51 protein-coding genes and 1 tRNA gene (2 of these 52 cut by a window edge) are annotated in these 57,157 nt (G+C 70.8%); 29 read left to right on the top strand and 23 right to left on the bottom strand.

The genetic code is table 11. From position 1 onward, the window contains the following. Positions 1-363: the 3' portion of a DUF4307 domain-containing protein gene (locus ACXDC7_RS15400; RefSeq protein ID WP_179445606.1), read on the top strand. It extends 48 nt beyond the left edge of the window; only the last 363 of its 411 coding nucleotides appear in the window; its start codon lies off the left edge, out of view; the stop codon is at positions 361-363. Positions 364-423: 60 nt separating this feature from the next. After that, the gene (gene greA / locus ACXDC7_RS15405; RefSeq protein ID WP_179445605.1) at positions 424-939 is read left to right on the top strand and encodes a transcription elongation factor GreA; all 516 of its coding nucleotides are present in this window, start codon (positions 424-426) and stop codon (positions 937-939) included. Positions 940-1,028: 89 nt separating this feature from the next. Here the strand turns inward: greA and ACXDC7_RS15410 are convergent, their stop codons facing one another. Then, on the bottom strand, positions 1,029-2,303 hold the full coding sequence (locus tag ACXDC7_RS15410; protein ID WP_459222656.1) for a hypothetical protein: 1,275 nt from the start codon (positions 2,301-2,303) through the stop codon (positions 1,029-1,031). A 102-nt stretch (positions 2,304-2,405) separates the two neighbouring features. On the opposite strand from ACXDC7_RS15410, the gene ACXDC7_RS15415 reads away from it, so the two are divergent. The 5 genes from ACXDC7_RS15415 to ACXDC7_RS15435 are packed head-to-tail and all read left to right on the top strand — an operon-like array spanning position 2,406 to position 6,597. Beyond that, positions 2,406-3,620 carry an MFS transporter gene (locus ACXDC7_RS15415; protein ID WP_459222854.1) on the top strand — a complete coding sequence of 405 codons (1,215 nt, stop codon included), beginning with the start codon at positions 2,406-2,408 and terminating at the stop codon, positions 3,618-3,620. Continuing rightward, positions 3,617-4,303, top strand: coding sequence for a uracil-DNA glycosylase (locus ACXDC7_RS15420; RefSeq protein WP_459222657.1), 687 nt, complete (start codon positions 3,617-3,619; stop codon positions 4,301-4,303). The genes ACXDC7_RS15415 and ACXDC7_RS15420 overlap by 4 nt, the downstream gene beginning before the upstream one ends. Before the next feature lie 19 nt (positions 4,304-4,322). After that, complete coding sequence (locus ACXDC7_RS15425; protein ID WP_459222658.1) at positions 4,323-5,120, top strand: helix-turn-helix domain-containing protein; 798 nt, start codon at positions 4,323-4,325, stop codon at positions 5,118-5,120. Positions 5,121-5,169: 49 nt separating this feature from the next. Next, entirely contained in the window at positions 5,170-5,568 is a 399-nt protein-coding gene (locus tag ACXDC7_RS15430; RefSeq protein WP_459222659.1) for a VOC family protein, read from the top strand. A 57-nt stretch (positions 5,569-5,625) separates the two neighbouring features. Further along, positions 5,626-6,597 (top strand): zinc-binding dehydrogenase, encoded by a 972-nt coding sequence (locus ACXDC7_RS15435; RefSeq protein WP_459222660.1) that lies wholly within the window; start codon positions 5,626-5,628, stop codon positions 6,595-6,597. 33 nt (positions 6,598-6,630) lie between these two features. Here the strand turns inward: ACXDC7_RS15435 and ACXDC7_RS15440 are convergent, their stop codons facing one another. Further along, positions 6,631-8,163: an arylsulfatase gene (locus ACXDC7_RS15440; RefSeq protein ID WP_459222661.1), complete on the bottom strand. Its 1,533-nt coding sequence runs from the start codon at positions 8,161-8,163 to the stop codon at positions 6,631-6,633. A gap of 68 nt (positions 8,164-8,231) precedes the next feature. On the opposite strand from ACXDC7_RS15440, the gene msrA reads away from it, so the two are divergent. The 5 genes from msrA to ACXDC7_RS15465 all read left to right on the top strand — a co-directional run bounded on the left by msrA (position 8,232) and on the right by ACXDC7_RS15465 (position 15,309). Next, a complete protein-coding gene (gene msrA, locus ACXDC7_RS15445; RefSeq protein ID WP_218843849.1) occupies positions 8,232-8,924 on the top strand; it encodes a peptide-methionine (S)-S-oxide reductase MsrA in 693 nt (230 codons plus the stop codon). A 34-nt stretch (positions 8,925-8,958) separates the two neighbouring features. Beyond that, a complete protein-coding gene (locus tag ACXDC7_RS15450; RefSeq protein WP_179445598.1) occupies positions 8,959-9,498 on the top strand; it encodes a DinB family protein in 540 nt (179 codons plus the stop codon). Between the two features lie 180 nt (positions 9,499-9,678). Then, the gene (locus tag ACXDC7_RS15455) at positions 9,679-10,581 is read left to right on the top strand and encodes a hypothetical protein (protein ID WP_179445597.1); all 903 of its coding nucleotides are present in this window, start codon (positions 9,679-9,681) and stop codon (positions 10,579-10,581) included. Between the two features lie 133 nt (positions 10,582-10,714). Further along, entirely contained in the window at positions 10,715-11,404 is a 690-nt protein-coding gene (locus ACXDC7_RS15460) for a TetR family transcriptional regulator (protein WP_179445596.1), read from the top strand. A gap of 47 nt (positions 11,405-11,451) precedes the next feature. Further along, positions 11,452-15,309, top strand: a complete 3,858-nt coding sequence (locus ACXDC7_RS15465; RefSeq protein WP_459222662.1) for an efflux RND transporter permease subunit — start codon at positions 11,452-11,454, stop codon at positions 15,307-15,309. An 18-nt stretch (positions 15,310-15,327) separates the two neighbouring features. On the opposite strand, the gene ACXDC7_RS15470 is transcribed toward ACXDC7_RS15465, so the two are convergent. From ACXDC7_RS15470 to ypfJ, 3 genes are read right to left on the bottom strand one after another with little or no spacing between them, the layout of a single operon-like run. Next, on the bottom strand, positions 15,328-15,822 hold the full coding sequence (locus tag ACXDC7_RS15470) for a beta-class carbonic anhydrase (RefSeq protein ID WP_179445594.1): 495 nt from the start codon (positions 15,820-15,822) through the stop codon (positions 15,328-15,330). A 2-nt stretch (positions 15,823-15,824) separates the two neighbouring features. After that, positions 15,825-16,469, bottom strand: a complete 645-nt coding sequence (locus ACXDC7_RS15475; protein ID WP_459222663.1) for a DNA-3-methyladenine glycosylase — start codon at positions 16,467-16,469, stop codon at positions 15,825-15,827. 6 nt (positions 16,470-16,475) lie between these two features. Then, positions 16,476-17,381 (bottom strand): KPN_02809 family neutral zinc metallopeptidase, encoded by a 906-nt coding sequence (gene ypfJ, locus ACXDC7_RS15480; protein ID WP_179445593.1) that lies wholly within the window; start codon positions 17,379-17,381, stop codon positions 16,476-16,478. Between the two features lie 169 nt (positions 17,382-17,550). On the opposite strand from ypfJ, the gene ACXDC7_RS15485 reads away from it, so the two are divergent. Continuing rightward, a complete protein-coding gene (locus ACXDC7_RS15485) occupies positions 17,551-18,150 on the top strand; it encodes an NUDIX hydrolase (protein ID WP_459222855.1) in 600 nt (199 codons plus the stop codon). A 68-nt stretch (positions 18,151-18,218) separates the two neighbouring features. On the opposite strand, the gene ACXDC7_RS15490 is transcribed toward ACXDC7_RS15485, so the two are convergent. Then, positions 18,219-19,016: a Bax inhibitor-1/YccA family protein gene (locus ACXDC7_RS15490; protein ID WP_179445591.1), complete on the bottom strand. Its 798-nt coding sequence runs from the start codon at positions 19,014-19,016 to the stop codon at positions 18,219-18,221. Positions 19,017-19,166: 150 nt separating this feature from the next. Between ACXDC7_RS15490 and ACXDC7_RS15495 the strand changes: the two genes are divergently transcribed. After that, complete coding sequence (locus tag ACXDC7_RS15495; RefSeq protein ID WP_459222664.1) at positions 19,167-19,997, top strand: thioesterase family protein; 831 nt, start codon at positions 19,167-19,169, stop codon at positions 19,995-19,997. Between the two features lie 22 nt (positions 19,998-20,019). Next, a tRNA-Leu gene (locus tag ACXDC7_RS15500) sits at positions 20,020-20,093 on the top strand. A gap of 545 nt (positions 20,094-20,638) precedes the next feature. Here ACXDC7_RS15500 and ACXDC7_RS15505 read toward each other — a convergent pair. Then, a complete protein-coding gene (locus tag ACXDC7_RS15505; protein ID WP_459222665.1) occupies positions 20,639-20,764 on the bottom strand; it encodes a hypothetical protein in 126 nt (41 codons plus the stop codon). A 197-nt stretch (positions 20,765-20,961) separates the two neighbouring features. On the opposite strand from ACXDC7_RS15505, the gene ACXDC7_RS15510 reads away from it, so the two are divergent. The 6 genes from ACXDC7_RS15510 to ACXDC7_RS15535 all read left to right on the top strand — a co-directional run bounded on the left by ACXDC7_RS15510 (position 20,962) and on the right by ACXDC7_RS15535 (position 27,022). After that, positions 20,962-21,537, top strand: a complete 576-nt coding sequence (locus ACXDC7_RS15510; RefSeq protein WP_459222666.1) for a hypothetical protein — start codon at positions 20,962-20,964, stop codon at positions 21,535-21,537. Next, complete coding sequence (locus tag ACXDC7_RS15515; protein ID WP_459222667.1) at positions 21,534-22,415, top strand: hypothetical protein; 882 nt, start codon at positions 21,534-21,536, stop codon at positions 22,413-22,415. Before ACXDC7_RS15510 ends, ACXDC7_RS15515 begins: the two co-directional genes overlap by 4 nt. Before the next feature lie 388 nt (positions 22,416-22,803). Beyond that, complete coding sequence (locus tag ACXDC7_RS15520) at positions 22,804-24,219, top strand: alanine/glycine:cation symporter family protein (RefSeq protein ID WP_459222668.1); 1,416 nt, start codon at positions 22,804-22,806, stop codon at positions 24,217-24,219. Positions 24,220-24,471: 252 nt separating this feature from the next. Then, positions 24,472-24,882: a MarR family winged helix-turn-helix transcriptional regulator gene (locus tag ACXDC7_RS15525; protein ID WP_179445586.1), complete on the top strand. Its 411-nt coding sequence runs from the start codon at positions 24,472-24,474 to the stop codon at positions 24,880-24,882. A gap of 154 nt (positions 24,883-25,036) precedes the next feature. Next, positions 25,037-25,606 carry a TasA family protein gene (locus ACXDC7_RS15530; protein ID WP_459222669.1) on the top strand — a complete coding sequence of 190 codons (570 nt, stop codon included), beginning with the start codon at positions 25,037-25,039 and terminating at the stop codon, positions 25,604-25,606. Positions 25,607-25,669: 63 nt separating this feature from the next. Next, positions 25,670-27,022, top strand: coding sequence for a LamG-like jellyroll fold domain-containing protein (locus ACXDC7_RS15535; RefSeq protein ID WP_459222670.1), 1,353 nt, complete (start codon positions 25,670-25,672; stop codon positions 27,020-27,022). Between the two features lies 1 nt (position 27,023). On the opposite strand, the gene ACXDC7_RS15540 is transcribed toward ACXDC7_RS15535, so the two are convergent. The 6 genes from ACXDC7_RS15540 to ACXDC7_RS15565 form a co-directional block, all read right to left on the bottom strand. Next, positions 27,024-27,950 (bottom strand): Ppx/GppA phosphatase family protein, encoded by a 927-nt coding sequence (locus tag ACXDC7_RS15540; RefSeq protein ID WP_179445583.1) that lies wholly within the window; start codon positions 27,948-27,950, stop codon positions 27,024-27,026. Further along, a complete protein-coding gene (locus tag ACXDC7_RS15545; RefSeq protein WP_179445582.1) occupies positions 27,947-28,456 on the bottom strand; it encodes a DUF501 domain-containing protein in 510 nt (169 codons plus the stop codon). Before ACXDC7_RS15545 ends, ACXDC7_RS15540 begins: the two co-directional genes overlap by 4 nt. Then, positions 28,453-28,998: a septum formation initiator family protein gene (locus ACXDC7_RS15550; protein WP_179445581.1), complete on the bottom strand. Its 546-nt coding sequence runs from the start codon at positions 28,996-28,998 to the stop codon at positions 28,453-28,455. Before ACXDC7_RS15550 ends, ACXDC7_RS15545 begins: the two co-directional genes overlap by 4 nt. A gap of 163 nt (positions 28,999-29,161) precedes the next feature. Continuing rightward, the gene (gene eno / locus ACXDC7_RS15555; protein ID WP_459222671.1) at positions 29,162-30,445 is read right to left on the bottom strand and encodes a phosphopyruvate hydratase; all 1,284 of its coding nucleotides are present in this window, start codon (positions 30,443-30,445) and stop codon (positions 29,162-29,164) included. A gap of 41 nt (positions 30,446-30,486) precedes the next feature. Beyond that, a complete protein-coding gene (locus ACXDC7_RS15560) occupies positions 30,487-31,065 on the bottom strand; it encodes a nucleoside triphosphate pyrophosphohydrolase (RefSeq protein ID WP_179446584.1) in 579 nt (192 codons plus the stop codon). A 48-nt stretch (positions 31,066-31,113) separates the two neighbouring features. After that, entirely contained in the window at positions 31,114-31,638 is a 525-nt protein-coding gene (locus tag ACXDC7_RS15565; protein WP_179445579.1) for a peptidylprolyl isomerase, read from the bottom strand. A gap of 218 nt (positions 31,639-31,856) precedes the next feature. On the opposite strand from ACXDC7_RS15565, the gene ACXDC7_RS15570 reads away from it, so the two are divergent. Continuing rightward, positions 31,857-32,912, top strand: a complete 1,056-nt coding sequence (locus ACXDC7_RS15570) for a M23 family metallopeptidase (RefSeq protein WP_179445578.1) — start codon at positions 31,857-31,859, stop codon at positions 32,910-32,912. Positions 32,913-32,993: 81 nt separating this feature from the next. On the opposite strand, the gene mfd is transcribed toward ACXDC7_RS15570, so the two are convergent. Then, the gene (gene mfd, locus ACXDC7_RS15575) at positions 32,994-36,590 is read right to left on the bottom strand and encodes a transcription-repair coupling factor (RefSeq protein ID WP_459222672.1); all 3,597 of its coding nucleotides are present in this window, start codon (positions 36,588-36,590) and stop codon (positions 32,994-32,996) included. A gap of 63 nt (positions 36,591-36,653) precedes the next feature. Here mfd and ACXDC7_RS15580 point away from each other — a divergent pair, with 63 nt between their 5' ends. Beyond that, positions 36,654-37,757 (top strand): hypothetical protein, encoded by a 1,104-nt coding sequence (locus ACXDC7_RS15580; RefSeq protein ID WP_459222673.1) that lies wholly within the window; start codon positions 36,654-36,656, stop codon positions 37,755-37,757. A 7-nt stretch (positions 37,758-37,764) separates the two neighbouring features. Here the strand turns inward: ACXDC7_RS15580 and ACXDC7_RS15585 are convergent, their stop codons facing one another. From ACXDC7_RS15585 to benA, 4 genes are read right to left on the bottom strand one after another with little or no spacing between them, the layout of a single operon-like run. Further along, entirely contained in the window at positions 37,765-40,473 is a 2,709-nt protein-coding gene (locus tag ACXDC7_RS15585) for a LuxR C-terminal-related transcriptional regulator (RefSeq protein WP_459222674.1), read from the bottom strand. A gap of 55 nt (positions 40,474-40,528) precedes the next feature. Further along, on the bottom strand, positions 40,529-42,787 hold the full coding sequence (gene benC / locus ACXDC7_RS15590) for a benzoate 1,2-dioxygenase electron transfer component BenC (RefSeq protein ID WP_459222675.1): 2,259 nt from the start codon (positions 42,785-42,787) through the stop codon (positions 40,529-40,531). 32 nt (positions 42,788-42,819) lie between these two features. Next, complete coding sequence (benB, locus tag ACXDC7_RS15595; RefSeq protein WP_179445573.1) at positions 42,820-43,374, bottom strand: benzoate 1,2-dioxygenase small subunit; 555 nt, start codon at positions 43,372-43,374, stop codon at positions 42,820-42,822. Between the two features lie 2 nt (positions 43,375-43,376). Then, the gene (gene benA / locus ACXDC7_RS15600; protein WP_179445572.1) at positions 43,377-44,795 is read right to left on the bottom strand and encodes a benzoate 1,2-dioxygenase large subunit; all 1,419 of its coding nucleotides are present in this window, start codon (positions 44,793-44,795) and stop codon (positions 43,377-43,379) included. A 292-nt stretch (positions 44,796-45,087) separates the two neighbouring features. Between benA and ACXDC7_RS15605 the strand changes: the two genes are divergently transcribed. The 5 genes from ACXDC7_RS15605 (at position 45,088) to ACXDC7_RS15625 (ending at position 49,955) form a co-directional block, all read left to right on the top strand. Beyond that, a complete protein-coding gene (locus tag ACXDC7_RS15605) occupies positions 45,088-46,047 on the top strand; it encodes a LysR substrate-binding domain-containing protein (protein ID WP_218843848.1) in 960 nt (319 codons plus the stop codon). After that, positions 46,044-47,159, top strand: coding sequence for a mandelate racemase/muconate lactonizing enzyme family protein (locus tag ACXDC7_RS15610; protein ID WP_459222676.1), 1,116 nt, complete (start codon positions 46,044-46,046; stop codon positions 47,157-47,159). The genes ACXDC7_RS15605 and ACXDC7_RS15610 overlap by 4 nt, the downstream gene beginning before the upstream one ends. Beyond that, complete coding sequence (catC, locus tag ACXDC7_RS15615; RefSeq protein ID WP_459222677.1) at positions 47,159-47,467, top strand: muconolactone Delta-isomerase; 309 nt, start codon at positions 47,159-47,161, stop codon at positions 47,465-47,467. The genes ACXDC7_RS15610 and catC overlap by 1 nt, the downstream gene beginning before the upstream one ends. Positions 47,468-47,504: 37 nt before the next feature. Beyond that, complete coding sequence (gene catA / locus ACXDC7_RS15620; protein ID WP_179445571.1) at positions 47,505-48,374, top strand: catechol 1,2-dioxygenase; 870 nt, start codon at positions 47,505-47,507, stop codon at positions 48,372-48,374. 207 nt (positions 48,375-48,581) lie between these two features. Beyond that, positions 48,582-49,955: an MFS transporter gene (locus tag ACXDC7_RS15625; RefSeq protein WP_459222678.1), complete on the top strand. Its 1,374-nt coding sequence runs from the start codon at positions 48,582-48,584 to the stop codon at positions 49,953-49,955. Positions 49,956-50,184: 229 nt separating this feature from the next. Here the strand turns inward: ACXDC7_RS15625 and fgd are convergent, their stop codons facing one another. From fgd to ACXDC7_RS15650, 5 genes are all read right to left on the bottom strand, one after another. Beyond that, the gene (fgd, locus tag ACXDC7_RS15630) at positions 50,185-51,198 is read right to left on the bottom strand and encodes a glucose-6-phosphate dehydrogenase (coenzyme-F420) (RefSeq protein WP_459222679.1); all 1,014 of its coding nucleotides are present in this window, start codon (positions 51,196-51,198) and stop codon (positions 50,185-50,187) included. 4 nt (positions 51,199-51,202) lie between these two features. Next, positions 51,203-53,008 carry an L-lactate permease gene (locus tag ACXDC7_RS15635; RefSeq protein ID WP_459222680.1) on the bottom strand — a complete coding sequence of 602 codons (1,806 nt, stop codon included), beginning with the start codon at positions 53,006-53,008 and terminating at the stop codon, positions 51,203-51,205. 69 nt (positions 53,009-53,077) lie between these two features. Then, positions 53,078-53,731, bottom strand: a complete 654-nt coding sequence (locus ACXDC7_RS15640; protein ID WP_179445567.1) for a thiaminase II/PqqC family protein — start codon at positions 53,729-53,731, stop codon at positions 53,078-53,080. Between the two features lie 47 nt (positions 53,732-53,778). Continuing rightward, the gene (locus ACXDC7_RS15645) at positions 53,779-55,344 is read right to left on the bottom strand and encodes a right-handed parallel beta-helix repeat-containing protein (RefSeq protein WP_459222681.1); all 1,566 of its coding nucleotides are present in this window, start codon (positions 55,342-55,344) and stop codon (positions 53,779-53,781) included. Between the two features lie 80 nt (positions 55,345-55,424). Beyond that, positions 55,425-55,991 (bottom strand): PadR family transcriptional regulator, encoded by a 567-nt coding sequence (locus ACXDC7_RS15650; protein ID WP_218843845.1) that lies wholly within the window; start codon positions 55,989-55,991, stop codon positions 55,425-55,427. 117 nt (positions 55,992-56,108) lie between these two features. Here ACXDC7_RS15650 and ACXDC7_RS15655 point away from each other — a divergent pair, with 117 nt between their 5' ends. Next, positions 56,109-57,157, top strand: partial view of an MFS transporter gene (locus ACXDC7_RS15655; RefSeq protein ID WP_179445565.1) — the 5' portion only. The gene runs 292 nt beyond the window's last position; the window shows 1,049 of its 1,341 coding nt (coding positions 1-1,049); its start codon is at positions 56,109-56,111; its stop codon lies off the right edge, out of view.

The following is a 57,157-nucleotide window of genomic DNA, read 5'->3' on the forward strand; positions in this document are numbered from 1 at the left end:
TACCCGCCGCCGCGGATCCCGCGCGCGGCGTGGTGGATCGCCGGCGGTCTGTTGATTCCCGTGCTGGTGGCCGGCTGGCTGTGGATCGCGACGAGCCAGGCCAACCGGGCGGTCACGGCGAGCGTGCACACCTTCGAGATCGCCGACGACCGGGTGGACGCGGTGATCACCGTGCAGCGCCCCGATCCTTCGCGCGCGGCGACCTGCGAGGTCTTCGCCCAGGCGGTCAACTTCGAGCGCGTCGGGGAGATCTCGGCGCCGGTGCCGCCGTCGACGCGTACCTCCGACACCATCGCGGTCACGATCCAGACCTACCGCCGGGCGACCGCGATCGACGTCGGCGACTGCACGATCGTCGACTGATCGACCCGGACCCGGGCCGCGTCGGGGCCCCGTGAGGGCGCCCTTTGCTAGCCTTGTCCGATGGCAGAGACCACTCAACCGAACACGATCTGGCTCACCCAGGAGGCCTACGACAAGCTGGCCGCCGAGCTGGAGCACCTGCAGAACGAAGGCCGCGCCGAGGTGACCGCCCGGATCGCGGCGGCCCGCGACGAGGGCGACCTGCGCGAGAACGGCGGCTACCACGCCGCGCGTGAGGAGCAGGGCCAGCAGGAGGCTCGGATCGTCCAGCTCAAGGACATGCTGCGGCGCGCCGAGGTGGGCGAGCCGCCGACCGATCCCGACGAGGTCGTGCCGGGCAGCAAGGTGACGATCGCCTTCGACGGCGATGAGTCCGACACCGACACCTTCCTGCTGGGCTCGCGCGAGATGCTCGGGCTGGACGACGGCGTCGACGCGCTCAACGTCTACAGCCCGCAGAGCCCGCTGGGCGCGGCCATCCTGAACAAGAAGAAGGGTGACGCCGTCTCCTACGAGGCGCCCAACGGGTCATCGATCAACGTGACCATCGTCTCCGTGGAGCCGTTCGACGGCTGACGCCCCCGCACTCTCCGCCATCCGCGAGGGCCGCACGGATCACCGTGCGGCCCTCGCGGTTTGTCTGCGTTCTCGGCGAGATCGCAGCTTCAGTTGTGTTCCTCGGCGGTCGACCCGGTGCGGATCGTGGCGGCACCCATCACGATCGCGACATCGAGCCTGGCAGCACCGTTGCCGAGGACCACCTCATCGGCGGCACCCGTGTGCTCGCCGGCCCAACCGACCCGGCCGAGCTGGCTCTCCGCGTGCACGGTGACATTGGAGTCGGCCCCGAGGGCGACGGTGAGGCTGCCGGATTCACAGCGGACGCGGGACCGGCCGGTGGTGATCGTGCCCGTGACGGTGCCGGGGCCGGCCTGGATCAGCACGTCCTCGGCCTCGGCGATGCCGATCAGCCGGGCGCCGCCCACGGTCACCCGGACCTTGCCGAGCAGATCGATCGATTCGGTACGCAGGGAGCCACCCGTCACCTCGGCGTCCAGCACCAGCTCGGGGTTGATCCGGACGACGAGCTCCTTGCCCAGGCCCATCGACTTCACGTCGTCGAAGCTGCGCGGCGGCCGGAACAGGCTGAACCCCTGCATCGACGGGCCGACATCGCCCTCGCTGATGATCTCCACGACATCGCCGCTGCGCCGCAGCACGTGCTGACCGTCGACCTCGGCCGTGGTCACACCCGGGTCGCCCAGCACGCGTACCCGCCGGCCGACGACCCGGATCGAGACCCGCCGCACCCCTCCCGGGCGAGCGCCCGGTCCCCGCGGCGCCGGCCGGGTGAACTCGTCCGCGCCCGCCCCGGCCGGTCGCTCGGAAAAGCGCGTCTCGGCCTCGTGCCGCAGCCGCCCGAGCCCCTCCTCCGCCTCGTGCCGCAGCCGATCGAATCCCTGCCGCGCGAGGTCGAACCAGGACTGCTCGGCGCCGGCGCGCCCGGTGCCGGTCTGCTCCCCGGCAGCGTGCTGCTCCGGTGACTGTTGATCATCGTCGGGCTGGTTCTCGGTCTCGCCGGCAGGCTCTTCGGGCGACGGCTGGCTGAAGTCCTCGCGGGCGAGGCCCGGGCGCTGCGCCCGGCCGAGCTCCTCCTCGCTGCGCTGCTCGACCACGGGCTCGGCGTCGCTCGCCCGGTCGCCAGCGGGCTCGGCGTCGCTCGCCCGGTCGTCCGTGGGCTCGGCCTCCGGCCGGGGCCGAAGATCCTCCTCGTCGGGCGGCACGGTGCCCGACCAGGCGGCCGACCGGGCCCGCCTCGGCTCGCCTGCCGGGCCGTCCGCGGCACCGCGTACCTGCTCGATCCGGCGCGCCGCCTCGGCGGAATCGATCCGCCCGGCGGCGAGGTCGTCGAGGATCGGGTCCAGCTCCGATGAACTCATGGGCCCGAGTCTAGAGAGCCGAAATCCGCCGCGGGTCCGCCTGTGGTGCCGGTTCAGGGCAATCTCCGGGACCGCACGGGTTGGGCTAGCCTCGGCGAAGTGATGGGGCGGGTCCGAGGGTGGGTACGCGATCGCTCCACCCTCCCCCGCGATGTCTTCGTGCTGGCCCTGATCGCCTTCAGCGTCGCCGTCGGCTTCGGCGTGCTGGTGCCGGTCCTGCCGGTCTTCGCGAAATCCTTCGGGATCGGCAACCTCGAGGCGGGTGCCGTCATCTCCGCATTCGCGCTGCTGCGGCTGCTCACCAGCCCGCTCGCGGCGCGGCTACTGCGACGCTTCTCCGAGCGCGCCGTGCTGGCGACCGGCGTATTCGTCGTCGCGGCCTCGAGCGCCGCGGCCGGCCTCGCCCAGAGCTATCCGCAGTTGTTGATCATGCGCGGCCTGGGCGGGATCGGCTCGGCGATGTTCACCGTCTCGGCGATGACCCTGCTGCTGCGCTCGGTCCCGGCGACCATGCGGGGCCGCGCCGCCGGTTTCTTCCAGTCCGGGTTCCTGCTCGGCGGCATGGCCGGCCCGGCGCTCGGCAGCCTGCTCGCCACCATCTCGCTGACCGCACCGTTCTTCTTCTACGCGGCGACGCTGGCGGTCGCGGGCACCGTCGGGCTCGCGCTGCTCCGCCCGCCGGTGCACGCGGGCGCCTCGACGTCTCCGCCCGGGGTGCCCCTGCGTACCGTGCTCGGCGACGCCCGCTTCCAGGCGGCCTGCGCGACTAATTTCGCTCAGGGCTGGAATGCCTTCGGGGTACGCAGCTCGTTGGTTCCGGTCCTCGTGGTGGAGTCGCTGCACCGCTCCCCCGCCGACGCGGGCATTGCCTTCGCGATCGCCGCCGTCGCCCAGACCCTTGCGCTCGGCCCGGCCGGCCGGTTCGTCGACACGATCGGTCGCCGACCGGCCATGATCGCCGGCGGCCTGATCTGCGGGTTGTCCGCGGCCGCAATCGCGTTCGCGCCGGATCTGTGGGTGCTGACCGGGGTGTTCGTGATCTTCAGCCTGGGCGCGGCGCTGCTCGGCACCGCGCCGGCGGCGGCGGTCGGAGACGCGGCCGGGCCGAACAGCGGCCAGCCGGTCGCCGTGTTCTCGATGTGCGCCGACATCGGGGCGATCATCGGCCCGCTGGTCGCGGGCGCACTGGCCGACGCGTTCTCGATGCCGGCCGCGTTCGCGGTGGGTGCGGTGTTGTTGATCATGTCATCCGCCCTCGCGACGCGGATGCCGCCCGGCGTACCCGAACCTGAGCCCGCGACGAAAGGGACGAGATGAAACGACCACTGTCCGAGCTGATCGCGCCCGACTGGGCGGCAGCGCTCCACCCGGTGGCCGACCGGATCGCCGCGATGGGCGACTTCCTGCGGGCCGAGAACGCCGCCGGACGGGGCTACCTGCCGGCCGGCGATGCCGTGCTGCGGGCCTTCACCCTGCCGCTGGAGCGAGTACGCGTGCTGGTGGTCGGCCAGGATCCCTACCCCACGCCGGGCCACCCGGTCGGCCTGAGCTTCTCGGTGGCCCCCGACGTGCGGCCGTTGCCCAAGTCGTTGATCAACATCTACCGCGAGCTGCACGATGATCTTGGCGTGCCGCCCGCGGAATCGGGCGACCTGACCCCGTGGTTCGACCAGGGCGTGTTGCTGCTCAACCGGGTACTCACCGTGCAGCCCGGCCGGTCGGCGGCGCATCGCGGGCAGGGCTGGGAGGTGATCACCCAGCGAGCGATCGAGGCGCTGGTGGAGCGCGGCGGACCGCTGGTCGCGATCCTGTGGGGCCGCGACGCCCAGTCGCTGATCCCGATGCTCGGGTCGGTGCCGCACGTGGCCAGCCCGCACCCCTCGCCGCTGTCGGCGCACGCGGGCTTCTTCGGCTCCCAGCCGTTCTCCCGGGTCAACGAACTCCTCGAACGGCAGGGCGCGGACCCGATCGACTGGTCGCTCGACGCGCAGCGGGCCTGAGTCGAGTTAGCCTGCCGCCGTGGAGCGCGACCATGTCCTGCACCCGGCGCTGCGGCCCTATGTTGCGTCGCTGGTCGGCTACCGCGCGCGTCTGGACCCCCGCGCGGTGCATCACGGCCTGCCGTCGCCGACGATCACGGTCGTGCTGTCCTTCGACGAGCCGCTCGACGCCGGCTGGCTGGGCTGGCCGGCCGGTCGCGGCGACTTCTGGACCTGCGCGTCCGGCCTGCACACCACCCCCGCGCTGATCCGCACCCACGGCGCGCAGCACGGCATCCAGCTTGCGCTGACCCCGCTCGGCTCGCGCGCGCTGTTGGGCCTGCCGGCGGGCGCGCTGGCCGGTGAGCTGGTACGCCACGAGGACCTCCCGCTCGGCATCGGCGCGGGCCTGCACGCCGAGCTGGCCAGCCTCGATGGCGGCGAGCGGGTGCGTCGCCTGGAACGACACCTGCTGGCGCTGCTGGCCCGGTCCACCACCGACCCGGCGCACGCGATCGGCCCCGAGCTGGCCCGCGCCTGGGCGCTGTTGCAGCGCACCGGCGGCACCGTTCGGATCGACGAGCTGGCCACCCGGATCGGTTGGGGGCGGCGCCGGCTGACCCGCGAGTTCCGCGCCGAGTACGGCGTCTCGCCGAAGCAGGCCGCGCGGGTCACCCGGTTCGACCGCAGCCGGCGGCTGCTCGCCGCGGGGAGACCGCTGGCCGAGCTCGCCGCGAGCGCCGGGTTCTTCGACCAGGCGCACCTGTCCAGGGAGTACGCGGCGCTGGCCGGGCGCAGCCCGGGACAGTTGCGCGCCTCGGCGTACCACCTGGCCTGATGCCCATTCGTCCAAGCGGGCCGGACCCCCGCGCGGGCACGCTGGCGCCATGAGCAGACAACTCTTTGCAGCATTCGCCTTCGACGACCCGGACGCGGCGATCGCGTTTCTCACCGCGGTCGGGTTCGCCGAGGCGGGGGTGTACCGCGACGACGCCGGCACCGTCGTGCACGCGCAGTTCGACTGGCGGGAGACGGGCGGGGTGATGTTCGGCGCGGCCCGCCGCGGCGACGACGGCGACGCCGACCGCTCCGCGACCGTCGGGCGGGGCGCTTGCTACTGCGTCTGTCCCGACGACGCCGCGGTCGATGCGGTGCATGCGTCGGCGCTGGCGGCGGGCGCGTCATCGGTGCAGGCGCCGACCGACATGGACTACGGCGGCCGCGGGGCCACGGTCCGCGACGCCGAGGGCAACCTGTGGTCCTTCGGCAGCTATCCGGGCTCCTGATCCGCGGCGCGAGCATGGGTTGACCTCCAGCGCGGTTGAGCTCCTAGCGTCGCCGCCATGACGACACCTACCGCGCCCACGGCGGCCATGCGAGCGATCATCGTCGACGAGTTCGGCCCGCCGGACGTATTGCAGCCCCGGGAGGTGCCGGCCCCGGAGCCGGGCCCCGGCGAGGTGTTGATCAACACCGTTTTCGCCGACGTGATGTTCCTCGACGTGCGGCTGCGCAGCGGCTGGGGCGCCGACTACTTCAAGATCACCCCGCCCTATGTCCCGGGCGGCGGCGTCGGCGGCACCGTCGCGGCCGTGGGCGCGGGGGTCGACGCCGGCCTGGTCGGGGCCACCGTCACCGCCCGGGTCGGCGGTCGCGTCCCGGTCGGTGGGTACGCCGAGCGCGCCCTCGCGCAGGCCGACGACCTGACCCGCGTACCCGCGGGGCTCGGCCTCGATCTGGCCACCGCCCTGGTACACGACGGCAAGACCGCGCTCGCCGCCTGGCGGGCGGTCGACGTCACCGCGGGCGACACCGTGTTGATCACCGCGGCCTCGGGCGGGCTCGGGACACTGCTCACCCAGCTCGCGGTACGCGCGGGCGCCGAGGTGATCGCCGCCGTCGGCAGCGCCGCCAAGGGCGAACGCCTGCGCGCGCTCGGCGCGAGCGAGATCGTGGCGAGCACCGACCCGCGGTGGAGCGACGCGGTGTCGGCCCGGCCGCGGGTCGTCTTCGACGGCACGGGCGGCGACGTCGGCCGCGCGGCGGCGGGCCTGCTCGCCGACGGCGGCTCGCTGGTCGGCTACGGCGCCGCATCGGGCGGGTTCGCCGCCGTGGACGATCCGCGGATCCGCGTGGTCGACCTCGGCAAGATCAACCCGGCCGATCCCGGCCTGGCCGACGAGGCGCTGGAGCTCGCCCGCACCGGCGAGCTCGCGGTCACCATCGGCCAGACGTTCCCGCTCGCGGACGCCGCCGAGGCCCACCGCACGATCGAGGAGCGCCGCGCGATCGGTCGGACGCTGCTCACGATCTGAGCCGCCGGCGGCGCGGTGCGAGGGCGGCGGTGCTCAGCCCGGCCAGGCGTCGGCGAGGGCGGCGACGTCGGAGCGTTCGGTACGCACCGCGCGGCCGGGGACCAGCGCCGCGTCGGCGACGAAGCCCTCCTCGCGTCCGGTCAGGTCTTCCACCAGCCGCCGGCGCCAGAGCGCGATCTCGTCCGCCCGCGTCGGATCGTCGATCAGATTGTGCAGCTCGTGCGGGTCGGCCTCGAGGTCGAAGAACTGCTCGATGCCCTTCGCCGATGCCCACAAGAACTTCCGCCGGCCGTCGGTCACCCACTGCAGGGACTGGTCGAAATGCACGTGCTCGCCGTGCAGATGATCACGCCACCGGGCCACCTCGCCGCCGACCGTGCCCGGCGCCAGGCTCGCCCCGTCCATCGACGGCGGCGCCGCCACACCCGCGAACTCCAGCACCGTCGGTGCGATGTCGCGCAGCTCGGTGACCTCGCTGCGTACCTGACCGCGCGGTGCCTCCGGGCTGAACCGCGGCGCCGGCCGGACGATCAGCGGCACCCGCGCACTGCCCTCGTAGCCGACGCTCTTGCGATACATGTCATGATCACCGAGCATCTCGCCGTGGTCGGAGGTGAAGATGATCACGGTGTCGTCGAGCAGTTCATGATCGGCGAGCGCCTCGCGGATCCGGTTGATCTGCAGGTCGAGGTGACTGATGTTGCCGTGGTAACCGGCAACCGCGCGGTGCCGGGTCTGCGGGTCGAGCCGACCCATGACGGTCTGGTGATGATCGTCGCGGCGAAACTCGGCGAAATCGTCGATCCAGTCCCCGCGCGGCGGTTCGGTGCGCGGACCGTGCAGGTACTGGTCGAAGGCCCACTGCGGCGGATTGAACGGCGCGTGCGGGCGGTGGAACGACACGTAGCAGAAGAACGGCACCGTCGGATCGCGTCGCGCCAACCAGTCGACGGTCTCCTGGGCGACCCAGTTCGTCGGGTGCAGCCGCTCGGGCAGCGTCCACGGCACGGCGACCATCGAGTTCGGCCCGACCCCGTCACCGAAGCCGTCCGCGTCCGGCCCGACCTCGGGCTGGCGACGGAGCCAGGCCAGATAGTCGTCGTGCGCGGCAAGATTGCGCCCGCCGTAGCGCCGGGAGAAGTGCAGGAATCCGTCGTGCAGCCGAACATCGTCGAAGCCGCAGCGCGACCGCTCGGGAAAGACGTGCATCTTGCCGATCGCCTGGGTCTGGTAGCCGTGCTCGCGCAGCACCGCCTGCATCGTCACGGGGTGCGCGTCCGCGAACGGCACGCCCTCCCGGTAGCCGTAGCGCCCGTGCCGCTCCTGCGACTGACCGGTGAACAACCCCACCCGGGCCGGTACGCAGGTCGGCGTCGCGGAGTACGCCCGGGCGTACCGCGTTCCCTCGCCGGCCAGCTCGTCCAGGTGTGGCGTACGGACCACGGGATGACCGGCCGAGGACAGCGCGTCGCCGCGCATCTGGTCGACGCAGACGACCATGATGTTGGGCCGGTCGTGGCGGATCGCGCGGGGACCGCTGGCCCGCGACGCAATCGACTCCGCCATCTCCCACCTCCGCCGAAAACCTATCGCCCGCGGCTGCGCAGCCTTGGCGGCGGGTGCAGACTGGAGGCATGCTCTTCCGCAACTTCACCCCCGAGATGGTCACGGCTGACCGCGCGCTGCCCGGCCGCGACACCCCGGTGCTGGCCCCGATCCCGAAGCACCTCGCCTACGGGATCCCGCTCGACGAGGTGCCCGAGGGGTCCGAGGTCGCCTACTTCGGGATGGGCTGTTTCTGGGGCGCGGAGCGCCTGTACTGGCTCACCGACGGGGTGACCAATACCGGGGTCGGCTACCAGGGCGGGTTCACCCCGAACCCGACCTATGAGGAGGTCTGCTCCGGGCGTACCGGCGACGCCGAGGTCGTCAAGGTCGCCTACGACCCGAACCGGGTCAGCTTCGAGGAACTGTTGAAGGTCTTCTTCGAAAACCACAACCCCACCCAGGGGATGCGGCAGGGAAACGATGTGGGTACGCAGTACCGCTCGCTGATCCTGACCACCACCCCCGAGCAGTTCGCCACCGCGGAGCGCGTGCGCGATCTCTACCAGCAGCGGTTCACCGACGCCGGCTTCGGCACGATCACCACCGAGATCGTCGAGGCGAGCCCGTTCTACTGGGCCGAGGACTACCACCAGCAGTATCTGATCAAGAACCCAGGCGGCTACTGCAACCACGGCCCCAACGGCGTCAGTTGCCCGGTCGGCGTGCTGCGGCAGGACCAGGTGCCGAGCCAGGAGTCCGTGCTCGGGCGAGAGGAGTAGCCCCGGCCGTTCCGATACGGCAGACTCCCTGCCCATGATCACGACGGGGGCCGATCGCGAACTGCTCGAGGCGATGCTCGACGACAACCGGGCCGAGCTGGTGGCGAGCGTCCGCGGGCTGTCCGATGCCGACGCGCGCCGCAGGCTGGTGCCCTCGCTGACCACCCCGCTCGCGCTGCTCACCCACGCCGCGGCCGCGGAGCGATCCTGGTTCCAGCGCCGGTTGGCGGCGCTGCCGGAGTCGGAGTGGGACGGCTACGGCTACGGCGACGACGCCAGCTTCGCCACACCCGAGGGCCTGACGCTCGACGAGGCGACCGCGGCGTTCGAGCGGGCCTGCGCCCGTAGCCGCGAGATCGCCGCCGAGTTCGACCTCGACCACGAGGTGCACCACGAGCGGATCGGCACGGTCTCGCTGTGCTGGATCATGTTGCACATGATCCGCGAGCTCGCGCGGCACGCCGGGCACGGCGACATCCTGCGGGAGCAGTTGCTGGGGGGCGGGTCGGCGACCCGGCCGGAGTTCGGCGTACCGCCGCCGGGGTCGGGCAGCGACTCACCGCACAACCCGTAATCTGCGTCACATGACAGCAGTTCCTACTCCTGCTGCACAATGGTGCACGGCGGAAGCGAGGTGCCGGACGAGTCCCCCCGAACGAACGTCGGGTTCAGCGCAGCCCATCCGTTCAGCTCCCCGACACCCCGCTCCCGAGAACGCTAATCGCTGGCTCTTCACTTACCGCGGGCCCGCAATGTGAACGCACCCGACCCGCACCGCCTGCGCCGACCGGCCGAGAACGATTTCCCGACCGCATTCGCCCGCGCGCTGACGTCGCAGGGCCGGACCCTGGAGTGGTTGCGCAGCCGCCTGGCCGATCGCGGTACGCCGGTCAGCCTGGCGACCCTGAGCTACTGGCGGTCCGGGCGCAGCCGGCCCGAACGCCTGGCCTCGCTGGACGCGCTCGACCAGATCGAATCGCTGCTGCGGCTCGAGCCCGGGCACCTGCGCAACCGGTTGGGTCCATCGCGGCGCGTGGGGCCCGACGGTGCCTCCGCCCCGATACCCGACATCGCCGCCATGCATGCCGACAGCATCGGCGATGCGCTGCGGCGCCTGGGCTTCGGCGACGGTTGGGGCATGATCGACCTGAGCACCCATGTCGTGCTCCGGATCGATGCCGATCGCGCCCTGCGCCGGGTCTCGACCCGGACCCTGTGGCGCTGCCAGCACGATCGGGCCGACGCGCTGCCGCTGATCTACGTGCCGAGCGATCCCGACGAGACCGTGCCCACCATCGGCCTCGTCCGCGGTGGGACGGTCGAGCAGATCCTCTCCGACACCCCGAACATGCTGGCGGCGCGGATCGCTGCCGATCGGCCCGTTCGCTGGGGCGAGGAGATCGTGGTCGAGCATGAGCTGGAGTTCCCCGGCGTGTCCGACGACTGCTACGAACACCACGTCGTGCGTCGGATGCAGGAGGTGCTGATCTGGGTCCAGTTCGACCCCGCCCGGTTGCCGGCATCCGCCGATGTCTACTGGCACGACGCCGACGACGGATCCAGGATCGAACCGGTCGACATCACGGGGCTGACCACGCTGCATCACCGACGTCGCGGCTTCGGCCCGGGATCGTTGGGCATCCGGTGGCGCTGGTGAGCATCCGGCGTACCCCATGACGGAAGTCACGCGCATCCGGTGACCGCGCGCACCGGTCGCACCCGCAGGCATGTGATCGACTTCTCGGGTGCCCGCCTTGCCCGCGATTGAACAAGCGTTTAACGTAGCGCTCATGCCGCCCGACGCCCCCGAACGCATCCGCCGCGCCGCGGTCGAGCTGTTCGGTGAGCGCGGGTACGCCGGCACGACCGTGCGGGCCATCGCGGAGCGGGCGGACGTCTCCCCCGGACTGGTGATCCACCATTTCGGCGGCAAGGAGCGTCTGCGCGCGGCCTGCGACGAGCTGGTCGCCGAAGCCATCCGGGCCAAGGCACCGATCCTCGAGGGCGTCGACCTGCCCGATCCCGCAGCACTGCGCGATCTCCAGGCCGAGGCCGAGCCGTTGCGGGCCTATCTGGTCCGGATGATCGGCGAGGGTGGCGCGGGGGCCGACGCACTGTTCGCCCGGATGGTGGAGTTGACCGAGGGGATGCTCGCCGCCGGCGAGCGAGCCGGCACCGTCCGCCCGAGCGACGATTCGCGGGCGCGCACTGCCATGCTGGTGGCGTACTCGCTCGCGGCCCCGCTCCTCGGCGGCCAACTGGCGAGCTACCTCGGCTACCGCGATCCCCGCGACGCGGCCCTGCAGCATCGGCTCGGCCGCGCGTCGGTCGAGGTTCTCGTCCGCGGGATGTTCACCGACGAACGCCTGCTCGCCCTGATCACCGCCATGGGTGACAACCCCGAGCCCGGCATCGGTCGAAAGACGGATGCGGACTCTGACCCCGAGCAACCAGACTCGAACCCGGCCGACCGGCGCTGATCGGCACACCGTGATCGACAACTCCTCGACCAGAAACTAGGAATCTCGTGAGTCATCTGACCCGCCTCAGCCTCGGCAACCGCGCGGTGATCGTGTTGTTGTGCCTGACCATCGTGGGCCTCGGCCTGTTCGCCACCCGTTCGCTGAAGCAGGAGCTGATCCCGCAGACCGACTACCCCTTCGCCTACATCACCGCCTCCTACCCCGGCGCCTCGCCACAGGTGGTCGAGCGCGACGTGACGAAGCCGATCGAGGACGCGGTACGCGGCGTCGCCGACATCACCAAGACGACGTCGGCGTCGTCGACCGGCTTCGGCCAGGTCCAGGTGGAGTGGAACTTCGGCATCCCCACCGACGACATGCAGAACAAGCTGCAGGGCGCCGTCGACCAGATCAAGGCGAATCTGCCCACCGATGTCGAGCCGAAGGTCACCACGATCAGCCTCGACGCCGCGCCGGTGCTGGCGCTGGGTGTCTCGTCGGACTACAGCTCCGAGGAGCTCAGCGACAAGCTGAACGACATCGCGGTACCGCGGCTGAACGGGCTGCCCGGCGTCGGCTCGACGGAGGTGTCCGGCCAGCAGGTGAACGAGGTCGTGGTGACACTGCGCCAGTCCGATCTCGACGCCAAGAAGGTGCAGCCGAGCCAGCTCCAGCAACTCTTCCAGGCGTACAAGTCGCAGATCCCCGCGGGCAGCCTGACCGCCGACGGCCAGCAAATCAATGTCCAGGTGGGCAAGACGCTGACCACGGTGGACGACGTGAAGAACCTGGAGCTGCAGGGCACCGACGGACCGGTGAAGCTCGGCGACGTCGCCGACGTGGCGGACAAGCCGGCCGAGTCGACCTCGATCTTCCGGGTGGACGGCCAGCCGGCGCTGGGCCTGACGGTGACCAAGACCGCCGACGGCAATGTCGTCGAGGTCGCCAACGCGGTGAAGCAGGCCCTCCCGGAGCTACAGACCCAGCTCGGCGGCAACACCAGGTTCAACACCCTGTTCGACCAGGCGCCCTACATCGAGGATTCGATCAAGGACCTGGGCACGGAGGGCGTGCTCGGTCTGATCATGGCGATCGTGGTCATCCTGATCTTCCTCTGGTCGGTACGCCCGACGATCATCAGCGCGATCTCGATCCCCCTGTCGCTGCTGATCGCGATGATCGGGCTGTTCGTGGGCGGCTACACCCTGAACATGCTGACGCTCGCCGCGCTGACGGTCGCGATCGGCCGGGTGGTGGACGACTCGATCGTGGTGATCGAGAACATCAAGCGCCACCAGGGCACCGGCGCCGAGTTCGGGGCCGACCTGATCATCAAGTCCGTCAAGGAGGTCGCGGGCGCGATCACCGCGTCCACGCTGACCACGGTCGCGGTGTTCTTGCCGATCGCCCTGGTCGGCGGTCAGGTCGGCGAGCTGTTCCGGCCGTTCTCGGTGACGGTCGCGATCGCGCTCGGCGCCTCGCTGGTGGTCGCGCTGACCATCGTGCCGGTGCTCGCGTACTGGTTCATGCGGCCGTCGCGCCGCCCGGTGAACCCCGAGAAGGCCGCGCGCCGCCAGGCCAAGGCGGACGCGCTGGCGGCGCGGGAGGCCGAGCGGGAGAGCGCGGCCCAGGCGAAGACCGCGGCCCGCGTACAGGCCAAGGAGGAGCGACTCGTCGCCAAGCTGCAGGCCCGCGGCAAGAGCCCGGAGCAGATCGGCGCGAAGGTCGCCGCGCTGCGCGCGAAGTACCCGACCGGCAGCTCGCTGCCGGCCGATCACGACGCGCACGCCTCGGCCGAGACGCCTCTGCAGCGCGGCTACCTGCCGATCCTGCGCTGGACCCTGCGGCACCCGGTGATCACCAGCGCGGCGGCGATCCTGATCTTCATCCTGACCATGGCGATGACGCCGTTCCTGAAGACGGACTTCCTCGGTTCGTCGGGCGAGACGACGCTGCAGGTGACGCAGACGCTGCCGGCGGGCTCGGCGATCGAGCGCACCGACGAGGACGCGAAGAAGGTCGAGCAGGTGCTGTCGGCCGATCCCGACATCGACACCTACTCGACGACCATCACCGGCGGCGGCGGGGACGTCTACATGGGCACCGGGGGTGGCGCGAACGTCGCCAGCTATTCGATCACCCTGAAGGATCGCGCCGACGGCACCGCGACGATGGAGCGGTTGCGCGGCCAACTCACCGCGTTGCCCGACGCCGGCGAGATCGAGGTCGCGGTGGCCGGCGGCACGGGCGGCGGCAACGAGATCGCGATCCAGGTGCAGGGCAACGATGAGAAGGCCGTCTCCGAGGGCACCGACCGGGTGGTCGAGATGCTCAAGGCCATCCCCGGCATGTCGGAGGTGAAGAGCGACCTGTCGGAGCAGCAGACCATCCTGCAGGTCGACATCGACGAGTCGAAGGCGGCCCAGTACGGGATGAGTCAGGGCACGATCGGCCCGGCCGTCACGGAGGCGCTGCGCGGCACGACGCTCGGCCAGATGCAGATCAACGACAGCGAACAGGACGTGGTGCTGCGCTCGCGCGAGCCGGTGAAGACCAAGGAGGAGCTGGAGAATCTCGAGCTGCCGGTCACCGAGAAGCAGACCGCCGATGCCCAGCAGGACGAGCAGGACTCGATCAAGGACGAGCAGGACGAGCTCGCCGACGAGCAGAAGCGCAAGGCCGAGGAGCAGGCCGACAAGCAGCAGGATCAGTTGCGCGAGCAGCGCGACAAGCTCTCCGACCAGCTCGACGAGCTGCTCGGCCAGCTCGACGACGCCCGCAACGCGCCGGTGCCGGCCGCCCCGCCCGCCGGAGCGCTGCCCCAGGCCCCGGACGCCGGCGGAGGGGCCGGCGCGGGAGCGGGAGCCGGCGCGGGAGCGGGAGCCGGCGCGGGAGCGGGAGCAGGAGCCGGCGCGGCCGCCAAGCAGGCCCAGGTGGACGCGCTGGAGGAGCAGGTCTCGCAACTGCGCGAGCAATTGAGCGAGATGGACGACCAGATCGAGGAGGCCCGCCAGCAGCGCGCCGATTCCGACGAGCAGCAGCGCCGGAGCGACGAGCTGGCCGACCGCAGCGAGAACCTGAAGGACATCACCGGAAAGCCGGTGAAGCTGAAGGACGTCGGCAAGGTCAACGAGATCACGGCGCCGTCGACGATCAACCGGATCGACGGCGCGCGTGCCGTCTCGGTGACCGGCAAGCCGACCGGTGACGACCTGGGCGCGGTCACGGCGCAGATGCAGAGTGGCCTGGCGACGATCAGCCTGCCGAGCGGCGTCACGGCGAGCATCGGCGGCGTGTCCGCCGACCAACAGGAGGCCTTCGGACAGCTCTTCGCGGCGATGGGGGTGGCGATCGCGATCGTCTACATCATCATGGTGGCGACGTTCCGCTCGCTGCTGCAGCCGTTGATCCTGCTGGTCTCGGTACCGTTCGCGGCGACCGGCGCGATCGGACTGCTGTTGCTCACCGGCGTACCGCTCGGCATCGCGTCCATGATCGGCCTGCTGATGCTGATCGGCATCGTGGTCACCAACGCGATCGTGCTGATCGACCTGATCAACCACTATCGAGCCCAGGGCGCATCGGTCGACGATGCCGTGATCCATGGCGCGCGGTTGCGGTTGCGACCGATCATCATGACGGCAGCGGCGACCATCTGTGCCCTGATCCCGATGGCGTTCGGCCTGACCGGCGGCGGGGTGTTCATCTCCCAGCCGCTGGCGGTGGTGGTGATCGGCGGACTGATCAGCTCGACGCTGCTCACGTTGGTGCTGGTGCCGGTGCTCTACCACTTCGTGGAGAAGTTCCGCTCCCGCAAGTCCGACAAGGGGAACCGGCCGCGTCGCGACGCCGAGCGCGACGAGCCGACGACCCCGCTGAACACGATGTTCGGCGACGATCCGGGCCCGGCGCCGGCGCGCTGAATGCCGACGCCGGGCGTCTCAGGCCAGCCGGTCGAGGCGCCCGGTGTCGACGTCGTACATGAAGCCGCCGACCGCGACCGACTCGTTGATCAACGGGTGCGAACGGACCTTCTGCACGTCGGCGGCGAGCGTCCGCTCGGGGTCGGTGATCACGCCGATGCTCATCCAGCTCGCGTCGACTCCGGTGCTGTCGGTGAGCCGCTGCCGGATCTCGTCCTCGCTGGACGACGCGACGGCACACCGGGTGTGCTGCACGATCAGTACGCGGCTCACGTTCAACAGGTTGACGCCGAGCACGAGGGCGACCAGGGCTGCGTCGTTCACGCGACCACCCGGGTTGCGCAGGATCTTCGCGTCGCCGGCCCGGAGCCCGATCATCCGCAGCGGGTCGATCCGGCTGTCCATGCAGGTCAGCATCGCGACACCCGCGCGGGCGACACCGTCGAAGCCCTGCAGGTCGAAGCTCTCAGCGTAGCGGGCATTGGAGTCCAGCAGATCATCGAACTCGCCCATGATCATTCCGTTCTGCGCGGTGCCCGGCCGGTGCCGGGCGTTCGGTCGGTCAGCCTAGCCGGACGGTACGCCGAGACGGTCGGATCGCCCGCGATGAAGAATCGCCACGGCACGTCGGTCGCCCGGCTCACGCCGACCCGTGGTCCGGCCGTGATCAACTCGGGCGGTAGCGGATCGGCGAGTTCCAGGGCAGGCCCCTCGCCCGCCGCGAGATCGGCTCCGTCGTAGGCGCGGGTGATGCCCAGGCAGCGGGTCAGATTCCCGGGGCCACGGGCCAGCCGGGCATCCGGCACGGGTGCGGCGGTCCGCTCCCCCCGCCTGGCCCGTGCGGCGTCGATGCCGCCGATCACCTCGCCTGCGCGGACCAGCAACCCGGTCGGCGTGCCCGCCGCCCCGCAGACCACATTGCAGCAACTGTGCCCGTGCATCGTGTAGACGTAGAGGTGGCCGGCCGGCCCGAACATGGTGGCATTGCGCGCCGTCTCACCGCGCCAGGCGTGCGAGGCGGGATCGTCGGCGCCGGCGTAGGCCTCGACCTCGGTGATCCGCACCGCCACCTCGCCGTGCCGCAGCACCGACCCGAGCAACCGGGGGGCCACCTCGGGCGCGGATCCGGCGAGCTGACGTTCCAGCCGCTCCCGGCGCACCGGCGCTCAGGCCGCCGCGCCGGTCGAGACGTTGGGATCCATCAACTGCCGGCACACGTTGGGGTCGCCGCTCTGGTAGCCGCGCATCAGCCAGGCCTTGCGCATCTCCGACGAGCCGTGCGTCCAGGTCTCCGGGCTCACCTGACCCCGCATCGAGGACTGGATCCGATCGTCGCCGACCGCCTCGGCCGCGTCGACGGCCCGGTTCAGGTCGTCGGCGGTGATCACCTCGATGGCATCGTCGGGATCGGTCGCCGACCAGGCGAGCCAGTTGCCGGCGAAGCAGTCGGCCTCCAGCTCCAGGCGTACCGCCATCGACTCGGGGCCGGTCGAGCGGTCGGACTGCCCGCGGCCGAGGTCGCCGATCAGGTTGGAGATGTGGTGGCCGTACTCGTGGGCGATCACGTACGCCTCGGCGGCGTCGCCGCCCTGGGCACCGAACTGCGAGCTGAGTTGGTCGAAGAAGCCGGTGTCGAGGTAGACCGTCTCGTCCCCGGGGCAGTAGAAGGGCCCGACCGCCGAGGTCGCGGTGCCGCAGGCGGTCTGGATCTGGCCGCTGAAGGTGCGGGTCACGGTGGGGCGGTAGCCCTGCACGGTCTCCCCCCAGTACTGCTGGATGGAGTTGGTGTAGGCGACGAAGCGGCAGCTCCGGTCAGTCGCGATGTCGCCACCGGTGCGGCAGGCCTCGTTGCTCGTCCCCTCGGACTGGGTCTGGGCCGGGCCTGAGGCGACCTGCCCACCGGCCAGCCCGGTCAGGTCGACGCCGAGGATGTTGGAGAGCAGGAACAGGATCAGCAGCGTGCCGATGCCGCCGCCGACGGCGATCTTGCCGCCGCCGATCCCGCCGCCACCCCCGCCGCCGCTGCTGCGCACCTGGGACGTGTCGAGCCGCGCGTCGTCCTTGTACTGCACGAGATGACCTCCTCGCCGGCGGCTACCTGCCGCGCGATGAGCATAGTGGGCGGGTCCCCTGCGTGGTGGCTGGCCGGCCCCCGGGCGGGCGCGCCATGATGGCGAAATGCGACTGATCGGACTCGGGCCCGCGGGTGAGCCGCTGGTGAGCCTGGAGATCGATCACGGCGTGGACCCGCACACCGCCTTGTGGAACCGGGGCCTGTCGCTCACCCGACCCGTGCGCGCACAACGCGGCCCGGCCGGCGAACTGGTGCTGCTGGTGCACGCGACGCCGCACGGTCGCAAGCGTGGCCGCCCGGGCGGGCGCCAGCGGCCGGAGCGTCCCGGATCGGGGGCGGTACGCCGGCAGCGCGTCGCCGCCTATGCCATCACGCTGAGCGACCGCGGCGTGCTGGGCACCGAGTTCTCCGACCGGACCCACGTGCCGGGTCAGTGGGGGCTGCCGGGCGGCGGCGTCGATCCGGGCGAGGAACCTCCGGAGACGGTACGCCGGGAGCTGATGGAGGAGGCGGGCCAGCGGGTCGATCTGGGGCTGCTGATCGACGTGCAGTCCGACCACTGGGTCGGCACCTCGCCCTCGAACGTGCTGGAGGACTTCCACGCGCTGCGGCTGATCTATGCCGCCGACTGCCCCGAGCCGACCGACCCGGTGGTGCACGACGTTGGGGGCACGACCTCGGCCGCCGCCTGGATCCCGCTCGGCCGGTGGCGCGAGTGGCGCTGGACCGCCGGCGCCCGCGCCCTGCTCGAACGGCACCTCGGCTAGCGCCGGCCCGAACGCGACGAAGGCCCCGCCCGGTGGGGCGGGGCCTTCGGTTGCGCGGTGCGTACCGGTCAGCGGCGCAGGTAGCTGATCAGGCGCAGCATCTCGACGTAGAGCCAGACCAGGGTCACGGTCAGCCCGAACGCGGCCTTCCACGACTGGTCGGCCGGGGCGCGCATCGCGATGCCGCGCTCGACGTGGTCGAAGTCCAGCACCAGGTTCAGCACGGCGAGCACGACCGCGATCAGCGAGATGCCAACGGCGAGCAGCGTGGGCGGGCCGGTCAGGCCGCCGCGCAGCCCGACACCACCGCCGAACAGCACGAACAAGAAGTTGATCAACATCACCGCGGCGAACGCGATGGTGGCGATCACCACGACCTTGCGGAAGGTCTGGCCGACCTTGATGTTGAAGAACTTGTACGCGGCGAGCGTGACCACCGCCGCGACCAGCGTCGCGAAGACGGCCTGCACGACGATGCCGGGATAGATGTTCTCGAAGATCCGAGAGAACAGCCCGACGAAGGCGCCCTCGAGGACGGCGAAGAGGATCGCCAGCGGGACCGGGACGGTACGCCGGGCGGCGACGACGATCGTGATGATGAAGGTGCCGAGTGCGGCGACGATCGCGACCGGCAGGCCGAGGGAGACCGGCAGCAGCATGAAGGACGCGGCCGCGGTCAAGATCACGATGCCGAGCATCACGCCGGTCTTGGTGATCACGTCGTCCAGGGTCATCACCCCGCCCGAGCGCGGCGACTGCTGCGGCTGACCGCCGAACTGCTGGCCGTACTGGCTGTCGGCCGGCGCGTAGCCGCCCGACGACCAGGCGTCGCTGCGCGACAACACCGGGTTGGAGCTGCGCATCATGGGGTGGTCCTTTCTCGGTCTGGCTGATCGGCTCGGCGATCCGGCCGACCTCGTTCGACAACGGCGCCCATCCTACCGGGCGGTGCGTTTCGTTACTCTCTGGTAACCCCGGGCGGGGCCCCGATATTCCCCCTGCCCTAAGCTCCGCCCGTGAGCTATGAGTTCGATGCCGTGACCACCCTGGCCCCCGTCGCGGGCGACGAGGCGACCCTGGCCGGCGACTTCGGCACCGGTTGGCTGGTCGGCAAGGCGGTCAACGGCGGGGTGGCGCTGGCCGTGGCGGCGCGGGCGCTCTCGCTCGCCGCCGGCCCGCGCTATCCCGATGCGATCGCCGTCACCGGCACGTACCTGAACCCGTCGATCGCGGGTCCGCTGACGGTGCGAACCGACGTGCTGCGCCGCGGCGGCAGCCTCGCCACCGGGTCGGCGCTGCTGCTGCAACCGGACGCCGACGGTACGCCGGTGCCCCGCGTACTCGTCCAGGGCAGCGTCGGCGACCTGGGCGCACTGCCGCCCGACGACGACGGCCCGACCGATCCGCCGACCGACCTGCCGGCCGTGGACGACTGCATCTCCTCGACCGAGAACCGGCCGCCGAGCCTGCACAAGTCGGCGCTGCTGGACCGGTTCGACATGCGATTGGACCCGGCTACGCTCGGCTGGGCGCTCGGCGAGCCGTCCCACCGGGGAATGATCCAGGGCTGGTTCCGGCTGCGCGACGGGCGCGAGCCCGACACCTCGATGCTGCTGTTCGCCGTCGACGCGCTGCCGCCCGTGACGGCCGATCTCGGCCGCCTCGGCTGGGCACCGACCCTGCAGCTGTCGGTCTATGCCCGCGCCCGGCCCGCGCCGGGCTGGCTGCAGTTGCGGCACGAGACCCGGCACCTGTCGGGCGGGCAGTTCGAAGAGGATGCCCGGATCTGGGATTCCACCGGGACGCTGGTCGCGCAGGCGCGCCAGCTCGCCCGCGTACCGCGCTGATCCTCCCTAGACTTCTGTCCGGGCCCCCGTAGCCCAATCGGCAGAGGCAGGCGGCTTAAACCCGCCACAGTGCGGGTTCGACTCCCGCCGGGGGCACCGGTGCGTCGTTGTTCGGATCGGTGTCGATGTAGACCGTCGTGAACGTGAGCGGCCCCTCGGGCTCGATCGTGCACGCGTCCTGGCTGTCCGACGCCCTCGCCCTGAGGCGGCGGTCGGGTCGAGATCGCCGCAGCGGCGACGAGCGATGCCGCCGCCAGAGCGACCGCGCCCGGCGACGAGGGATCGCGGATGCGCCGACGCGATCGAGGATGAGCCCGCCGGCGCCGGCGACGGCGGCGCCTCGGACGGGCAGGAACGGGACAACTCGATGCGCCGGTGTCGAAGTTCACGCTGAGCCGCCAGAAGACGACCCTCCGCAGCGCCAGCGTGAGCCGCACCCTCTCTACGCGCGCTCGCCCGCGCGCATGAGCGTTTTGTGGTCATCTCGGCGACCGATGTGACCACAAAGTGCTCACGCCCGCCGAGTGGGATCGCAGCCTTACCCGCCCATACCGCCCTCCAGATCCCTCCCGTGGACAAGCCCGCTCTGCGGCGTGCACAACGGGCACAACTGCGGAAACAATCGAAAGGGTGAGAGGCGATCAGACCACGCCCGAGGAGACGGGCAGACCGGAGTAGGCGCCGAACTCCAACCCCGAGGACGGTCCGGCCGCGACGGCCGAATTGCGTGCATGCCAATAGATGCCGAACTGGATGATTTCGATCAACAGAATCATCATCGCCTCGGCCCGGGGGGACGACCTGCGTGGAGTCTGCCGTGCGGGTATTGCGGTGTCCACAGGTTGTTCGAGTTGTGCACAGGATTTCACCGCGCAAACGGGGATATCCACAGAAATGTGAGGGGCTATCGACAGGGCGCCGGGGCTGCTGGAAGCATCCTCGAAATCGGCGAGAGGAGCCCCCAGTGATCGCTGCCGACCTCCGGCGCTTCGGCGCGCTCGTGATCGCGCCCATCGTTGCTGTCTTGGGTGCCTGCACGCCCGCCGCATCCGAGCCTGCGCCAACCCCCACCCCCTCACCCTCTCCCTCCCAGACCCCCTTCGCCGAGAAGAATGCCGCCGCCATCGAGGCGTACAAGCGGTATGAGGAGATGCTGGTGGACACCGCGACGTCCGGCGGATACGGCCCCGATGATGATGTTCCCGAGTCGGTGCTAGCTACGACCATGGGTGAGGAACGCGAACTCGTGAACAAGGACAATCACCGACTCAAACGCGACGGAGAACGGGGTGTCGGAAACGTCCGGGTGGGCAGGATCAGGCTCGAGAGATCCAATCCTGTCCCCGGAGCCCCCGGCGGTCACGAGGTGCGCCTGGTGTCATGCAGAGACTTCACGAGGTTCAAGTGGACGAGCGCTGAAGGAGACCGTGCAGTCCCCGAGACATTCCAGGACGTATACACCCGGCTCTCGTTCGACGAGACGGCGCCCGTCGGCTGGAAGGTCGTGCAGATGCGGAGCAGACAGAGCAACTCGTGTTGATGCGATCCATCACAGCACTGGTGATCCTGTGTGCGCTGGCGTTGTCGATGCCTGCGCTCGCCCGTGCGAAACCAACGGACTCTGGCGAACCCACAACCCGTGGATTCGGTGACTCCAGTGATGTGACTGGCACTGCTCAGACAGAGGAAACGAAAACAACCGACACGACCACAGACTGGAGACCGGGGTCGTCTGGCAGCCATCCCGCTCCCGATCCCTGGGCGGGTTTCTCCAAGGAGGAGCGCGAGGTTGCCGAGCAGACGGGTGGCGTACCGAGCGCGAACGGCAACGGCGAGATGGTTCACCTGTCGGTGTGCCTGGATGACCCGACCGTGTCCGTGCTGTGCCCGAACTATCCAGGCGGAGGGGACGGCGCGCCGCCCGCGCCGACCATCGCGCCCGAGGAGGCCGCCCGTCGTGCGGTCGCGAAGATCCGCCTGACCGCCAAGCCGCCAGGGCTCAGCCCGGACTGGAACAAGAACAAATACAAGATGCTGGCCGTCGGATTCCCGGTCTGGGTCTACGCCGACCCGGATTCACTCGTCCCCGTCAACGACTCCCAAAACATCGAAGGCCTGAGCGTCTCACTCGACGCCGCCAAACCGAACATCGCGGTCACGATGGGCGACGGCACCACCCTGCGCTGCGCGCTGAAAGGCCGCCCCTTCAACTACCGCGACGAACCGGGCAGCGACGGCCCCTGCTCGCACCGCTACCAGAAAATGTCCCCACCCGACGGCTACACCGTCACCGCCATCTACACCTGGGCCGTCGCCTGGACCGCCGGCGGACAATCCGGCGTGATCACCGTGAGCAACCAGGCCAGCACCCAGATCCCCATCGGCGAACTCCAAGCACTCATCACCGCCCCACGCTGACCACCCCCAACCACAGCCGGCCCCCAAGCCACGCCCGCTCCGCACAAGCATGTGCGTTCTGTCGTCATCCCCGCGACCGAGATGACCACAAAACGCACACGCTCGCCGGGTGGAGCCGCCGGCGCACCGGCCCGCACCCATCCAGATCCCTCCCGCAGTCAAGCCCACTCTGCGGCCCGCAGAGCGGGCACAACTGCGGAAACAATCGGAAGCGAGGGGGTGATCAGACCAGCACGCGGGAGACGGGCAGGCCCGAATCGGCGCCGAACTCCAGACCCGACGACGACAGTCCAGCCGCGGCGCGCCCCGCCCGACCACCGGTGGTCGGCGGTCACTAGGGTGCGAGACCGAACCCACGCATGGACGACGACCCGGAGCAGGTGAACCGATGGACGCACTGGAGGACGTGCTCAGCTCGATCAGTTCGGTGATCTGGGGGCCGTTCATCCTGATCCCGCTGCTGCTCGGCACGGGCCTGGTGCTGACCATCCGGCTGCGCGGCATCCAACTGCGCAAGCTCGGCCCGGCGCTGCGGCTCGCGCTGATCCAGCGCAAGGACGACGACGCCGAGGACTCGGGCGACATCTCGCAGTTCCAGGCGCTGACCACGGCGCTCGCGGCCACCGTCGGCACGGGCAACATCGTCGGCGTGGCGACGGCGATCGCGATCGGCGGTCCGGGCGCGCTGTTCTGGATGTGGGTGACCGGCCTGGTCGGGATGGCGTCGAAGTATTCCGAGGCGTTCCTCGGCGTACGCTTCCGCACCACCGACGCCGCGGGCGAGCGCTCCGGCGGACCGCAGTACTACCTGGAGCGCGGCATCGGCGGCGGCTTCGGCAAGTTCTTGGCCCTGTCCTTCGCCGTGCTGGCCTTCCTGGCCTCCTTCGGCATCGGCAACACGACCCAGGGCAATTCGATTTCGGCGAACCTGGAGTCCTCCTTCGGCGTACCGCTCTGGCTGACCGGCGCGGTGCTCACCGTGCTCACCCTGGTCGTGCTGGTCGGCGGCATCCGCTCGATCGGCCGAGTCACCTCGGCGCTGGTCCCGGTGATGATCGTGTTCTACGTGCTCGGCGCGCTGTGGATCCTGATCGTGAACGCCCCGCAGGTGCCGGCCGCCCTCGCACAGATCTTCGGCAATGCCTTCACCGGAACGGCTCCGGTCGGCGGCTTCGTCGGCTCGGTGATCATGGTCGCGATCCAGTACGGCGTGGCCCGCGGCATCTTCTCCAACGAGTCCGGGATGGGCTCGGCGGCGATCGCGGCGGCGTCCGCGCAGACCACCCATCCGGTACGCCAGGGCCTCGTCTCGATGACGCAGACGTTCATCGACACGATCATCGTCGTCACCTGTACCGGACTCGTGATCGTCACCACCGGCGTGTGGACCGGCGGCGAGGACGCCGCCGCGACGATGACCGGCGAGGCGTTCAGCCGCGGCCTGCCGGGCGAATGGGGGCACTGGATCGTCACGCTCGGCCTGGTGATGTTCGCGTTCTCGACGATCCTCGGCTGGGCCTACTACGGCGAGCGGTGCGTCGAGCGGCTGGTCGGGCGCCGCGGCGTACTGCCCTATCGGGTGCTGTTCTCGCTCGTCGTGTTCGTCGGCTGCACCGTGCCGCTCGCGGTGGTGTGGAACTTCTCCGACGTGATGAACGGGCTGATGGCGATCCCGAACCTGATCGGCTTGTTGATCTTGTCCGGTCTGGTCGCCCGGGAGACCGCGCACTATCTGCGCAACGACCCGCGGCTGCGCGCCGACCGCGCCGAGGTCGACGCGTTCATGGCCGACCGCGAAACCTGAGCTCAGCGCAACAGCGCCGCGGCGATGACTCGCCTTTCAAGGAACTCGTCGGTCAAACAAACTCGGGTAGAGTGGATCCACCACCGTCACGGGGAACGGTGGCTGCCCGACTCGGACGGGGTAGCCGGCTCGGACAGTCTTTCGACAGGGGAGTAATCGCACGTGCCTCGGTTCACAGACGATTCTTCGCAGGGGACATCGACGCCGAGCAGGAATGGCCGGCCGCCGGCATCTGCGGAGGTGCTCGGGTTCATGGATCAGGTCGGGCGGCTCGCGCTGGCCAATGAGCGGGTCCGCGCCACCCTGGCCAAGGAGATCAACCTCAGCCTGCACGAATTCAACACCTTGTTGCACCTTGACCACGACGGTCCGGTGACTCCGAAGGACCTCGCGACCCGGCTGTCGATCACCACCGGCTCGGCGACGGCGCTCGTCGACCGGATGGTCGGGGCGGGCTATGTGAACCGCGAACCACACCCCGCCGATCGGCGCAGCATCCTGCTTCGGCTGACGCCCCGGGGCACCGACATCGTTCGCGGCGTCCGCGAGCGGTACGCCTCGGCGGCCGGCACCGCCTTCGACGGTCTCAAGCCCGAGCAGATCCGCGAGCTCGAGCGGTTCACGGCGGCCTTTGCCGACCAACTGCGCGCGTGGAAACCCTGACCCGCCCGGCAGCGAGGTCGCATCACCATCGAGTCACACTACCGGCGAGTTGTTCGCCTATCGACTGACTTGATAGCCAAACTGTTTGGTTGTAGAGTCTCCTTCGTCCGGGACGATCCCCGGCCACCCACCCGGCCCCCACGAAGGAGCGTAGATGCCCGTTTCCCCTCGCCTCGCCCGCGCCGCCAAGTTCGCTGTGATTCCGGCCGCCCTCGCGGTCAGCGGACTGCTGGTGGCGCAGAGCTCGTCCTCGGCGTTCAGCGCCCGCACCGACAACCCGGGCAATTCCTGGGCCAGCGGGAGCGTTGCACTGACCGATGACGACAACGGCGTGGCCATGTTCGATGTGACAAACCTCAAGCCCGGTGACAGCGGCTCCAAGTGCCTGACCGTCACCTCGAACGGCTCACTGCCGTCCGATGTCCGGCTGTACGCCGAGGCGGGCGAGGCCACCAAGAACCTGGATCAGCACCTGTCGCTGAAGATCACCCAGGCCGCGTCGTGCGATGCGGCGACGAAGGACACGATCTTCGACGGCACGCTGAACGAGTTCCACACTTCCAAGACCAACTTCTCCACCGGCGCGGGCTCCTGGGCGACCGCCGGCGGCGAGGGCGAGAAGCAGGCCTACACCGTCGCCTACACGCTGAGCGACGACACCCCCAACTCCGCTCAGGGCGGGACCGCCAAGGTCAACTTCGTGTGGGAGGCGCAGAACCAGTAATCCCCCATCCCCCGGAACCGCTGGGCCATCTCGCAGCCGACCAGCCCTAGAGGACAAGCGATCATGTCACCCGACCGCACGGCACCGTCGTCACCGCGATTGGTGATCATGCTGCTCGCCCGGTTGGTGCTGGCCACCTGCGTGGGCCTGGCGTTCTGGGCCGTCGCGCCGATGATCCTCGGCTGGATGCCGACGACGGTGTCATCTGGGTCGATGGAGCCCGCGATCATGACCGGCGACGTGGTGGTCACCAAACCCGCCGCGGCGGATGAGTTGGCTCCCGGTCAGGTTCCGCTGGTCACAGATCCCGACCACCCGGACAAGCTGCGCCTGCACCGCCTCGAGCGAGTCGAGGCCGACGGGCGACTGGTCCTGCGCGGCGACGCCAACCCGGCCGCCGACTCCACCCCGGTCTCCCCCGACGCGGTACGGGGTGTCGGGGTGTTGCGGATCCCGCTCCTCGGGCTGCCGGGCCTTTGGTGGCGCGCCGGGAACATCGGCGCCCTCGCCGGCTGCGTCGTCACTCTCGGCGTGCTGCTGCTGCTCGCCTCGGAAAGACCCCTGAGCCGCCGCCTCGGCATCGGCGCTGCCGCGTCCGGCGCCGCCGCGACCGTCCTGATCGCGACGGCCGTCGTGCCCGCGTTCCGCCCGGCCTACGCGGGCTTCTCCGACACCACCCAGGCTTCGGGTTCCTTCGTCAGCGCACCAGGAATGACCTATCGCCAGCAAGTGCTGTCGGACAAGCCGCTCGTGTTCTGGGAGGGCGAGTCCGGCGACGCGACGCTGGACACCAGCGGCAACGGCCAGACCACCGACTACCACGGCATCACCACGGCGTCGCCGGGCTCGCACCCGAACAGCGATCAATCGTTCACGGTTGCCGGCGACACCAACTACAACGGCCCGCACATGACGCTGCAGCCGCGGATCCTCAACGCGGGACCGCGAGAGTTCAGCCTCGAGCTGTGGTTCAACAATCCCGTCGCCGGTCGCGGCGGCCGGATGATCGGTTTCGGGCTCTATCCGACCAACTACGACACCTACTACGACCGGGTCGTCTACATGACGACCAAAGGCACGGTCATCTTCGGCGTCGGCCCGTACGGTCCACACCGGATCGAGACCACCAAGCGATACGACGACGGGAAGTGGCACCACCTGGCCGCGACCCGCGCGAGTGACGGCACGATGCAGTTGATCATCGACGGCGAGAAGCTCAGCAAGCCGACCAGCGAGGTGCAGTACTACGACGGGTTCTGGCGCGTCGGCTGGGGCCAGCTGGACGGTTGGCCGGAGGAGCCGATGCCGCGCAACCTGCCCTTCCCGGGACGCCTGGACGACATCGCGATCTACGACAAGGCGCTGCCCGCAGCCCACGTCACCAGCCACTACGAGGCTGCGCTGGGCGAGGGCTGACTCAGCGCAGCAGCGCCGCAACCATCCCGTCCAGAATGTCGGACTCGCTGACCCGCAGGGTGTCCGTGCCGACCCTGCGCGCCAGCCGGTCCAGGATCAGCGCACCGCCGGCCAGCACCTCGGCGCGGCGCGGCGGGATCGGTCCCCGGTCGATCAGGTCGGCGATGGTGCTGGTCTCGATCTCCCGGCACACCAGGTGCAGCCGCTCGACCGAGATCTGCGCGCCGTGCACCCGCGACCGGTCGTAGCTGCCGAGGCCCATCGCGAGCGCGGCCACGCTGGTCGCCGTCCCGGCGACGCCGAGCCAGGTCCGCGCCGCACCAAGATCAATATCGGCCCCGTCGAGCTGCGCGTCGACCTCGGCCTCCGCGGCGGCGATCTCGTCGGGGGTGGGCGGGTTCCCGGGCATCAGCCGCTCGCGCAGGCGTACCGAACCGATGTCCAGCGACACCGCCTGCTCCACCCGGCCGGCGCGGCCCAGCACCAGCTCGGTCGAGCCGCCGCCGATGTCGGCCACCAGCGTCGGGTCCCGCACCTGCGCCGCTCCCGCGATCGCCCCGGCGAACGACAACCGGGCCTCCTCCTCGCCGGAGATGATCTCCGCCTCGACGCCCAGGCGCTCCCGCACCCCGGCGAAGAACTCCTCGCGGTTGCGCGCATCCCGCGCGGCCGACGTGGCGACGAACCGCGTCCGCTGCACGGGTACGCCGAAGCCGGCCACGATCTCGGCGTACTCTCCCGTCGCGGCCAGCGTGCGGGCCAGCGCGTCCGGGGCGAACTCCCCGGTCGCGTCCACGCCCTGGCCGAGCCGGACCAGCTCGAGCTGGCGGTGCAGCTCGACCGGCGCTCCGTCCTCGCCGGGCTCGGCGACCAGCAGCCGGATCGAGTTGGTGCCGCAGTCGATCGCCGCGACCCGCTCCGCGCTCATCGCCCGGCCTGCTCGACCAGGCACGGGCGGGCGAGCCAGTCGGCCAGCCGCTCGACGACCTCGTCACCGAGCGGATTCACGCCGGGACCCTTGGCCAGCGCGTGCGCGGCCAACACGTGCAGGCACTTCACCCGGTCGGGCATCCCGCCGGCCGACACGCCGGCAATCTCCGGCACCTCACCCAGCGCGGCCCGGTCGGCGAGATAGGACTCGTGCGCCGCCCGATAGCCCGCGGCCAGCTCCGCATCCTCGCCCAGCCGCCGGGTCATCTCGGCCATCAGGCCCGAGGCCTCCAGCGTCGAGCAGCCCGCGATCAGGCTCGGGCAGGTCAGGTAGTAGGTGGTCGGGAACGGCGTACCGCCCGGCAGCCGCGGCTCGGTCATGATCACCCCGGGGCGGCCGTCGTGGCAGCGCCACGCCACCCGCACGACGCCGCGGGGGCGCCGCTGCAACTGCGCCTCCACGACATCGGCGTCCGCCTCGGTGAAGGTGTCGGAGGCGCTCATCCGCCCTCGTCGTCAGTGGTGATCGGCGGCCGGTCGGCGGGATTCTCCGTCGGCTCGGGGGGCGGCGCGGGGTGATCGGCGGCCTCGATGCTGCCCCAGGCCTTGCCCCACCAGGGCACGACGGGCGGGAGGTCGCTCGCCGGGGTGCGCCGGTCGGAGTCGATGCTCGCGCCGATGCCCTGGCCGTCCGGCCCGATCACCCGGAAACCGGTCTCGCCGGGCACCACCCAGCCCAGCCGTTCCCGGGCCTGGGCGCGGACATAGTCCTCGTCCTGCCACCGCGACAGGTCGGCGTTCAGATCATCGATCGTCTGCTGGCGCCGCTCGGTCTCCAACTGCAGCGCGGCGATCTCGGCCTCCTGGTCCAGATAGATGCGCACGCTGTTGGCGTAGGAGATCATCAGCACCGCCAGCACCACCAGCAGCGCGATCGCCCGCGGGGTCACGCCGACACCGCCCGGCAGCGTCAGCCACGGCCGCCGCCGACCGTCCGGCGAGGCCGAACCCGTCGACCCCGCCGGCGCCTGCGGCGACGCGCTCACGGGCCGACGATCGGTCCCCGTCCGGCGGGCCCGCGTGCGGGTACGCGTCGGGCCGGAATTGTCCGGCCGCCCCGTGGGGCGACGCCTACTGGTGGGAGCCACTGATCCAGTTCACCATGCGCCCGGTGATCGGCGAGGTTCCCGCGCCGGGCGCCACCGGCCCTCAGCGGGCGCTGAAGCGCGGGAAGGCGGACGCGCCGGCATAGGTCGCGGCGTTCTCCAGATCCTCCTCGATCCGCAGCAGCTCGTTGTACTTCGCGACCCGCTCCGAACGCGCCGGGGCACCGGTCTTGATCTGTCCGCAGTTGGTGGCGACGGCCAGGTCGGCGATGGTGGTGTCCTCGGTCTCGCCGGAGCGGTGGCTCATCATCGCGTTCATCCCTGAGCGCTGGGCGAGGCTGACCGCGTCCAGGGTCTCGGTGAGCGTACCGATCTGGTTGACCTTCACCAGCAGCGCATTCGCGGCGCGCTTCTCGATGCCGGTACGCAGCCGCTCGACATTGGTCACGAACAGGTCGTCGCCGACGATCTGCACCTGCTGGCCGATCTTGGCATACAGCGCCGCCCAGCCGTCCCAGTCGTCCTCGGCCAGCGGGTCCTCGATCGAGACGATCGGGAAGTCGTTCAACCAGCCGGCGTAGATCTCGCCCATCTGCTCGGCGGTCTGCGACTTTCCGTCGAACCGGTAGGCCCCGTCTGTGAAGAACTCGGTCGCCGCGACGTCGAGGGCCAGCGCGATGTCGGTGCCGAGCTTCAGGCCCGTGGACTCGACCGCCTCGGCGATCAGCTCCAGCGCCGCGCGGTTCTGCGGCAGGTTCGGCGCGAAGCCGCCCTCGTCGCCGAGCCCGGTCGCCAGCCCCTTGGCCTTCAGTACCGACTTCAGCGCGTGGTAGACCTCCGTACCCTGACGCAGCGCCTCCCGGAAGCTGGGCGCGCCGATCGGCGCGATCATGAACTCCTGGACGTCGACATCGGAGTCGGCATGCGCGCCGCCGTTGAGGATGTTCATCATCGGCACGGGCAGCACGTGGGCATTCGGGCCGCCGACATAGCGGTAGAGCGGCAGGTTTGCCGACTCGGCCGCGGCGTGGGCGACCGCCAGCGAGACCCCGAGGATGGCATTCGCGCCGAGGTTCGCCTTGTTCGGCGTACCGTCCAGCTCGATCATCACCTCGTCGATGTAGCGCTGCTCCGACGCCTCGTAGCCGACGATCTCCTCGCCGATCGCGTCGATCACGTTGTCGACGGCCTTCAGCACGCCCTTGCCGCCGTAGCGGGCCTTGTCGCCGTCGCGCAGCTCGACGGCCTCGAACTGGCCGGTCGAGGCGCCGCTCGGCACGGCCGCGCGGCCGACCGAGCCGTCGTCGAGCAGGACCTCCACCTCGACGGTGGGGTTGCCGCGGGAGTCGAGGATCTCGCGGGCGTCAACGAATTCGATGGATGCCACGGGCAGGCCTTTCCGAGCGGGGTGCGGAGTCCGGCCTCAGCCTAGCGATCCGATTCGGCGGCGGCGATCCGGTCCTCGAGCTCGCGCAGCGCCCCGCGTACCGCCTGGTCGGCGTCGACGCCGCCGGCCTGCGCCCGCGCGACCAGGGCGAGGATCTGCTGCCCGACCTCCTCGGCCGTCACCGGTTCGGCAGGCAACTCGACGGGTACGCCGTGCGAGCGCGAGCGGGAGATCACCTTCTGCGCCCTGGCCAGCGCGGGCATCGGCGGGATGCCCTGCAGCGCCGAGGTGCGGCCCTTCTCGGCACGCTTGCGCTGCTCCCAGGTGGCGTGCAGATCCTCGGGCACGGCGCCGTCGCCGAACACATAGGGGTGGCGCCGGACCAGCTTGTCCGCGACCCCACCGGCGACCGCCTCGATGTCGAAGGCTCCGCGCTCGGTGGCGATCTCGGCGTGGAAGATCACCTGCAGCAGCAGGTCGCCCAGCTCCTCGCGAAGATCGGCATCGCCGCCCTCCTCGATCGCCTCGACGAGCTCATGACTCTCCTCGATCAGGTAGGAGACCAGGGATCGATGGGTCTGCTCGGCGTCCCACGGACACTCGGCGCGCAGCCGGTGCATCACGGCGACCAGCCGATCCAGTTGGCTCGGCGCCGGCTCGGTCACGGATCAGGCCGCGGCGGGCGCGGGCACCGACAGCGATCCGGTGCTGACACCGTCCAGGCCGCCGGTCTGGTAGCTCCACGAGCCGTAGGCCGGGTTGATCGTCAACGGCACCTGCTGGCTCAGCTCGAGATAGGCCGGCGCGCCGAGCTTCTGCTGCACCAGCGCGGGGTCGATCAGGTCGTCCAGGAAGTCGCGGGCGGCCGGGTCGGCAGCGAGCTGGGAAAGGATCGGGGCGTTGGCGGTCGCGATGAACTTGGCCCGATCGTCGGGGGTGATCGTGGTGTTGGTGGCCGCGGCGACATCGTCGGCGATCTGGCCGCCGATCAGCGTGGCGGCGACGGCGCGGGTCGAGACCGCCCCGGGCTCGGCCTGCAGCGCACGCTCGACGACGGCGGTCGCTTCCGACAACTCGCCCGTGGTGATCCGCTGACCGCCGACATCGGCGACGGTGGCCGGCGAGCCGGCACAGCCTGCCACCCCGAGCATCGCCACGATCATCACGGCCACTGCGGCCAGGCGCTTGGTCATCGTTCTCCTTCGCTCACGCATCCGCACGGCATGGTACGCGACCCCGCGCAGCCGCCTCACCATCGCGGTACTGCCGCCACCATTCGCCGGGTCCGCCCGCCCGATCGGCGCGTCGGTCCAGTCCAGCGCTTAATCGATTGCCGCCGCGCGTGCGCGCGGCGCTTGATCAGATCCAGCAGGTCGCCGGCAGGGCGACCGCCCTCATGAAAGGTCCTGTCATGTCTTCGATCCGACACTCGTCTGCGCCCGATCCCGCGCACTCGCGCGGCGCACGACTCGCGCTCGTCGTCGGCGCTCTCGCCGCGCTGGGCGTGCCACTCCTCGTCGCCGGTCCCGCCGCGGCCGACGACACGGACCTGATCGACCGCGAGAACGTCTCGCTGCGTACCGAGGACGCGGTCACCGTCCCCGGCGCCGAGGCCCTCGGCGAGGAGGTGCTTGCACAGGTGCTCGAGCGCACCGGCGGCGCGGGCACCCCGGGCGAACGCCTGGAGCGCCTGGCCGGACAGGGCAGCGACGTCCAGGTCCGGGTCAGCGCCGCCACCGGTGACTGGGCCGAGGGGGTCAGCGTGGTCACCGCGCAGGCCGGGGTGGACGCGATGCCGGAGGCCTGGGTCTACCTGGCCCGGCAGGTCGACGGCCGCTGGACCGTCGCGCTCGAGGGCGACCCGCAGTTCGCCGACTTCGCGACCGAGAGCGCAACCCTCGACGACGAGGCGCGCGACACGCTGAGTGGGTACGCCCGGGGCGCGCGGGTCCCGGCCGGGACCACCTCGACCGACCTGGGGATGCAGTTCCCGGTGAAGAAGGGCACCTGGTTCAACCTGACCGGCGGCCCGCACGGCTGGAGCGGGAGCGGCGCCGAGCCGCAGAGTTCGATCGACCTCTCCGGCAGCGACGGCACCGTCCGCAGCGCGCGCGGCGGGCGGGCCTATGTGGTGTGCTCGGGCATGACCCGGGTGATCCACAACAACGGCTTCTCGACTGACTACTACCACATGTGGAACCAGAAGAACCTGAACGGCGGCATCGGTCAGGACGTCGTGCTCGGCACCCAGGGCACCAACGTCACCTGCGGTGGCATCGCGCGCGGCGCGCACTTGCACTTCGCGATCCGCAGCTACTCCGACCCGAACGCGGCCGGGAAGTACGTGGACTGGAACGGCTACCGGATCAACAACCACGAGATCACCGGCGGCAACTACTCCGGCAAGACGGTCGACGTGACCAACGGCAACGTGAACTACACGCCCGCCCGCACCTACAACTACTGATCAACATCCCGGAGCCGCCGGGCCGGCAGCGCGTCCGGCCCGGCGGCGGGTGGTTCGGACTGGGCGAGCTGGGGCCCGGGTTCAACCCGCGACGGGCGCCAGTACCGGCGCCAGGATGTCCTCGACCACCCCGGTCGCCCAGCGCAGCAGCTCGTCGTCGGTCGGCGGCGGGCCGCCGACCCGCTCGGCCTGCGGCCGCGGGACCAGGATGATGCCGGTCTGTTCCTTGATCACCGAACGCGGGTGCAGCCGCTTCAGCCGCAGCGTGCGCGATTCGGGCAGGTGCACGGGGGCGAATCGGATGTAGTTGCCCTGCGCCACCACCTCGGTCAGCCCGGCCGCGCGCGCCGCGAGCCGGAACCGGGCCACCTCGATCAGCGTCAACACCGGCCCGGTCGGCTCGCCGTAGCGGTCCGTCAGCTCGGCCACCACGGCCGCCAGATCCTCCGGCGTGCGGGTCTCGGCGAGCCGCTTGTACATCTCCAGCCGCAGCCGCTCGGTCTCGATGTAGTCCTCCGGCAGGCGGGCGTCGACGGGCAGCTCGATGCGTACCTCCGGCTCCGGCTCGCCGCCCTCGCCGCGGAAATCGGCGACGGCCTCGCCGACCAGCCGGATGTAGAGATCGAAACCGACATCGGCGATGTGCCCGGACTGCTCGCCGCCCAACAGATTGCCGGCGCCGCGGATCTCCAGGTCCTTCATCGCGATCTGCATCCCGGCGCCGAGGTCGGTGTGCGCGGCCATCGTGGCGAGTCGATCATGGGCGGTCTCGGTCAGCGCCCGCTCCGGCGGGTAGAGGAAGTAGGCGTACCCGCGCTCGCGGCCGCGCCCGACGCGGCCGCGCAACTGGTGCAACTGCGACAGCCCGAGCAGGTCGGCGCGCTCGATGATCAACGTGTTCGCGGTCGAGATGTCCAGGCCGGCCTCGACGATCGTGGTGCACACCAGCACGTCGGCGCGGCGCTCCCAGAAGTCGACCATCACCTGCTCCAGCTTCGACTCGCCCATCTGGCCGTGCGCCGTCGCGACCCGCGCCTCCGGGACCAGCTCGGCGATCCGCCTGGCGGTCTTCTCGATCGACTGGACCCGGTTGTGGATGTAGAAGACCTGGCCCTCGCGCATCAGCTCGCGCCGGATCGCGGCGGCCACCTGCGCCTCGTCGTAGGGCCCGGCGAAGGTCAGCACGGGGTGCCGCTCCTCCGGCGGGGTGGCGATGGTGGACATCTCCCGGATGCCGGTGATCGCCATTTCGAGGGTACGCGGGATCGGCGTCGCCGACATGGCGAGCACGTCGACATCCATCCGCAGCCGCTTCAGGGCCTCCTTGTGCTCGACGCCGAAGCGCTGCTCCTCGTCGATGATCACCAGCCCGAGGTCTTTGAACGAGACCTCGCCGCCGATCAACCGGTGCGTGCCCACGACGACATCGATCGAACCGTCGGCGATGCCCTCGCGGACCTTCTTCGCCTCCGCCTCGGACTGGAAGCGGCTGAGCGCGGCGACCTTGACCGGGAAGCCGGCGTACCGGTCGGCGAAGGTGGCGTGGTGCTGCTGGACCAGCAGCGTCGTGGGCACCAGCACGGCGACCTGCTTGCCGTCCTGGACCGCCTTGAACGCCGCGCGGACCGCGATCTCGGTCTTGCCGTAGCCGACATCGCCGCAGATCAGCCGATCCATCGGCACCACCTGCTCCATGTCCTGCTTGACCTCGGTGATCGCGCCGAGCTGGTCCGGGGTCTCCACGTAGTTGAACGCATCCTCCAGCTCACGCTGCCAGGTCGTGTCCGGGCCGAACGCGTGCCCGCGGGTCGCCTGCCGGGCGGCGTAGAGCTTGATCAATTCCGCCGCGATCTGGCGTACCGCCTTGCGGGCGCGGCCCTTGCGCTTGGCCCAGTCCGCGCCGCCCATCCGGTCCAGGCTCGGGTTCTCCCCGCCGACGTAGCGGGTGACCTGGTCCAGGGAGTCCATCGGGACGAACAACCGGTCGCCCGGCTGGCCACGCTTGGACGGGGCGTATTCGATCACCAGGTACTCCCTGGTCGCGCCCTGCAGGCTGCGCTGCACCATCTCCACGTAACGGCCCACGCCGTGCTGTTCGTGCACGACCGCGTCGCCCGGCGTGAGCTGCAGCGGGTCGATCTGGTTCTTGCGCCGGCTCGGCATCCGGCGCTGGGACTTGTCCGCATTGCGCTGACCCGACAGGTCCGCCGCGGTGAAGACGGCCAGATTGGCCGCCTCGGCGACGAAGCCGGCGCGCAGGTCCGCGATGATCACGTTGACCACGTCGCCGGCCAGCTCGCCGGCTTCCGGGCCCTCGGCCGGCGCAAGCCGGGCCGCGATGTCGTGCTCGCCCAGCAGCTCGACCATCCGCTTCGCCAGCCCGGCCCCCTCGGCGGCCAGGGCCACCCGCCAGCCCGCCGCGAGCGCGTTGCGGATGTCGGCAACCGCGGCGTCCACATCGCCGCGCCACGGCTCGACCGCGCGCGCCCCGACCGATCTGCTCCGCACGCCGCCGATCTCGCCGACACCGGACAGATCGACGACCTCGCCGTCCTCGGTGCGGACCGGCTCGTCGGCCTCCCCCGGGCCGGCGGCGAACGGGCTCAGCGTCCACCACGCCAGCCCCCGATCCAACGCCTCGCGACGGACATCGCCGAGGTCGCGGTACGCCGAGGCGGCCAGGTCGATGGGGGCCCGCCCGCCGGCCGCGGCCGCCTGCCAGGAGGTCGCCAGGAACTCCTCGCTCATCGTCACCAGGTCGGCCGCCCGGCCGCGGATCAGCTCCGGGTCGGCGACCAGCACCAGCGTGTCGTCGGGCATCGCGTCGATCATCAGCTCCATGCCGTCGACCAGCGCCGGCGCCAGCGACTCCATCCCTTCGACGGCGTGCCCCTGGGCGATCCGTTCCAGCATCTCCGCCAGCTCGGGATGATCATCGATCAGCGCGGCGGCGCGAGAGCGTACCTGCTCGGTGATCAACATCTCCCGGCACGGGGAGGCGATCAGCTCGGCGACCGGTTCGCCCGAGCTGCGCTGGTCGGCGACGGTGAAGGTCCGGATCTCCTCCACGGTGTCGCCGAAGAAGTCGATCCGCAGGGGGTGTTCCTCGGTCGGCGGGAACACGTCGACGATCCCACCGCGGATCGCGAACTCGCCGCGTCGCTCGACCAGGTCCACCCGGGTGTAGGCGGCCGCGACCAGATCGCGGGCAAGATCATCGGGATCGTACTCGGCCCCGCTGATCACCCGCACCGGGCGCATCTGGGCCAGCCCCCTCACCTGCGGCTGCAGCAACGAGCGGACCGGCGCGACGACCACCCGCGGTGCGGGGAGTTGATCATTGCCGGCCAGCCGGCGGAGCACCGACAGACGACGGCCTACGGTGTCGGAGCGCGGGCTGAGTCGCTCGTGCGGCAGGGTCTCCCAGGCCGGGTAGTAGGCGACCTCGTCGGCCCCGAGCATGCTGGCCAGCGTCGCCGCCTGCTCCTCGGCCTCCCGATAGGTGGAGGTGACCAGCAACACGGGCCGGGTGGTCGCCAGCGCTGCCGCCAGGAACGGGCGCAGCGCGGCCGGACCGGTCAGGTCGAGCGCATCGACGGTACGCGAACGGGCGCCCTCGACCGCGCTGGAGATGGCGGGATCGGACGCGACGGCGGACACGAGAGCGGACAGGCTCACCGAGTCAGCCTAGCGCGGGCCACCGACCCGCGCGGACGCTAGCCTCGGGCGCCGGAGGTGCCCGTGACGACATTCGACACCCGACCGCTGACGGAGCCGGTCGACCCCGCGGAGGTGGCGCGGTTCCGGACCGAGATGACCCGTTCCGGCGACCCGCGCTGGCGCCCGCCCAACCCGTTCCGGTCGGTCATCATGATCGCGGTGATCGTGGTCTTCGGGTCCCAGGTGGTGTTCACCTGGAGCACGATGGCGATGGGCCGGATGGGTCCGGTCGGTTGGCTGCCGGTCCTCGCCGTCCTCGTCGTGATCGCGGCCGTCGGATTCCGGGCCGTGCGCGGCCGGGGCGGCCGCACCTGGCCCACCCACCTGCGGCTGTCCCGCTTCGCCCGGGCGAACGGCATGCAGTACTCGCCGCGCTCGAATCCCGCGGGCTTCCCGGGACTGATCTTCGGCCTCGGGCACGACCAGCGGGCCGAGCAGCACGTCTACGCGATGGCCGGACCCGTCGCCGACTGCGGCACCCACTTCTACGTCACCGGCTCGGGCAAGAACCGGCGCGAGCATCGCTGGCAGTACGCCGCGATCAGGCTCGAGTCCGCCCTGCCGCACATGCTGTTGGACGCGAAGGCGAACAACGGCTTCGGCAGCAATCTGCCGGTCAGCTTCACCGGCGACCAGCGGCTCTCCCTCGGCGGTGAGTTCGACCGGCATTTCGACCTCTACTGCCCCGCCGAGTACGGCTTCGACGCCTACTACGTGTTCACCCCGGACCTGATGGCGCACCTGATCGACCGCACGCATGCCTTCGACGTCGAGGTGGTCGACAACTGGATGTTCCTCTACACCCGCTTCGAACTGCCGGTGACCGATCCGGCGACCTGGCAGCGACTCGCCGCGATCCGCGACACGGTCGCCCGGCAGTTGCGGGACCGGTCGCGGACCTACCGCGACCGCCGCCTCGCGGCCGGTCCGCGCGCTGCCGCGCCCCCCGTCGCCGGGCCGCCCGCCGCGTTGGCCGGGACGCCGGCCGTCGCGGCGCCCCTGACCATCGCGCCGCAGGGCCGGCGGCTGCGCCGACGCTTCCGCTGGAGCTTCGTGGTGGTGGCCGTAATCCTCTTCGCGGTCTGGCTGTTCGGCGTCGTGGGCATGGAGGCGATCGTCCCGTGAGCCGCGCTCACCCGTCCGCCTCGGAATAGTGGGCGGCGAGCTCGGCCCGGCCGCGCAGGCCGAGCTTGGTGTAGATCCGGGTCAGGTGGTACTCGACGGTCTTGACCGAGACGAACAACTCCTCGCTCGCCTCCCGGTTGGTCGCGCCGCTCGCGACCAGTCCCGCGACGGTCCGCTCCTGCGGGGTCAGCGCGGCCAGCACCAGCGGCCGGCGGGTGCCGAGCCCGGCCGCGCGGAGCTCGCGGTCGGTACGCAGCAGCATCGGCTGCGCGGCCAGGCCGGCGTACAGCTCGCGGGCCTCCCCGAGCGCACCGACGGCCTCCTTGCGCTTGCCCGCCCGACGCAGCATCTGGCCGAGCGAGAGGCTGATCGACGCGCGCAGGACCGGTCGCGTGAGCTGGTCCAACTGCCCCAGCGCGGCCGCGTGCGCGGCCCGCGCCTCGTCGAGCCGACCCCGCGCCGCCAGCCAGCGGCCGCGGACCTCCCCCAGCCGGCCCAGCGAGGTCCGGTGGCCGCGGGCCGCCGCACGCTCCTCGTGCGGGCGCAGGAACACATCGGCACGCTCCAGCTCGCCGGTCGCGACGAGCGCGGAAGCCCAGGCGTGTTGCCACGGCCAGCAACCGGGCTCGTCGATGTCGCGGCGCCCGGCGAGTTCGGCGACCGGTTCCAGGGCACGCAGCACTCCCGGATGATCACCGCGTACCTCGGCGACCTGCGCGCGGGCCAGCGCCGCCGGGATCAGCGCGCAGGCGTACTCCCGCGGCACCGACCCGGCCGCGCGCAGGTGGCGTTCCGCGCGCTCGGTCGCGCCGCGCAGCGCATGCACCCGGGCCGCGCTCCAGTGCAACAGCGGGGCCTGCAGGTCGAGGCCCGAGCGTTGCAGCAGCGGCACCCGGCGCTCGACCGTTTCCAGGGCGGCGTCCCATTCGCCGAGCTCGTACAGGACCCGGGCCAGCCAGCCATGGGCCCACAGCGAGATGCGCGCGGAGCCGCCCCAGGTGCGAATGGCCAACGCCCGCTCCAGGTCCTGGCGGGCCTCCTCGTGGGCGTCCTGCGTCATTCGCAACCAGCCCCGGCCCATCCGGGCGCGCTGGGCCTGGGCCCCGTCGGGGATCTCGGCCATCACCTGGGCATAGGCCTCCTCGGCCTCGGCGAGCCGGCCGGCGCCCAGATGGCCGAGGCCGTAGAGCACCTTCGTCTCGATCACCGCCGAGGCGGTCGCGCCACCGAACTCGAGTGCCCGCTCCGACCAGGCGACCAGCTCCTCCGGCCGCCAGTCGCACAGCGCGTGCAGCGCTCGACGCTGGCTGATCAGCGCGGCCGTCGCCGCGTCCGCCCCGACGGTGCCGGCGGAGCCGGACCAGGCACGCTCATAGAGCAGCTCGGCCTCGCGCGCCCGCCCCTGCAGCGCGGTGAGATAGCCGATCACCGCATCCCGGCGGGCGACCGGGGTGAACCCCTCGATCTCCGGCGACAGCGCCGCAGCGGCGGGCAGATCCCCGGCCGAGACCAGCGCATCGACCGCGCGCAGCAGACACTCGGCCGGATCTCCGGCGATCCGGCTGACCATGATCAACATCTCGGCAGCGTCGGACCAGGCGCCGGCCAGCGCGAGCTGCTCCGCGCGCCGGATCACCGATGCGGCGAGCTCGTCGTCGCGCCCGACGGTCGCCAGGACGCGGTGCAACAGGCCGCGGTCGGCGCCGAGCACCCCACCCGCCTGCCGGTGCCACCGCACGCGCCGGGTCAGCGGTACGCGGTCGCGGACGGCGGCAAGCCCGAGCGGGCTGGCGAACTCGATCCGTCCGTCGACGTGGGGACACAGGATCCCCGCGCCCACCGCCCGGTCGATCGTCGGCAACAGCGCGGCCGCGGCGCCGGACCCGGCCGCCGCGAGCAGCATGGCCAGCTCGTCGCCCGATGTGCTCCGCCCGACCGCGCACAGCGTCGCGGCCGCCTCGGCCAGTTCGGTCACCTCCGGGGGCTCGCCGGCCAGCGCTCGGCGGAACGCTGCGACGACGGAACGCGGCGCCGGTAGTGGCACCCGGGGGTCGTCCCACAGCGAGTGCCGCGAGTCCAGCAACTCGATGATCGGCCCGGGACAGCCGGCCGTGTGCCGGGCCAGCCGACCCGCGCCGTACCCGCCGATGGCCCGCCCGCGCGAGGCGGCCAGGGATGCCACATCGGCCGGACCCAGCCCGGGCACGGCGATCGCCGTGTCGGCATGCGCGGCGCGCACCTCGGCGAGGCCGACCGGCCAACGTTCGGGGTCACCGGAGGCGACCAGGACGACCAGCACGGGCGCCGCGAGCCGGCGTACCGCACCGGACAGCGCCCGCAGCGAGGCGGTGTCGGCGTGCTGCGCGTCCTCGACGACGTGAGCGACCGGCCCGTCCGCGGCCGGCTCGGCGCAGCGCGCGGCGAGCCAGGCGGCCGCGGCATCGGGATCGGTCGCGGGATCCGGATGAGGCGCCCCGGCGGCGATCCCCGCGAGCAGGCTCGACTCCCAGTGCACGGCGGCGCGGCGGATCACCCGGGGTACGGGCTCCTCGGCCAGTGCGGCGTCGACGAGCGCGCTGGTGCCGACGCCGGCGGGGCCGTGCACCACGACCAACGCGGGCTCGCCGCCGCGGACCCGGGCCAGGACGGCTCGCAGCGCGGCCAGCTCGGCTCCCCGGCCGATCAGTCCGGCGGCGTCACCGGGCTGTGCTGACATGTCGGCACTGTAGTTGTCCCCACGCGGCGACGGGGCAGCTCCACGCACCGGCGCCTCAGCCGAGATCGCCACCGGCGACCGGTAGCACCGAGCCGGTGATGTAGGAGGCCTCGTCCGAGGCCAGGAAACAGATCGCGGCGGCCTGTTCGTCGAGCGTGCCGTAGCGATGCAGCAGCGAACTCGCGGTGGTCTGCTCGACGATCGCGGCGTACCAGTCCCGCTCGGTCTCGGTCGCCGGCGCCGGGCCCCGCGGGATCCGCCGCGGCGGCGCCTGGGTGCCGCCCGGGGCGGTCGCACTGACCCGAATCCCGTGCGGTGCAAGCTCCATCGCCAGCGACGCGGTGATCGCGTTCACCCCGCCCTTGGCCGCTGCATAGGGCACCCGGTGCACCCCGCGGGTGGCGACGGAGGAGACGTTGACGATGACCCCGCCACCGGCGTCGATCATGGCCGGCGCGACGGCGCGACAACCCCACAGGGTGGGCATCAGCGAACGGTTCAGCTCCGCGACGATCTCGGCCGGCGTGTAGTGCTGGTACGGCTTGGCCCAGATCGTGCCGCCGACCGTGTGGATTGCGACATCGATGCGCCCGTGCCGGGCCAGGGCGGCATCGACGGCGGCGGTGGCGCCCTGCCAGGTCTCCAGGTCGGCGAGCACCGGATCGGCCGCCGCCTGGGCCCCCGCGAGCTCGTCGACCAGCTCGTGCAGCACCTCGGAGCGGTCGGCCAGTACGAGGTCGGCCCCCTCGGCCGCGAGCCGGCGGGCGACCGCCGCGCCGATGCCCTGGGCGGCGCCGGTCAGCAGCACGACCCGGTCGGCGAAGCGACCCGGGTGCGGGGTCACCGGTTTGGGGGTACGCCGTCGCCGCGGCGCGACCAGCGGCGCCCGGTCGGCGGCGGCGAAGACGGCCTGACCGGCGATCGCCCGCGCGGCGGCGGCCTCGGCGCGTCGGTCGAGCGGGCGCGCTGCACCGGGCGCCGGCCCGAGGTCGCAGGCGGCGAACCGGAAACGATGCAGCTCACGCGCCTCGGCGCGCCCCGCGGCCCTCCCGCCGCCGGTCGGCGCGCCGGCCCCGATGGGCCTCCGGTCGTCCGGCGCCAGCATCCGCTGCCCGGCGAGCCGGTGCGCCTGATCGGGATCGGGGACGGTGGCGATGCGGGCGGCCACGCGCGGGCGGCCCGCGGGCGCATGCGGGGGCGGCTCCGCCGCGGGCGCATGCGGGGGCGGCTCCGCCGCGGGCGCATGCGGGGGCGGCTCCGCCGCGGGCGGATCTGCCGGGGTCGGCTCGGCCGGAGCCGCGCCGTGGGCCCGTCCGACGGTGAACTTCTCGAAATGGAAGCTGGCGGGGGCGATGCCCTGCTCGTCCAGCCAGCCGCGGACGGCCTCGACCATCGGCGGCGGGCCGCACAGATAGACATCGACATCGCCACCGGCCAGGTGATCGGCGTCGATCAGGCTCATCACGTAGCCCTGGTTGGGGGCAGTGGTCCGCTCGTCGGCGACGCACCAGTCGAAGGTCAGGTTCTCGATCCGCTCGGCGAAGTCGGCAAGATCGGCCAGGTGGACGACGTCGTCGTCGGTGGTGGCGCCGTAGACCAGGTGCACGGGGTGTTCGGGCGGCTTGGCCGCCAGCGTGTGCAACATGGCCAGGATCGGCGCCAGACCGGTGCCGCCGGCAAGCAGCAGGGCACGCCGCTTGACGGGCCGCAGGTAGAAGGAGCCGAGAGGCCCGCTGAACTCCAACCGGTCGCCCGGCCGCGCGCGCTCGCTGACCCAGGTCGACATCGCCCCGCCCGGGGTGATCTTGATCAGAAAGGACAGCTCGGCGGAGTCGGCGGCATTGCTGAACGAATAGGAGCGCACCTGGTCGGTGCCGGGCACGGTGATGTTGACGTACTGCCCGGGCAGGAAGGTCAGCCGCTCCCGGTCGGCCATGGTGATCTTCAGCCCAACCGTGGTCGGCGAGTGGCGGATCACCTCGGCCACCTCGCCGCGCCAGCTCTGCGTACCCGTCTTCGCCAGCTCCGAGGTCGAGGAGATCTGCAGGACCAGATCGGACAGCGGTTTCATCTGGCACGGCAGGCAGAACCCGGCCGCGGCCTCGTCGCGGCTCAGCGCGTCGTCGATGAAGAATCCCGGGTCGAACTCGCCCGCATCGCATTTGGCCTTGCAGGTCCCGCAGGCGCCGTCGCGGCAGTCGAACGGGATGTTGATCCGGGCCCGGTACGCCGCATCGGCGATGGTCATGTCGGGATCGCAGTCGATGGCGCGACTGACCCCGTCCTCGAAGTTGAGCACCACCTGATGGCTCATGATCACTCCTCCCGGTCGTCGATCGCTGCCGATCAGATGTGGTAGACGTCCACCACGTGGTGGATGTAGTCGTTCTTCAGCACCACGGTCTTCCGTCGGATCAGCGGCGCATCGCCGGAGAAGTCGATCGTGTAGAAAGACGTGCCGTAGTAGGGATCGACGGTGTGGTAGCGGAAGTACATGGTGTGCCAGTTGAACCGCACATCCACGAGCGGGCCACGCTGCTCGATGATCTCCACATTGGTGATGTTGTGGCTGGTCCGCGGCTCCGGCAGGCTGGTCGCGCTGGAGCGCTCGGTGCGGATCCGGAAGACGCGATCCTCCAGGCCCGCCCGGTTGGCGTAGTAGATCAGCGACAGCTCGTTCGCCGGATCGGTGGTGAGCTCGTCGTCGTCGGCCCAGGCCGGCATCCAGAACTCCGCATCCTCGGCGTAGCACTCCACCCACTGTTCGAAGAGCCGATCGTCGAGATAGCGCGCCTCCCGATAGAGGAACTGCTCCACCTCGCGCGGGTCGATCACCCGCGTCGGCACCGTGCGCTCCGGCGCGGCATCCGTTTCCTCGGGCGCCGTCAGCGTGCTGGTCATGATCACACCCTCCGTCCGTTGCTGATCAGCTCGACCGGCCCGCGATCGGGGGCGGGCCGGGTGGCGGCGCGCTCGCGCTCGGCGGCGGCGCCGCGGCGTACCTGTTCCAGCCAGTAGGTGTGCTGGATCGGGAACAGGCCCTCGTCCTCGTTGCGGACACCGCAGGACAAGACGTCGTGCATGCCGAGACTGGTGGCCAGCTCGTCGGGGCCCGTGTGCCAGTGCACCGCGCCGCGACTCATGTCGTTCCAGCGCGCGGCGCGGGCGAGGAAGGTCTTCTGACAGGAGCGGAACTCCTCCAGGTCGTCCGGGGTGGCCATCCCGCTGGCGTTGAAGAAGTCCTCGTACTGGCGGATCCGGGCCGTGCGCGCGGCCTGGCTCTCCCCCTTCGGCGCGATGCAGTGGATGGTCACCTCGGTCCGGTCCGGCGAGATCGGGGTGAACCGGCGGATCTGGGTGGAGAACTGATCCATCAGATAGACGTTCGGGTAGAGGCACAGGTTCCGGGAACCGCGCACCATGAAGTCGCCCTTGGCCTCGCCGAACTGCTCGATCAGCTCCTCGCGCCGGTCCCACAGCGGCCGGTCCTGCGGATTGGCCGTCCAGGTCCACAGCGCCAGATGCCCGTTGTCGAAGGAGAAGTAGCCGCCTCCCTGCTTGCCCCACTTTCCCGCATCGACCGCCTTGGTGTCGTTCTTGGACTCACCGGTCCCGCGCCTGCTGGTGGTGGCCGCATAGTTCCAGTGGGTGGCGGTGACGTGATAGCCGTCCGCGCCATTCTCTGCCTGCACCTTCCAGTTGCCGTCGAAGGTGTAGGTCGAGGAGCCGCGCAGCACCTCCAGGCCCTCCGGGGACTGGTCGACCAGCATGTCGATGATCAACCGGGTATCGCCCAGGTGCTCGGCGAGCGGTGCCACGTCGGGGTTCAGGCTGCCGAACAGGAACCCCCGGTAGCTCTCGAAACGCGCGACCTTGGTCAGGTCGTGCGAGCCGTCGGTGTCGAAGCTCTCCGGATAGCCGGCGCCGTCGGGGTCCTTGACCTTGAGCAGCTTGCCGTCGTTGCGGAACGTCCAGCCGTGGAAGGGGCAGGTCAGGGTGATCCGGTTGTCGGTCCTGCGGCGGCACAGCATCGCGCCGCGGTGGGTGCACGCGTTGATCAGACAGTTCAGCGTGCCGTCCTTGGACCGGGTGATCACGATGGGCTGCCGGCCGATCGATGTCGTGTAGTAGTCGCCGGCTTCGGGGACCTGCGACTCGTGGGCGAGGAAGATCCAGTTCCCCTCGAAGATGTAGGTCATCTCCAGCTCGAACAGTTCCTCGTCGGTGAAGATCCGCCGGTCGATCCGGTACGCCCCGGTGGACGGGTCGTCGACCACGACATCGGACAGATCGATGTCGAGGTCCGCGATGGGATGCGGCATGGCTCCTCCTGGGTGGCGTCGTCGGCACGGGTCCCGGTCAGCAGTCGGCGACCGCCCGGGCCTCAACCGTGACACCGCGCGGACGCCCTTGCCCCAGGGATGACCCCAGGCCTGACCCAGGGTCCATTCAGAGGCGCCGCCTCTCATTGGGCATTCATTCGATATTTGAACCTCTTAATGCCCCGGCCTAGGGTGCTGCACAGGGGCGACCCGGGGCGATCGGAGAAACGACCCCCGATCGACACCACCCGGGGCGGCAGGTCTCGGGGCCACGACGGAAGAGGCGGCGACGATGACGTCACGACGCGGGAGCGATGTGGAGCTGCGGCTCCTGCGCTACTTCCTGGCCGTCGCCGACACCCGGCACTTCGGCCGCGCCGCGGAGCGTCTGCACATGGCGCAACCCCCACTGTCACAAGCGATCCGGCAACTCGAGTCGCAGCTCGGCGTACCCCTCTTCGAACGCACCACGCGCCAGGTCCGGCTGACACCCGCGGGCGAGCTGCTGCGGACCGACGCACAACGCATCCTGGACGCCGTCGACGAGGCGGTGAACCGGGTGGCGGCGCTGGCGGAGGGGCGCACCGGCACACTGCGCGTCGGCTTCACCGGCTCGGCGTCCTACGGACACCTGCCGCGGATCGCGCGGGCGGTCCGCGACGCGATGCCCGGGGTGGCCCTGGACATCCGCACCGAGATGCTCACCCCGGCCCAGGAGGAGGCGCTGGTCGAGCACCGCATCGACGCGGGCATCCTCCGCCCGCCGGTGCGCGCGGAAGGTCTGGCGTACCGGCCGATGGCGGCCGAGCCGCTGGTCCTGGCCTGCCAGGAGGGCAGCGCGCTCGACCGGCCGGACCGCCGGGTGGTCGATCTGCGCGGCAGCGATTTCGTGATGTACGCCGCCGCGACCCGGTCGGTGGTCAACGACGCCGTGCTGCGCACCTGCGCGCGAGCCGGCTTCCGCCCGCACTGTGCCCATGAGGTCACCGAGACCTCGACGATGCTCGCCCTGGTCGCCGCCGGTCTCGGGATCGCGCTGGTGCCGGCATCCGCGCGCGCCGCCCGCCTCGACCGGGTCGCGTTCCACGAGCTTCCCGACACCGAACGCATCGACATCGGGGTCGCCTGGCTGGCCGATTCCACCGATCCGCTGCTGGAGCGTTTCGTCGACACCCTGACCCGCGAGGGCATCTGCGGGAACCGGACCCGCGTACCGACCCTGACCACCGAGCGTGCCGAGGAGATCGCGTGAGCGAACAGATGATCATCGACGCGGTCGAGGCGATCCCGTACCGGATCGACTACCGCAAGCCGCTGCGGTTCGCGAGCGGCGAGGCGCACACCGCCGATCATGTGCTGGTCCGGGTGCGGACGTCCGACGGGGTGATCGGAGTGGCCGATGCGCCACCGCGTCCCTACACCTACGGCGAGACCCAGGCCTCGATCACCGCGATCATCGACGACGTGCTCGGGCCGCAGGTGATCGGGCGCTCCGCCCTGGCGCGCGAGCAGGTGCACGCCGACTTCCGCCGCACGGTAGGGAATCCGGCGGCCAAGGCGGCGCTCGACATGGCGATCTGGGACGCCCTCGGCACGACGCTCGGCGTGCGGGTCAGCGACCTACTGGGCGGCCACGGCGAATCGATGCGGGTCAGCCACATGCTCGGCTTCGACAGCCCGCAGGCGATGGTCGACGAGGCCGAGCGGATGCGTGCCGAACACGGCATCACCACGTTCAAGATCAAGGTCGGCCGGCGGCCCTGGCGGCTCGACACCGATGTCTGCCGGGCGCTGCGCGAACACTTCGGCGACGAGGTCGAGCTCTACGTCGACGGCAACCGGGGCTGGAGCGCCAGCGAGGCCGCCGAGGCGATGCGAGCCATGGACGATCTCGGGCTGACCCTCGCGGAGGAGCTGTGCCCCGCCGACGATGTGCTCGGCCGTCGCTGGCTGGTCCGCCAGCTCCGCGTACCCTTCGTCGCCGACGAGAGCGCGGCCCGGCCCGGGGAGATCACCCGGGAGCTGCTCGGCAGCTCGGCCGATGCGATCTCGATCAAGACCGCCCGGACCGGCTTCACCGAGTCCGCCGCAATCCTCGGCCAGTGCACCGGGCTCGGCGTCGAGGTGGTGATGGGCAACCAGATCGACGGACAGATCGGCACCATGTGCACCCTGGCCTTCGGCGCCGCGTTCGGTGCGACCAGCCGACGCGCCGGCGAGCTGTCCAACTTCCTCGACCTGTCCGACGACCTGCTGACCGAGCCGCTCAAGATCGTCGACGGCCGGCTCGAACTGCGCACCGCGCCCGGCATCGGGTACGCCATCGACGAGGACAAGCTCACCCACTACCGACAGGACCGCTGATGTTGTACGCCGTGCGGATGGATGTCGCCATCCCCCACGACCTTGATCCCGGACAGCGCCAGGAACTGATCAGTGCCGAGAAGGCGCTGTGCCACGAGCTGCAGCGCGCCGGCGAGTGGGTACACATCTGGCGGGTCGCCGGGGCGTACTCCAACATCAGCATCTTCGACGTGGCAGACAACGAGCGGCTGCACGAGATCTTGTGGTCGTTGCCGCTGTTTCCCTACATGCGGGTGCAGGTCGACCCGTTGGCGACCCATCCTTCCGATCTTGCCGTCGCCGACGCGGCGGGCACCGACCCGAAATAGCCCGAACAAGGACCAACCACCAGAAAGGGGCTCAACGATGACCCAGACCACCGACCCGAAGACGAGCGACGAGCTCGCCGCCCGCGCCGCCGATTCCGGCGCCGGCGCGACCGCGAACTTCCGCCAGTCCGGCAAGACCGGCAGTGCGCAGGTCGACCCTGAACGGGTGGCGCTGCTCGCCGGCTCACTGATCAAGGCCGCGAACGATCTGGTCCGCGAACACGGCGTCAGCTACGACGAGTACAACGCCTTGAAGTCGTGGCTGATCAGCGTCGGCGAGGACGGCGAATGGCCGCTCTTCCTCGATGTCTGGCTGGAGCACAGCGTGGAGGAGGTGAACACGTCGCACCGGAAGGGCTCCAAGGGGACCATCGAGGGGCCGTACTACGTGCCGGGCGCGCCCGAGCAGGACAGCCCGGCCACGATTCCGATGCGCGAGGACGAGCCGGGTACGCCGTTGGTCTTCGCCGGCCAGGTCCGCGATGTCGACGGCACGCCGCTGTCGAATGCCGTGGTCGATCTGTGGCATGCCGATGCCAACGGCTTCTATTCCCAGTTCGCGCCGGGCCTGGACCAGTGGAACCTGCGCGTGCGGGTACGCACGGACGCCGACGGGCGCTACGAGATCAACACGGTGCAGCCGGCGCCCTATCAGATCCCGACCGACGGCGCCTGCGGCAAGCTGATCGCTGCGGCCGGCTGGCACGCCTGGCGTCCCGCTCACCTGCACGTGAAGGTCGAGGCGCCGGACCACGAGACGCTGACCGCGCAGCTCTACTTCCCCGGCGACGCGCACAATGACGACGACATCGCCTCGGCGGTGAAGCCGGAGCTGCTGCTCGACGTCGCCGAGAGCGAGGGCAAGAACTCCACCGAGTACGACTTCGTGCTCGATCCCGTGCGCTGAGGCGTCCAGAACCGACCGGTGACCGTGATCACCGGTCGGTTCTTCATGTCCACGATGCCTTCTGTGCAACGCTTTCCCGCGTTCCCTTGGTCAGCACTCGGGATATCCCCGGGGCAACAGTGATCAACTTCGGACAGGATCGTGCTGGACCACCCGGTCCACCGACACCGGCCAGATGCAGGCCCCACCGATGCAATGGAGCGTCCGATGAGTACAACCACACTCCCGCCAGAGAAGGCCTGGACCTCCGACCGGCATCGCCGTTCGGTGATCTGGGTGGTCAGCCTGTGTGTCGTGGCGATCGTCTTCGACGGCTATGACCTCGTCGTCTACGGCACCATCCTGCCCACCCTGATAGCCGACCCGTCCCAGCTCGGACCGGTCAGCCCGGAGCAGGCGGGCGCACTCGGCTCCTATGCGCTCGTCGGCGTGCTGATCGGCGCGCTCGCGGCGGGCGCGATCGGCGACCGGATCGGGCGGCGCCGGATGATGGTGATCAACATCGTCTGGTTCTCCGTCGGGATGGGGCTGACCGCGCTCGCCGACTCGGTGACGACCTTCGGCCTGCTGCGCTTCGCCGCGGGTGTCGGGATGGGGGCGCTGGTGGCCACTGTCGGCGCCGTGGTGGCGGAGTTCGCGCCCGCCGCCCGGAAGAACCTCTACAACGCGATCGTCTACAGCGGCGTACCGACCGGCGGCGTGCTCGCATCGCTGCTCGCGATCGCGCTCCGCGATGCCATCGGCTGGCGCGGGATGATGGTGATCGGCGCCCTGCCGCTGATCATTCTGTTGCCGCTGGCCCTGGCCAAGCTGCCGGAGTCGCCGCGCTGGCTGGCCGCCCAGGGCCGGCTCGAGGAGGCGCGCCTGGTCTCGGAGCGGACCGGCGTACCGCTGCCGACGGCGACCGAATCGGCCGCGGACGCCGAGGCGGGCGACAGGCGCGGCTTCGGCGGCCTGCTGAGCCGGCGCTACCTGCTCGGCACGGCGCTGTTGGGCCTGATGAGCTTCGCCGGGCTGCTGCTCACCTACGGCCTGAACACCTGGCTGCCGCAGATCATGCAGACCGCGGGCTTCAATGCCAAGAACTCGCTGCTGTTCCTGCTGGTGCTGAACGGTGGCGCCGTGGTCGGCGGACTGATCGCCTCCTGGCTGGCGGATCGGACGGGTGCCAAGCGGGTGGTCACGACGACCTTCCTGCTGGCCGCGCTGGCGCTGGTGCTGCTCACGGCGGGGCTGCCACTGGGCCTGTTGTTCCTGCTGGTCGCCCTCGCGGGCGTCGGCACGATCGGCACCCAGGTGTTGATCTACGGCCTGGTGTCGAACTACTACGCAACGAACGTGCGGGCAGCCGGCGTCGCCTGGTGTGCCGGGTTCGGCCGGCTCGGCGGCATCCTCGGGCCGGCGATCGGCGGGATGCTGATCGGCGCCGGACTGACCTCGGCAACGACCTTCTGGATCTTCGCCGGCGTCGCCATCGCCGGGGCCGCCGTCACCTTGCTGGTGCCCCGAACCCGGGCCGCGCACACCGCGACCGCGGCGCCGCCGGCAGCCGCCCTGCCGCTGGTCGGCGACCGCAACTGACTCGGCCCTCGCCCGCCGAGTCGTGTCGTCAGTTATCGCCCCCTGGAAGCGGCTCCGGGCGGCGAGACGTCACGACGAGATCGGAGGCACCCCGGGCCGCGCCGGCGTACCGCAGCTGGCGACGCTCGTCGCGTTCTCGACCGCAGATGATGCCGCCATCCGGGGCTCGGAGCGGGCATAACTACGGAAACAATTCGGAGTGGGGTGGCCGAGATGGAACGGGGCGATCTCAGCCGAGCGCCCGCAGCCGGGGCGCAAGATCGCGGGCGAACAGCTCCAGGAAGCGGCGCTGATCGTTGCCCGGCGCATGGAAGACGAGGTGGTTGAACCCGATCCGGCGATACGGCTCGATCGCCGCCACCGCCTCGTCCGGATCGGACGCCACGATCCAGCGCTTGGCGACCTGCTCGATCGGCAGCGCATCGGCGGCCCGCTCCATCTCGATCGGATCGTCGATCGAGTGCTTCTGCTCGGGAGTCAGCGACAGCGGCGCCCAGAACCGGCAGTTCTCCAGCGCCGCATCGGGATCGGTGTCGTAGCTGATCTTGATCTCGATCATCTTGTCGATCGCCTCGACGTCGCGGTCGGCCTTCTCCGCACCCTCGGCCAGCGCCGGCAACAGCTTCTCGGTGTAGAGCTCCATCCCCTTGCCCGACGTGCAGATGAACCCGTCACCGACCCGGCCCGCGTACCGGGCCACCATCGGCCCGCCGGCCGCCACGTAGATCGGTACGCCGTCCTCGGGCACGTCATAGATCGACGCCCCCCGCGTGCGGTAGAACTCCCCGTCGAAGTCGACGCGATCACCGCGCCACAGCTCACGCATCAGGCGTACCGACTCGCGCAGCCGCGCGAACCGCTCCTTGAAGTCCGGCCACTCCGCCGCCGCGCCGGTGGCGATCTCGTTCAGCGCCTCACCGCTGCCGATGCCGAGCATGATCCGCCCCGGGTACAGCATGCCGAGGGTCGCGAAGGCCTGCGCGATCACGGCCGGGTTGTAGCGGAAGGTCGGCGTCATCACCGAGGTCCCGAGCTGGATCCGTTCGGTACGCTCACCGACCGCCGCCAGCCAGGCCAGCGCGAACGGGGCGTGGCCGCCCTCGTGGCGCCACGGCTGGAAATGATCACTGATCGCCGCCGAGTCCATCCCGCTCGCTTCGGCGGCGACCCCCAGCTCCACCAGCTCGCGCGGCCCGAACTGCTCTGCCGATGCCTTGTAGCCGAGCCTCAGCGGTTGCGTCATGCGATCACGATACCGACGCCTCCGGGCGCCGGGCGCGGTCCCGTCGGACGAACCAGTAGGCGACCAGGGCCAGCACGATGATCAGGGCAATCAGCTCGAAGGTGCCGGCATTCGGGCCGAGGCCGTGGATGGCGATGAAGCCGATCGCCCCCGCGGCGAAGCAGTAGTACATGGTGACCAGCACGGTCTTGCGAATCAGGTCGCCCTCGCGGCCGAGCAGGCCGACAGTCGCCGAGGCCGCGACGATGTTGTGGATCGCGACCGGATTGCCGCCGGCCCCGCCGACGGCCTGGGTGGCGACCACCTGTTCCGGCGGTACGCCGATCGCCTCTCCGGTCGACCACTGGAACTGGGCGAAGGTCAGATTCGACACGGTGTTGGACCCGGCCACGAAGGCGCCGAGCGCGCCGATCCACGGGCTGAGCACCGGCCAGGCCGAGCCGGCCAGCGCCGCGGCACCCTCGGCCAGGGTGACGGGCATGCTCGCCAGCCCGGAGTCGTTGTTCGCGGCGCCGGACTGGATCAGCACCCGGACCAGCGGCACCGCGAACAGCAGCGCGACCGCGGTGCCGGCGAGCTGGCGCCCGGACACCCGCCAGGCCTGCGCGATCTGCCGCCCGGTCATCCGGTGCGTGAACCAGGCGACGGCCGCCGCGATGATCAGCCAGAAGCCCGGGGAGAAGAACGGCTGCACGGTGGTGCTGATCGAGGTGCCGAGGATGTTCGAGGCCTTGATCGTCATCGGCGGCACCGATGCGGTGAAGAAGGCCTTCACCGGCGGCACCGCGCGGGTCAGCACCAGGACGGCCGCCAGCACCAGATAGGGCGACCAGGCGGTGATCAGCCGCATCGGGCGCGACTCCTCGGTGTCCAGGTGATCGGCATCGATGCTGCCCATCCAGCGCGCCGGCCACGACGCCCGCGGGCCGAAGTCGAAGATCTCCTTCGGCATCAGGAAGCCGCGACTGGAGGTGAACATCACCAGCGCCAGCCCGATCAGCCCGCCGAGCAGCGAGGGGAACTCCGGTCCCAACAACCATGCCACCAGCACATAGGGCACGGTCATCGCCAGCGACGCATAGATCGCGAACGGCCATACCTTCAGGCCCTCGGCGAAGCTGCGCCGCTCGCCGAAGAAGCCCGTCAGCATCGTCACCAGGATCAGCGGGATGAGCAGCCCGCACAGCGCATGGATGATCGCGACCTCGAGCCCGATCCCGCGGACGTAGTCGGGATAGGTCACGCCCAGCTCGGCCAACCGCGCCTGGATCGGGGCGCTGTCGCGGCCGAGGCCGTTGGTGACGCCGACCAGGATCGGCGTACCCACCGCGCCGAAGCTGACCGGGGTGGACTGGATCACCAACCCGACCAGCACCGCCGCCATCGCGGGGAAGCCCAGGGCCAACAGCAGCGGCGCCACGACGGCGGCCGGCGTCCCGAAGCCGGACGCCCCCTCGATGAACGAGCCGAACAGCCAGCCGATGATGATCGCCTGTACGCGGCGATCGGGCGAGATCGCGTTGAAGCCGGCCTTGATCCGGTTCATCGCACCCGAGCCACTCACCGTGGACAACAACAACAGCGCGCCGAACACGATGAAGAGCAGGGTCGCGGCGGTGATCAGGCCCTCGATCGCGGCGGCGGCGATGCTGACCGGCCGCATCCGCCACACCGCCGCGGCGATGATCACGGTGACGACGAAGCCGACCGGCATCGCGTACTTCGCCGGCCAGCGCAGTCCGGCCAGCAGTACGCCGACGACCAGGATGGGGGCCAGGGCGAGCATGCCCAAGATGGCGAGGTTGTCCACGATGACACCTTTCACACCGGGCCGCGCCGCACCGGATTCGGCCGAGTCTCGCGGTTCGCCCGGGCGGGGTCAAGCAGTTCGTGCGATCAGCGCGTCGTCGAAGAAGGCACGTTCCAGGCGCACCGCGCGGGCGAAGGCTTGCGCAGCGGGCTCGGCATCGGCGGCGGCCGTGGCGTTGTCGAACTCCGCGCGCAGCCAGTCGACCCAGGCGTTGTAGTCGGGGTTGTCGTGCAGCCGGATCCAGTCGCGATGCCGCGGGGCGAGCGCGGCGAGATCGCGGTCGCGACCGCGCGCGGCCCAGTCACCGTAGAGCCATTCGGCGACCAGCAGCACCGCCAACACCACCGGATAGGACCGCGAGCCGGCGGCCTCGCGCATCAGTGCGTCGAACTCGCGGGTCGGCCGGGCCAGTTCCGGTGCCGCGCGCTCGCCGGGGGGTACGCCGAGCTCGTCGAAGCTGCGGGTGAAGTAGTCGTCCTCGTCGGCGGCGAATGCGCCGAGGACGCGCGCGAACCGCAACCGCTCCCCCAGCCCCGGCGCGGTCGCGACGGCCGCGCCGAGCAAGATCACGAACGCGTCGCAGAACTGGTAGTCCTGCACCAGATAGTGGCGCAGCCGGTCATCGGGCAGGGTGCCGTCGAGCAACTGGTCGACGAACGGATGGTTGACGGCGGCGTCCCAGTCGCGTGCGGAACCGGCCCGGCAGGCCTCGGCGAAGCTCACGCGCGACAACGTAGCGGGGCCGCGCCGCGGCGCGCCGGCGGGGCGGCTCAGCCGCGGCCCACCACGCCGGTGCCCCGGCACGGGAATGGCCGCCCCGGGCTGCTCGGCGCGGTGCAGTTGCCGGCGTCGTCGGCGCCGATGCTGGGCGGTACATCGCCGCGCAGCCGGGCACCGAAGAAGTCCCGCCCGCCGTTGTCGTCCAGCACGGCCCCGGCGCGGTAGGCCGGTGATCCGGTACGCAGCCGGTAGCCGTCGAGGTCATCGATCGACGAGCCGCCGGAGCCCGGCGCGACAAGCATCGGGTCGGCGGTGCTGCCGCCGGGGTTGGGTGGCAGATTGCCGACATTGCGGATCAGATTGTGGTCGAGCCGGTAGCCCGCGGGACTGGCGAGCCGGAAGTTCGCGGTGCCCGATCCCTCCTTGAGCACCAGGTTGTTGGCGAAGCGCACGTTGCGGGTGTTCGCGTTGTTCTCGTTGATCACGGTCTGGGAGACGCCGTCGCCGATGTAGATCGTGTTGTTGTAGATCTGCGCGCTGTCGATCGTCCCACTGCAGGTCTCGATGCCGCGATGGGAGTCGTTGACGCTGACGTTGTAGCGCACCACCGCATTGCGGATCGAGCCGGCCGCATTGCAGAGCAGGAAGAAGCCGCCCTCGTTGTCGTGGCTGTAGTTGTACTCGAAGGTCACGTTGTTGGTGCCCTGATCGATGTCGAATGCCATCCCGTCCCGGGTTGTCCTGCCGCCGGAGGCCTCGTTGCCGGTGAAGACGATGTCCTCGGAGTTCCACGGCCAGATGCCCGCGTTGTAGCCCGCCGAGCGTTCCTGGAAGCCGTCGACCCGGTTGTCCTCGACCCGCCCGCGCTTGGTGGTGGAGATCAAGATCCCGTCCCCGCCGGTGTTGGCGACGTCATTGCCCTTGATCAGGACGTCGCTGCTGGGCGTCCAGGGCAACCCGACGTCCGGCTTGCCGGACTCGGGTCGATCGCCCCACAGCGATGTGCCCACCACGATGCCGCTGCGGTCGACGTCGCGGACGATGTTGTCGGCCACCACCACGTTGCGGAAGCTGGTGGGGGTGCTGCGGCCTGCCGCCGCGACGATGATCCCGCCGCTGCCATCGGTGTCCTTGGTGTCGTCACCCCAGACATCGTGCACATAGAGATCGCGGATGGTGAGGTCGGCCAGCACCCCGGCGTCCTCGCCGAGCACGAACACGCCGCGGCGCTTGCTGCCGGGATCGGCGGAGTTGGTGATCTCCAGGCCGCTCAGTTCGTACCCGGAGACGTTGCGCAGGAGCACCGTGTCGGTCGCGCCGGCGCCGTCGATCACCGGCCGCGCCCCCTCGCCGTAGGCGCCGATCCTGATCCGCTGCTCGGCGGTGCCCGAGCCACGGGGCGCGAGCGTCCCGGTGCAGGTGGTGCCCCGCTGGAAGAGCACCGCGTCGCCGGGCGCCAGCCGCAGCGCGTTCACCTCGTCCAGCGATCCCAGCGTGTCCGGGGCGTCGGTGCCGCAGGCCACCCGGTGGGTGACGCCCCCGTTCTCGGCGTGCGCGGGCCCGCCGATCGCCAGGGATCCGATCACTGCCAGGCCGAGGGTGATCCCTGCGGCCATGATGCGCGCCCTCGACGCAATAAAGGTCATATCTCTGCAGCGTAGGACCTGGCTCACGCGTTGTCAGCAGGCCGGCACGATCACAGTAGGTCGAGTTGCGCGCGGGCCCAGGCGATCAGCGCCTCCGACCGGTCGATCTCCCCCTGGAAGACGGAGGCCTTCAGCCGAGCGATCCGGGCGTGCTGCCGGGGCGGCCGGGCCCTCAACCGCTCCACCAGCAGCGGCGTCTCGCGGGCAACCAGCGCGTCGCGCTGGGATTCCCACTCCGCAATCGCTCGCTCGTGGTGCTGGATGAACCGGCGCAACACCTCCCGCGCCCGGCGGGTCGGGACCATGTCGAGGTAGAGCGCCTGCAGGAAGAACGCGTCGCGCGCCGGGCCGGGCGGGTGGTAGTGGCCCGCCCACTCCAGCAGCTCGGCCTGTCCTGCCTCGGTGATCGAGTACACCGTGCTGCGCAGCGCGGTCGCCCGGCTCTGCCGGGTGCCGGCGATCCAACCGTCGTCCGCCATCCGGCGCAGCGTCGGATAGATCTGGCTCTGCGGCGCGGACCAGACATAGCCGGTCGACGCGTCGAAGAACTTGGTCAGCTCGTACCCGTTCATCGGTCGTGCCGACAGCACCCCGAGGAGCGCGTGCGGTAGGGACATGCGCCGCAGGATATCCGCAGCCGCATATCAGTTCCGCCGGGATGCGTCTCAAACATGTATGGACATACATGTTGCTGCCGAAATACCGTGAAGGCAACCTCACGGGAGGAGGGACCAATGACGGTTCCGACACCAACGGATCAGTCGCGCGAGCGGGTCCATCCGCTGCGCTGGCTGACGGTCGCACTCTGCGCATTCGCCATCGTCTTCGACGGCTACGACCTCGTCGTCTACGGCACCACCGTCGGTGCCCTGCGGGAGGAATGGGGCATCAGCGCCGGCCTCGCGGGACTGATCGGCAGTCTTTCCCTGGTCGGCATGCTGATCGGCGCGCTGGCCGTCGGTACGCTCACCGACCTGTGGGGGCGCCGGCGCACCATGATCGCCTGCGTCGTCCTGTTCTCCGTCGCCATGCCGCTCTGCGCGCTGGCGACCGGGCCGGAGGCCTTCGGCGCGCTGCGGTTCATTGCGGGTCTCGGGCTGGGCGGGGTGATGCCGATCGCCAGCGCGCTCGTCACGGAGTACGCCCCGGCCCAGCACCGCAATGTCACCTACGTGACCATGCAGTCCGGGTACGCCGTGGGCGGGATGCTGGCCGCCGGGCTCGCCATCGCGATCGTTCCCACGCTGGGCTGGCGCGCCATGTACCTGATCGGCGGCCTGCCGATCCTGATCTTCCTCCCGCTCGCCCTGGCCAAACTGCCCGAGTCGCTGGACTTCCTGGTCAGTCACGACCGCCGCGAAGCCGCGGCCCGGCTCGCCGCCCGGCTCGGGATGGAGGTCCCCGAGCCCACGCCGAGCGCCGAGCGTCGGGGAGCCGTGGGCACCCTGTTCAGCCGCGGCTACCTGGCCCCGACCCTGCTGTTCTGGGCGATGAGCTTCTGCGCGCTGCTGACCATCTACGGGTTCAGCACCTGGCTGCCGGACATCATGCGCCGGCAGGGTTTCGCGCTCGGCTCGGCGCTCAGCCTGCTGCTCACCTTCAATCTCGGATCGATCATCGGCTCGGTGCTCGGCGGTGTTGCCGCCGACCGCCGCGGCTCGCGCCCCGTGATCGCCGTCGGATTCGCCGCCGGTGCCATCGCCGCCATGGCGCTCTCCGCCGGGCCCGAGATGATCATTCTCTACCTGCTGTGTGCCCTGGGCGGGTTCGGCACCATCGGCGT

It is taken from the genome of Naumannella huperziae, assembly GCF_054073625.1.

Excerpts from the sequence above, each read along its gene's own strand:
- ACXDC7_RS15540 (WP_179445583.1), bottom strand. The coding sequence starts at position 27,950 with ATGAGCGCGGAGCGGGTCGCGGCGATCGACTGCGGCACCAACTCGATC.
- ACXDC7_RS15435 (WP_459222660.1), top strand. The coding sequence starts at position 5,626 with ATGACGACACCTACCGCGCCCACGGCGGCCATGCGAGCGATCATCGTC.
- ACXDC7_RS15470 (WP_179445594.1), bottom strand. The coding sequence starts at position 15,822 with ATGGGCGAGTTCGATGATCTGCTGGACTCCAATGCCCGCTACGCTGAG.
- ACXDC7_RS15410 (WP_459222656.1), bottom strand. The coding sequence starts at position 2,303 with ATGAGTTCATCGGAGCTGGACCCGATCCTCGACGACCTCGCCGCCGGG.
- ACXDC7_RS15460 (WP_179445596.1), top strand. The coding sequence starts at position 10,715 with ATGCCGCCCGACGCCCCCGAACGCATCCGCCGCGCCGCGGTCGAGCTG.
- ACXDC7_RS15585 (WP_459222674.1), bottom strand. The coding sequence starts at position 40,473 with ATGTCAGCACAGCCCGGTGACGCCGCCGGACTGATCGGCCGGGGAGCC.
- catC (WP_459222677.1), top strand. The coding sequence starts at position 47,159 with ATGTTGTACGCCGTGCGGATGGATGTCGCCATCCCCCACGACCTTGAT.
- ACXDC7_RS15565 (WP_179445579.1), bottom strand. The coding sequence starts at position 31,638 with ATGACCAAGCGCCTGGCCGCAGTGGCCGTGATGATCGTGGCGATGCTC.
- ACXDC7_RS15545 (WP_179445582.1), bottom strand. The coding sequence starts at position 28,456 with ATGAGCGCCTCCGACACCTTCACCGAGGCGGACGCCGATGTCGTGGAG.
- ACXDC7_RS15650 (WP_218843845.1), bottom strand. The coding sequence starts at position 55,991 with ATGTCCCTACCGCACGCGCTCCTCGGGGTGCTGTCGGCACGACCGATG.
- ACXDC7_RS15570 (WP_179445578.1), top strand. The coding sequence starts at position 31,857 with ATGTCTTCGATCCGACACTCGTCTGCGCCCGATCCCGCGCACTCGCGC.
- ACXDC7_RS15440 (WP_459222661.1), bottom strand. The coding sequence starts at position 8,163 with ATGGCGGAGTCGATTGCGTCGCGGGCCAGCGGTCCCCGCGCGATCCGC.
- ACXDC7_RS15625 (WP_459222678.1), top strand. The coding sequence starts at position 48,582 with ATGAGTACAACCACACTCCCGCCAGAGAAGGCCTGGACCTCCGACCGG.
- benB (WP_179445573.1), bottom strand. The coding sequence starts at position 43,374 with ATGACCAGCACGCTGACGGCGCCCGAGGAAACGGATGCCGCGCCGGAG.
- ACXDC7_RS15605 (WP_218843848.1), top strand. The coding sequence starts at position 45,088 with ATGACGTCACGACGCGGGAGCGATGTGGAGCTGCGGCTCCTGCGCTAC.
- ACXDC7_RS15415 (WP_459222854.1), top strand. The coding sequence starts at position 2,406 with ATGGGGCGGGTCCGAGGGTGGGTACGCGATCGCTCCACCCTCCCCCGC.
- ACXDC7_RS15420 (WP_459222657.1), top strand. The coding sequence starts at position 3,617 with ATGAAACGACCACTGTCCGAGCTGATCGCGCCCGACTGGGCGGCAGCG.
- ACXDC7_RS15450 (WP_179445598.1), top strand. The coding sequence starts at position 8,959 with ATGATCACGACGGGGGCCGATCGCGAACTGCTCGAGGCGATGCTCGAC.
- benC (WP_459222675.1), bottom strand. The coding sequence starts at position 42,787 with ATGAGCCATCAGGTGGTGCTCAACTTCGAGGACGGGGTCAGTCGCGCC.
- ACXDC7_RS15430 (WP_459222659.1), top strand. The coding sequence starts at position 5,170 with ATGAGCAGACAACTCTTTGCAGCATTCGCCTTCGACGACCCGGACGCG.
- ACXDC7_RS15520 (WP_459222668.1), top strand. The coding sequence starts at position 22,804 with ATGGACGCACTGGAGGACGTGCTCAGCTCGATCAGTTCGGTGATCTGG.
- ACXDC7_RS15560 (WP_179446584.1), bottom strand. The coding sequence starts at position 31,065 with ATGCACCGGCTGCGCGCCGAGTGTCCGTGGGACGCCGAGCAGACCCAT.
- greA (WP_179445605.1), top strand. The coding sequence starts at position 424 with ATGGCAGAGACCACTCAACCGAACACGATCTGGCTCACCCAGGAGGCC.
- ACXDC7_RS15525 (WP_179445586.1), top strand. The coding sequence starts at position 24,472 with ATGGATCAGGTCGGGCGGCTCGCGCTGGCCAATGAGCGGGTCCGCGCC.
- ACXDC7_RS15535 (WP_459222670.1), top strand. The coding sequence starts at position 25,670 with ATGTCACCCGACCGCACGGCACCGTCGTCACCGCGATTGGTGATCATG.
- fgd (WP_459222679.1), bottom strand. The coding sequence starts at position 51,198 with ATGACGCAACCGCTGAGGCTCGGCTACAAGGCATCGGCAGAGCAGTTC.
- ACXDC7_RS15530 (WP_459222669.1), top strand. The coding sequence starts at position 25,037 with ATGCCCGTTTCCCCTCGCCTCGCCCGCGCCGCCAAGTTCGCTGTGATT.
- ACXDC7_RS15645 (WP_459222681.1), bottom strand. The coding sequence starts at position 55,344 with ATGGCCGCAGGGATCACCCTCGGCCTGGCAGTGATCGGATCCCTGGCG.
- ACXDC7_RS15490 (WP_179445591.1), bottom strand. The coding sequence starts at position 19,016 with ATGATGCGCAGCTCCAACCCGGTGTTGTCGCGCAGCGACGCCTGGTCG.
- msrA (WP_218843849.1), top strand. The coding sequence starts at position 8,232 with ATGCTCTTCCGCAACTTCACCCCCGAGATGGTCACGGCTGACCGCGCG.
- catA (WP_179445571.1), top strand. The coding sequence starts at position 47,505 with ATGACCCAGACCACCGACCCGAAGACGAGCGACGAGCTCGCCGCCCGC.
- benA (WP_179445572.1), bottom strand. The coding sequence starts at position 44,795 with ATGCCGCATCCCATCGCGGACCTCGACATCGATCTGTCCGATGTCGTG.